Origin of the sequence: Streptomyces sp. NPDC001668 (assembly GCF_042893155.1) — a bacterium.
Classification (GTDB): domain Bacteria; phylum Actinomycetota; class Actinomycetes; order Streptomycetales; family Streptomycetaceae; genus Streptomyces.
This window is the reverse complement of record NZ_JBIAUQ010000021.1, coordinates 1-55,643: the sequence shown is the minus strand read 5'-3', so window position 1 is coordinate 55,643 and position 55,643 is coordinate 1. Positions and strand designations below refer to the sequence as shown.

At 71.3% G+C, this 55,643-nt stretch carries 51 protein-coding genes (1 of these 51 running past the window's edge); 21 read left to right on the top strand and 30 right to left on the bottom strand.

Annotated elements, in window-relative coordinates:
* Positions 1-171 carry the 5' end (the start) of an ATP-binding protein gene (locus tag ACFYZ8_RS40795; RefSeq protein WP_388541369.1) on the bottom strand. It extends 246 nt beyond the left edge of the window, so 171 of the gene's 417 nt are visible here — the first part of the coding sequence; it begins with the start codon at positions 169-171; its stop codon lies off the left edge, out of view.
* Positions 172-288: 117 nt separating this feature from the next.
* On the opposite strand from ACFYZ8_RS40795, the gene ACFYZ8_RS40790 reads away from it, so the two are divergent.
* Complete coding sequence (locus ACFYZ8_RS40790) at positions 289-1,143, top strand: helix-turn-helix domain-containing protein (protein ID WP_388541366.1); 855 nt, start codon at positions 289-291, stop codon at positions 1,141-1,143.
* Positions 1,140-1,361, top strand: coding sequence for a DUF397 domain-containing protein (locus tag ACFYZ8_RS40785; RefSeq protein ID WP_388541363.1), 222 nt, complete (start codon positions 1,140-1,142; stop codon positions 1,359-1,361). Before ACFYZ8_RS40790 ends, ACFYZ8_RS40785 begins: the two co-directional genes overlap by 4 nt.
* Here ACFYZ8_RS40785 and ACFYZ8_RS40780 read toward each other — a convergent pair.
* Positions 1,309-2,682: an FG-GAP and VCBS repeat-containing protein gene (locus tag ACFYZ8_RS40780; protein ID WP_388541361.1), complete on the bottom strand. Its 1,374-nt coding sequence runs from the start codon at positions 2,680-2,682 to the stop codon at positions 1,309-1,311. The two genes, ACFYZ8_RS40785 and ACFYZ8_RS40780, sit on opposite strands and share 53 nt — an antisense overlap.
* Positions 2,683-2,838: 156 nt before the next feature.
* Between ACFYZ8_RS40780 and ACFYZ8_RS40775 the strand changes: the two genes are divergently transcribed.
* Positions 2,839-4,440, top strand: a complete 1,602-nt coding sequence (locus tag ACFYZ8_RS40775; protein WP_388541358.1) for a peptide-N4-asparagine amidase — start codon at positions 2,839-2,841, stop codon at positions 4,438-4,440.
* A 110-nt stretch (positions 4,441-4,550) separates the two neighbouring features.
* On the opposite strand, the gene ACFYZ8_RS40770 is transcribed toward ACFYZ8_RS40775, so the two are convergent.
* Together ACFYZ8_RS40770 and ACFYZ8_RS40765 are read right to left on the bottom strand one after the other, a co-directional pair.
* Positions 4,551-6,467, bottom strand: a complete 1,917-nt coding sequence (locus ACFYZ8_RS40770; RefSeq protein ID WP_359032346.1) for an AMP-dependent synthetase/ligase — start codon at positions 6,465-6,467, stop codon at positions 4,551-4,553.
* 221 nt (positions 6,468-6,688) lie between these two features.
* Complete coding sequence (locus tag ACFYZ8_RS40765; protein ID WP_388541355.1) at positions 6,689-7,975, bottom strand: acetyl-CoA C-acetyltransferase; 1,287 nt, start codon at positions 7,973-7,975, stop codon at positions 6,689-6,691.
* Between the two features lie 88 nt (positions 7,976-8,063).
* Between ACFYZ8_RS40765 and ACFYZ8_RS40760 the strand changes: the two genes are divergently transcribed.
* Positions 8,064-9,353 (top strand): 3-oxoacyl-ACP reductase, encoded by a 1,290-nt coding sequence (locus tag ACFYZ8_RS40760; protein WP_388541352.1) that lies wholly within the window; start codon positions 8,064-8,066, stop codon positions 9,351-9,353.
* Positions 9,354-9,898: 545 nt separating this feature from the next.
* Positions 9,899-10,705, top strand: a complete 807-nt coding sequence (locus tag ACFYZ8_RS40755) for a MaoC/PaaZ C-terminal domain-containing protein (RefSeq protein WP_359032396.1) — start codon at positions 9,899-9,901, stop codon at positions 10,703-10,705.
* On the opposite strand, the gene ACFYZ8_RS40750 is transcribed toward ACFYZ8_RS40755, so the two are convergent.
* The 7 genes from ACFYZ8_RS40750 to ACFYZ8_RS40720 form a co-directional block, all read right to left on the bottom strand.
* On the bottom strand, positions 10,690-11,367 hold the full coding sequence (locus ACFYZ8_RS40750; RefSeq protein WP_388541349.1) for a TetR/AcrR family transcriptional regulator: 678 nt from the start codon (positions 11,365-11,367) through the stop codon (positions 10,690-10,692). The two genes, ACFYZ8_RS40755 and ACFYZ8_RS40750, sit on opposite strands and share 16 nt — an antisense overlap.
* Positions 11,368-11,414: 47 nt before the next feature.
* Complete coding sequence (locus ACFYZ8_RS40745) at positions 11,415-11,735, bottom strand: DUF4229 domain-containing protein (RefSeq protein WP_359032350.1); 321 nt, start codon at positions 11,733-11,735, stop codon at positions 11,415-11,417.
* Between the two features lie 85 nt (positions 11,736-11,820).
* Complete coding sequence (locus ACFYZ8_RS40740) at positions 11,821-12,345, bottom strand: GNAT family N-acetyltransferase (RefSeq protein ID WP_359032351.1); 525 nt, start codon at positions 12,343-12,345, stop codon at positions 11,821-11,823.
* A gap of 58 nt (positions 12,346-12,403) precedes the next feature.
* On the bottom strand, positions 12,404-13,054 hold the full coding sequence (locus ACFYZ8_RS40735; RefSeq protein ID WP_388541346.1) for a UdgX family uracil-DNA binding protein: 651 nt from the start codon (positions 13,052-13,054) through the stop codon (positions 12,404-12,406).
* A 368-nt stretch (positions 13,055-13,422) separates the two neighbouring features.
* The gene (gene mqnE, locus ACFYZ8_RS40730; RefSeq protein ID WP_388541343.1) at positions 13,423-14,586 is read right to left on the bottom strand and encodes an aminofutalosine synthase MqnE; all 1,164 of its coding nucleotides are present in this window, start codon (positions 14,584-14,586) and stop codon (positions 13,423-13,425) included.
* 50 nt (positions 14,587-14,636) lie between these two features.
* On the bottom strand, positions 14,637-15,092 hold the full coding sequence (locus ACFYZ8_RS40725; RefSeq protein WP_359032354.1) for an Lrp/AsnC family transcriptional regulator: 456 nt from the start codon (positions 15,090-15,092) through the stop codon (positions 14,637-14,639).
* Between the two features lie 68 nt (positions 15,093-15,160).
* Positions 15,161-15,844 carry a UbiX family flavin prenyltransferase gene (locus ACFYZ8_RS40720; protein ID WP_359032355.1) on the bottom strand — a complete coding sequence of 228 codons (684 nt, stop codon included), beginning with the start codon at positions 15,842-15,844 and terminating at the stop codon, positions 15,161-15,163.
* An 80-nt stretch (positions 15,845-15,924) separates the two neighbouring features.
* On the opposite strand from ACFYZ8_RS40720, the gene ACFYZ8_RS40715 reads away from it, so the two are divergent.
* Positions 15,925-16,527, top strand: coding sequence for a rhomboid family intramembrane serine protease (locus tag ACFYZ8_RS40715; RefSeq protein WP_388541340.1), 603 nt, complete (start codon positions 15,925-15,927; stop codon positions 16,525-16,527).
* Between the two features lie 85 nt (positions 16,528-16,612).
* Here the strand turns inward: ACFYZ8_RS40715 and ACFYZ8_RS40710 are convergent, their stop codons facing one another.
* Positions 16,613-16,987, bottom strand: coding sequence for a peptidoglycan-binding domain-containing protein (locus ACFYZ8_RS40710; protein ID WP_359032357.1), 375 nt, complete (start codon positions 16,985-16,987; stop codon positions 16,613-16,615).
* Between the two features lie 294 nt (positions 16,988-17,281).
* On the opposite strand from ACFYZ8_RS40710, the gene ACFYZ8_RS40705 reads away from it, so the two are divergent.
* Complete coding sequence (locus ACFYZ8_RS40705) at positions 17,282-19,555, top strand: BTAD domain-containing putative transcriptional regulator (RefSeq protein ID WP_388541336.1); 2,274 nt, start codon at positions 17,282-17,284, stop codon at positions 19,553-19,555.
* On the opposite strand, the gene mqnP is transcribed toward ACFYZ8_RS40705, so the two are convergent.
* Together mqnP and ACFYZ8_RS40695 are read right to left on the bottom strand one after the other, a co-directional pair.
* Positions 19,545-20,447 carry a menaquinone biosynthesis prenyltransferase MqnP gene (gene mqnP / locus ACFYZ8_RS40700; RefSeq protein WP_359032359.1) on the bottom strand — a complete coding sequence of 301 codons (903 nt, stop codon included), beginning with the start codon at positions 20,445-20,447 and terminating at the stop codon, positions 19,545-19,547. The genes ACFYZ8_RS40705 and mqnP overlap by 11 nt on opposite strands.
* Complete coding sequence (locus tag ACFYZ8_RS40695) at positions 20,444-21,901, bottom strand: menaquinone biosynthesis decarboxylase (RefSeq protein ID WP_388541333.1); 1,458 nt, start codon at positions 21,899-21,901, stop codon at positions 20,444-20,446. Before ACFYZ8_RS40695 ends, mqnP begins: the two co-directional genes overlap by 4 nt.
* Before the next feature lie 253 nt (positions 21,902-22,154).
* Here ACFYZ8_RS40695 and ACFYZ8_RS40690 point away from each other — a divergent pair, with 253 nt between their 5' ends.
* Positions 22,155-22,544 (top strand): PLD nuclease N-terminal domain-containing protein, encoded by a 390-nt coding sequence (locus tag ACFYZ8_RS40690; protein WP_359032361.1) that lies wholly within the window; start codon positions 22,155-22,157, stop codon positions 22,542-22,544.
* A 103-nt stretch (positions 22,545-22,647) separates the two neighbouring features.
* Complete coding sequence (locus tag ACFYZ8_RS40685; RefSeq protein WP_388541330.1) at positions 22,648-24,039, top strand: purine-cytosine permease family protein; 1,392 nt, start codon at positions 22,648-22,650, stop codon at positions 24,037-24,039.
* Between the two features lie 4 nt (positions 24,040-24,043).
* Here ACFYZ8_RS40685 and ACFYZ8_RS40680 read toward each other — a convergent pair whose 3' ends face one another.
* From ACFYZ8_RS40680 to ACFYZ8_RS40670, 3 genes are all read right to left on the bottom strand, one after another.
* Positions 24,044-24,859 carry a hypothetical protein gene (locus tag ACFYZ8_RS40680; RefSeq protein WP_388541328.1) on the bottom strand — a complete coding sequence of 272 codons (816 nt, stop codon included), beginning with the start codon at positions 24,857-24,859 and terminating at the stop codon, positions 24,044-24,046.
* A gap of 287 nt (positions 24,860-25,146) precedes the next feature.
* The gene (locus ACFYZ8_RS40675) at positions 25,147-26,124 is read right to left on the bottom strand and encodes a 2-oxoglutarate and iron-dependent oxygenase domain-containing protein (protein WP_359032365.1); all 978 of its coding nucleotides are present in this window, start codon (positions 26,122-26,124) and stop codon (positions 25,147-25,149) included.
* Complete coding sequence (locus tag ACFYZ8_RS40670; protein WP_359032366.1) at positions 26,105-26,590, bottom strand: nucleoside deaminase; 486 nt, start codon at positions 26,588-26,590, stop codon at positions 26,105-26,107. The genes ACFYZ8_RS40675 and ACFYZ8_RS40670 overlap by 20 nt, the downstream gene beginning before the upstream one ends.
* A gap of 92 nt (positions 26,591-26,682) precedes the next feature.
* Here ACFYZ8_RS40670 and ACFYZ8_RS40665 point away from each other — a divergent pair, with 92 nt between their 5' ends.
* The 3 genes from ACFYZ8_RS40665 (at position 26,683) to ACFYZ8_RS40655 (ending at position 31,782) form a co-directional block, all read left to right on the top strand.
* Positions 26,683-27,945, top strand: coding sequence for a PucR family transcriptional regulator (locus tag ACFYZ8_RS40665; RefSeq protein WP_388541324.1), 1,263 nt, complete (start codon positions 26,683-26,685; stop codon positions 27,943-27,945).
* Positions 27,946-28,090: 145 nt separating this feature from the next.
* Complete coding sequence (locus ACFYZ8_RS40660; protein ID WP_388541514.1) at positions 28,091-30,220, top strand: hypothetical protein; 2,130 nt, start codon at positions 28,091-28,093, stop codon at positions 30,218-30,220.
* A complete protein-coding gene (locus ACFYZ8_RS40655) occupies positions 30,220-31,782 on the top strand; it encodes a hypothetical protein (protein ID WP_388541321.1) in 1,563 nt (520 codons plus the stop codon). The genes ACFYZ8_RS40660 and ACFYZ8_RS40655 overlap by 1 nt, the downstream gene beginning before the upstream one ends.
* Positions 31,783-31,992: 210 nt before the next feature.
* Here ACFYZ8_RS40655 and ACFYZ8_RS40650 read toward each other — a convergent pair whose 3' ends face one another.
* From ACFYZ8_RS40650 to hemL, 8 genes are all read right to left on the bottom strand, one after another.
* Positions 31,993-32,397, bottom strand: coding sequence for a hypothetical protein (locus tag ACFYZ8_RS40650; protein ID WP_388541318.1), 405 nt, complete (start codon positions 32,395-32,397; stop codon positions 31,993-31,995).
* A gap of 39 nt (positions 32,398-32,436) precedes the next feature.
* On the bottom strand, positions 32,437-33,543 hold the full coding sequence (gene ccsB, locus ACFYZ8_RS40645; protein ID WP_359032370.1) for a c-type cytochrome biogenesis protein CcsB: 1,107 nt from the start codon (positions 33,541-33,543) through the stop codon (positions 32,437-32,439).
* A gap of 186 nt (positions 33,544-33,729) precedes the next feature.
* A complete protein-coding gene (locus tag ACFYZ8_RS40640; RefSeq protein WP_388541315.1) occupies positions 33,730-35,466 on the bottom strand; it encodes a cytochrome c biogenesis protein ResB in 1,737 nt (578 codons plus the stop codon).
* A gap of 3 nt (positions 35,467-35,469) precedes the next feature.
* Positions 35,470-36,243 (bottom strand): cytochrome c biogenesis CcdA family protein, encoded by a 774-nt coding sequence (locus tag ACFYZ8_RS40635; RefSeq protein WP_388541313.1) that lies wholly within the window; start codon positions 36,241-36,243, stop codon positions 35,470-35,472.
* Between the two features lies 1 nt (position 36,244).
* The gene (locus ACFYZ8_RS40630; RefSeq protein ID WP_359032373.1) at positions 36,245-36,853 is read right to left on the bottom strand and encodes a TlpA disulfide reductase family protein; all 609 of its coding nucleotides are present in this window, start codon (positions 36,851-36,853) and stop codon (positions 36,245-36,247) included.
* Positions 36,854-36,919: 66 nt separating this feature from the next.
* Positions 36,920-38,227 (bottom strand): hypothetical protein, encoded by a 1,308-nt coding sequence (locus ACFYZ8_RS40625; RefSeq protein WP_388541310.1) that lies wholly within the window; start codon positions 38,225-38,227, stop codon positions 36,920-36,922.
* A gap of 174 nt (positions 38,228-38,401) precedes the next feature.
* Positions 38,402-39,091 carry a histidine phosphatase family protein gene (locus ACFYZ8_RS40620; RefSeq protein WP_388541307.1) on the bottom strand — a complete coding sequence of 230 codons (690 nt, stop codon included), beginning with the start codon at positions 39,089-39,091 and terminating at the stop codon, positions 38,402-38,404.
* Positions 39,088-40,407: a glutamate-1-semialdehyde 2,1-aminomutase gene (gene hemL, locus ACFYZ8_RS40615; RefSeq protein ID WP_388541304.1), complete on the bottom strand. Its 1,320-nt coding sequence runs from the start codon at positions 40,405-40,407 to the stop codon at positions 39,088-39,090. The genes ACFYZ8_RS40620 and hemL overlap by 4 nt, the downstream gene beginning before the upstream one ends.
* Before the next feature lie 303 nt (positions 40,408-40,710).
* On the opposite strand from hemL, the gene ACFYZ8_RS40610 reads away from it, so the two are divergent.
* The gene (locus ACFYZ8_RS40610; protein WP_359032377.1) at positions 40,711-41,358 is read left to right on the top strand and encodes a hypothetical protein; all 648 of its coding nucleotides are present in this window, start codon (positions 40,711-40,713) and stop codon (positions 41,356-41,358) included.
* Between the two features lie 85 nt (positions 41,359-41,443).
* Here the strand turns inward: ACFYZ8_RS40610 and ACFYZ8_RS40605 are convergent, their stop codons facing one another.
* The 3 genes from ACFYZ8_RS40605 to ACFYZ8_RS40595 form a co-directional block, all read right to left on the bottom strand.
* Positions 41,444-41,794, bottom strand: coding sequence for a VOC family protein (locus tag ACFYZ8_RS40605; protein ID WP_388541301.1), 351 nt, complete (start codon positions 41,792-41,794; stop codon positions 41,444-41,446).
* A gap of 240 nt (positions 41,795-42,034) precedes the next feature.
* Positions 42,035-42,328: a putative quinol monooxygenase gene (locus ACFYZ8_RS40600; protein WP_388541298.1), complete on the bottom strand. Its 294-nt coding sequence runs from the start codon at positions 42,326-42,328 to the stop codon at positions 42,035-42,037.
* Between the two features lie 15 nt (positions 42,329-42,343).
* Positions 42,344-44,905 (bottom strand): GH32 C-terminal domain-containing protein, encoded by a 2,562-nt coding sequence (locus tag ACFYZ8_RS40595; RefSeq protein WP_388541295.1) that lies wholly within the window; start codon positions 44,903-44,905, stop codon positions 42,344-42,346.
* Between the two features lie 403 nt (positions 44,906-45,308).
* Between ACFYZ8_RS40595 and ACFYZ8_RS40590 the strand changes: the two genes are divergently transcribed.
* From ACFYZ8_RS40590 to ACFYZ8_RS40570, 5 genes are all read left to right on the top strand, one after another.
* Entirely contained in the window at positions 45,309-46,328 is a 1,020-nt protein-coding gene (locus tag ACFYZ8_RS40590; RefSeq protein ID WP_359032381.1) for a sugar ABC transporter substrate-binding protein, read from the top strand.
* Between the two features lie 131 nt (positions 46,329-46,459).
* Entirely contained in the window at positions 46,460-47,473 is a 1,014-nt protein-coding gene (locus ACFYZ8_RS40585) for an ABC transporter permease (RefSeq protein WP_007383866.1), read from the top strand.
* Entirely contained in the window at positions 47,470-48,306 is an 837-nt protein-coding gene (locus ACFYZ8_RS40580; protein WP_355747826.1) for an ATP-binding cassette domain-containing protein, read from the top strand. The genes ACFYZ8_RS40585 and ACFYZ8_RS40580 overlap by 4 nt, the downstream gene beginning before the upstream one ends.
* A complete protein-coding gene (locus tag ACFYZ8_RS40575; RefSeq protein ID WP_359032398.1) occupies positions 48,266-49,414 on the top strand; it encodes a LacI family DNA-binding transcriptional regulator in 1,149 nt (382 codons plus the stop codon). Before ACFYZ8_RS40580 ends, ACFYZ8_RS40575 begins: the two co-directional genes overlap by 41 nt.
* A 34-nt stretch (positions 49,415-49,448) precedes the next feature.
* Positions 49,449-50,000 (top strand): NADPH-dependent FMN reductase, encoded by a 552-nt coding sequence (locus ACFYZ8_RS40570; RefSeq protein ID WP_359032382.1) that lies wholly within the window; start codon positions 49,449-49,451, stop codon positions 49,998-50,000.
* A 49-nt stretch (positions 50,001-50,049) separates the two neighbouring features.
* Here the strand turns inward: ACFYZ8_RS40570 and ACFYZ8_RS40565 are convergent, their stop codons facing one another.
* Together ACFYZ8_RS40565 and ACFYZ8_RS40560 are read right to left on the bottom strand one after the other, a co-directional pair.
* The gene (locus ACFYZ8_RS40565) at positions 50,050-51,096 is read right to left on the bottom strand and encodes a CU044_5270 family protein (RefSeq protein ID WP_388541290.1); all 1,047 of its coding nucleotides are present in this window, start codon (positions 51,094-51,096) and stop codon (positions 50,050-50,052) included.
* Complete coding sequence (locus ACFYZ8_RS40560) at positions 51,093-51,731, bottom strand: RNA polymerase sigma factor (RefSeq protein WP_359032384.1); 639 nt, start codon at positions 51,729-51,731, stop codon at positions 51,093-51,095. The genes ACFYZ8_RS40565 and ACFYZ8_RS40560 overlap by 4 nt, the downstream gene beginning before the upstream one ends.
* Positions 51,732-51,880: 149 nt before the next feature.
* Between ACFYZ8_RS40560 and ACFYZ8_RS40555 the strand changes: the two genes are divergently transcribed.
* The 3 genes from ACFYZ8_RS40555 to ACFYZ8_RS40545 are packed head-to-tail and all read left to right on the top strand — an operon-like array spanning position 51,881 to position 55,495.
* Positions 51,881-53,224, top strand: a complete 1,344-nt coding sequence (locus tag ACFYZ8_RS40555; protein ID WP_359032385.1) for an MFS transporter — start codon at positions 51,881-51,883, stop codon at positions 53,222-53,224.
* The gene (locus ACFYZ8_RS40550) at positions 53,221-54,594 is read left to right on the top strand and encodes an alpha/beta hydrolase family protein (RefSeq protein ID WP_388541287.1); all 1,374 of its coding nucleotides are present in this window, start codon (positions 53,221-53,223) and stop codon (positions 54,592-54,594) included. Before ACFYZ8_RS40555 ends, ACFYZ8_RS40550 begins: the two co-directional genes overlap by 4 nt.
* 52 nt (positions 54,595-54,646) lie before the next feature.
* Positions 54,647-55,495: a PaaX family transcriptional regulator C-terminal domain-containing protein gene (locus ACFYZ8_RS40545; RefSeq protein ID WP_388541285.1), complete on the top strand. Its 849-nt coding sequence runs from the start codon at positions 54,647-54,649 to the stop codon at positions 55,493-55,495.
* Positions 55,496-55,643: the final 148 nt, after the last annotated feature.

The following is a 55,643-nucleotide window of genomic DNA, read 5'->3' as shown; positions in this document are numbered from 1 at the left end:
GGCGAGCTCGGCGACGAGGTGCTGCGCGGTGTCGTTCACCTCGGTGTCGTGGGGGTGGCCCCAGGCCGTGAGCTGGGTGGCGGTGAGCCTGCGGGCCAGGCGGGCGCCTCGCGGGGTGGCGCTCAGCCGCTGGGTCAGTTCGTCGGTGGGGGTGGAGATTTCGGCGTTCACGTGACTCAGCGTGCTGGGTTGAATCTACGCTGACCAGGAGCGACTTGGCGACGCTGAGTAGCTGTACGGGTGCGGTCGGTTCGGTGTACGGGTTGTCGGGCGGGAGGGGTGGGGCGCGTGGGCGAGCGGAGGCCGGAGACGCCGGCGGAGGCGGACGGGACGGCGGGGTTGTTCGTCGCGCTGGGCAAGATGGTGCGGCTGCTGCGGGAGCGGAAGGGGTTCACGCAGAAGGAGTTCGGGGAGCTGGTGGGGTACGGGCCCGACGCGGTCTCGGCGATGGAGCGGGGCGTACGGACACTCCGGCCGGAGGTCTTGCTGAAGGCGGACGAACTGCTCGACGCCGGGGGCCTGTTGAAGGAGGTCGTCCCGGAGGTCGAGGAGGCGATGGCGAAGTCTCGGACCCGGCATCCCGAGTGGTACCGGAGTTACGCCGGGTTGGAGGCGGAGGCGGTCGAGCTGCACTTCTACGCCAGCAACGGCGTGCCGGGGTTGTTGCAGACCCAGGACCACGCATGGGACGTATTCGCGAAACGGCGTCCGTTTCTCGACGGGGAGACGATCGAGAAGCGGGTGACTGACCGGCTCTCCCGACAGCAGGTCTTCGAGCGTTCGCCGGCGCCGATCGTGAGCTATGTCCTCGAAGAAGTCCTGCTGGACCGGCCGATCGGCGGGCCTCGGGTGCACGCCGATCAGCTTCGACGCCTGCTGCACGTCGGGCGCATGCAGAACGTCGAGATCCAGGTGATGCCGACTCGGGTGGAGGAACATCCCAACCTAGGTGGGGCGTTCAACCTGCTGACGCCGAGAAGGTACGGGCAGGTGGCGTACACGGAGGTGCAGGGCTATCCCCGGTTGATCACCGAACTCGAAGAGGTCCGGAAGATCGCGGACCGCTATGGGATCATGCGGGCGATGGCCCTGTCTCCGTCGGAATCCCGGAAGTTGATCGAGCAGAAGCTGGAGGAGCTATGAACATCGAGCAGCTCGCCTGGTTCAAGTCCAGCTACAGCGACGGCGAGGGCGGCGAATGCCTGGAAGTCGCCGTCACCCCCCACACCATCCACCTCCGCGACTCCAAGCACCCCACCGGCCCTCACCTCACCCTCTCCCCCACGGCCTGGTCGGCCTTTCTCTCCCCTACTGCGGGAACGCGGCCACCACGTTCAGCTCCCGCGCGCCGGTCGCTGTGACGGCGGAACCCGTGCCGGGAAGCAGCACACCCGGGTCGTAGTAGTTGCTCGACACCAGCAGGTCCTGGTCGCCGTCGCGGTCGAGGTCGCGCAAGCGGACGAGGGAGCCGAAGTTCTCGTACTGGCCGGGGTTCCCGGGGACGCCCGCCGTCGCCCGGGAGAACCACTGGGAGTTCTGGCCGGTCAGGCCGGACTTGCCGCCGCGCAGGACGTGGACGCCGCCCGCGTCGTCGACCGAGCTGACCGTCTCGTAGGGCACGCCGACCGCCAGGTCCGGGTAGCCGTCGCGGTTGGTGTCCCCGGCGGAGAGGGATGAGCCGAAGTAGTCGCGCGCCGTGGCGGCCGTGGTCACGCCCGCGGTGGACTGCGTGAGCCGGTACTTCGTCGTCGGGCCGGTGCTGCCGCCGCGCCAGACGACCACCGAACCCGCCTTGTCGTTGTAGCGGGTGTCGCTGACCGCGAGGTCGCCGTAGCCGCTCTTGTCGAAGTCGGCGACGACACCGGCGGGGCTGTAGTCGGGGGTGGAGCTGTTGATGACGGTGGCCTTGCCGGGCTTGATGGTGGAGCCGCCCCGCAGGAACCACGCGTCCTGCGTCATCTTGTCGCTGTGGTAGCCCTGGCCGAGGAGATAGAGATCGGTCGCCTTGTCCTTGGTGACCTTGCCTGCGACCAGGCCGGTGGTCTCGAAGGTGGCGTCGCGGGTGTGCTTGGTGACCTTGCCCGTCGTACCGGACTTGGAGAAGCCGCCGCGGTAGACGTAGACGGACTTGAAGGCGTCGGCGACGGCCAGGTCGGCCTTGCCGTCGCCGTCGAAGTCGCCGGTCTCCATCGCCTTCCCGAAGCCCTGGTCGGAGCGGGCGGTGACCTTGAGACGGAGGGCGCCGGTACCGGAGAGGCCGCTCTTCGTGCCCCACAGGATGGTGACCGCGCCGGAGCTCACCTTGCCGCTCACCTTCTCGGTGAAGTCGGCGACGGCGAGGTCGGCGTATCCGTCGCGGTTGAGGTCGGCGGTGGCGACGTCCTCGCCGAACGCGTCCGCGTAGCCGCCCGCGTCACCGGCGGTTCCCGGGATGCCCGCGCTGGACTGGGTGAACGTCTTGGTGGTCGTACCGACACCGGTGGCCGTCCCGTACGTCACGGTGACCTCGCCGCCGAGGCCGGCGACGGCGTAGTCGCGGTAGCCGTCCCCGTTGAAGTCGTCGGCGTACTTCGCCGGGGTGGCGGCGCTCGCGGTGCTCACACAGAGGGTGAGCAGTCCGCCGGTCAGGGACACGGCCGTGGCCGTGGCCAGTGCCAGGCGGAAGGTGCTTCGGGTGAACATGAGTCTCCTGCGGTGATCCGAGTCCAGCGGGGAGAAGACTCACGGTGGGGCGGCATGGTTGTAGGACGGAGTCCGGTCAGTGCGGGGGACAGGATTGGTCAAGACCTCTCCAAGAGCCCTTGGCCGCGGTCGAGTTCCGTGTGTTCACTGCGCCCTATGAGACCCCAGAGATCCCCCATACGTCCGGGCAGGGCACTGGCCACGCCGGCCGGCGCGCTCCTCGCCCTCGTCCTGTCGCTGGGCACCGCCTCCGCCACCACGGTTCCCGCCGAGTTCGGCACCGACTACCACGACCCCGTCACCGCCGCCCCGCCGATCAGCACCCCGCACACCCGGGCCTGCGAAGTCACCGTCGCCGAGGCGCAGTTCAAGGACTTCACGCCGTACACGGGGACGTACACGCCGCCGACCGGCTGCGGGGCCCCGGGGCGGTGGTCGAAGGTCGTGCTGCGGATGGACGGCACCGTGAAGGGGCGGCAGTTCGACCGGCTGGGGTACCTCGACATCGGCGGGGTACAGGTGTTCCGGACGTCGACGCCCGAGCCCTCGCAGGACGGGATCAACTGGTCCGTCCAGAAGGATGTCACCGAGTACGAGAAGACGCTGAGCAGCGCTCAGTCCGTCGACATGCTCATCGGCAACGTCGTCAACGACACGTACACGGGCATCCTCGACGTCAAGGTGACGCTCACCTTCTACGCGCCCGAGCACAAGAACACGGCCACCACCGCTCCCGACCAGGTCATCCCCCTCAGCGCCGGCGACAGCGTCACCACCGGCGCCTTGCTCACCGTCCCGCGCAACTCCGAGCGCGTCCTCGCCGAGGTGTACGCGACCGGGTCCGGCGGCGGCTGCGAGGAGTTCTGGTACTCGGCCACGACCCCGAAGGCGTCGTACTCCTGCCAGGGCGGGGACGACGGGCCGTACCGTGAGGTGCAGGTGAGCGTCGACGGGAGGGTCGCCGGGATCGCGTCCCCTTACCCGAACGTGTGGACCGGCGGCTGGTCGCCCTACCTGTGGTCGGTGATTCCCTCCCCCACCGCCTTCGACGTACGTCCGCTCACCTTCGACCTGACCCCCTTCGCCGGGCTCCTCGACGACGGCAGGGCGCACACCGTCGACGTGAAGGTGGCCGGCGTGCCGGCCGGGCAGACCGGGTGGAGCGCGCCGACCAACGTCCTGGTGTGGCAGGACGCGCACAGGTCGGTGGTGAAGGGGGCCGTCACGTCGTACGAGAGGACCGACCCGGCCGTGAGCAACGACTTCACCGACGGTTCGCTGCGGCACCTGGTCACCGCGGGCAAGGACCGGCTCAAGGTCACCGGCTACCTCGACACCTCCCACGGCCGGATCACCACGACCGTGGAGCGCACCCTCACCACGGCCGTCGACCACCGGTGGACGCCCGACGAGAACACGGACGACCTCGGCGGCACATGGAGCGATCACCAGGTCGTCACCCGCGACGGGCACCTGTCCCGCACGGATCGCGACTACGCCCTGGACGGCCGCGCCACCATCGACGCCGCGAACCGTCTGCGGGTCGTCATGTCCGTCGCCGACCGGGCCCGTCTCGGCGCCACCCGGGTCGACGACAGCTACCACGGCGACGCCACCTTCACGCTCGGCGTGGCCCGCGAGGACCGGCACGCGGTGGCCACGACGAGCGAGCGGTACCGGCTGAGCGGGCCCGGCGTGCACTACGACCACACGCTGGCGACCGAGCAGGGGGTGCTGACGAAGGACGTCCTGCGCTGACCACGCCTCCTTGTGGCTCGACTGGCGGCCGGTGCCGTCGGGCGGGGTGATCGCGGTGTGGGGCACGGAGGGGCCCGTACCGTTGCGGACCGTCTGCGCCCGCACGGCGCTCAGCGCTCGTAGAGCCCCTCGATCGCCCCCGCGAAGTCCTTCATGACCGCCTCCCGGCGCAGCTTCATCGACGGGGTCAGATGACCGGCCGCCTCGGTGAGGTCGGTCGGGAGGACGGTGAAGCGCCGGATGGACTCGGGGCGGGAGACCATCTTGTTGGCCTCGTCCACGGCGCGTTGCAGGACGCTTCTCAACTCGGCGTCGTTGACGAGCAGTTCGGCGGGGACGGGGTGTTTGCCGTTCATCTGGCGCCAGTGGTTGACGCCGTCCATGTCCAGGGTGATCAGGGCCGAGATGTAGGGCCGGCGGTCGCCCAGGACCATGCACTGGGAGATCAGCGGGTGGGAGCGCAGCCAGTTCTCCAGCGGGGCCGGGGCGACGTTCTTGCCGCCCGCGGTGATCAGGATCTCCTTCTTGCGGCCGGTGATCGTCAGATAGCCCTCGTCGTCCAGCTGTCCGATGTCGCCGGTCGGGAACCAGCCGTCGGCGGAGGCGGGGGCGACCCCCTCACCGAAGGGGTCCCAGTAGCCGCGGAACACCTGGCCGCCGTTGAGCAGGATCTCGCCGTCGGCCGCGATACGGATCCGGGTGCCCGGGATGGGCCAGCCGACCGTGCCCAGGCGGGGCTTCAGGGGCGGGGTGCAGGTGGCGGCGCCCGTCGACTCGGTGAGGCCGTAGCCCTCGTAGATCTCCATGCCCGCGCCCGCGTAGAAGGCGGCGAGGCGGCGGCCGAGCGGGGAGCCCCCGGAGATGATGTGCCGGATCCTGCCGCCCATGGCGTTGCGGATACGGCGGTAGACGAGCGGGTCGTAGAAGGTGCGGGCCGCCTTCAGGGCCGCTCCCGGGCCGGATCCGGTGCCCGCGTGGCGGGTCTCCATCGCCTCGCCGTAGCGGACGGCGACGTTGGTCGCGCGGTCGAAGACGGTGACCCGGCCGCCGCTCTCCGCCTTGGCGCGGGCGTTGTTGAAGACCTTCTCCAGCATGTACGGGATCACGAGGAGGAAGGTCGGCTTGAAGCTGGCCAGGTCGGCGAGCAGGTCCTCGGCCTGGAGGCTCGGCGCGTGCCCCAGGCGGACGCGGGCGCGCACGCAGGCGACGGCGACCATGCGGCCGAAGACGTGCGAGATGGGCAGGAAGAGCAGCGTGGCCAGGTCGGTGTCGTCCCCCTTCGCCTTGAAGACCGGGTAGAGCAGCTCGATCGCGTTGTCGACCTCGGTGAGGAAGTTGCCGTGGCTGAGCACACAGCCCTTGGGGCGGCCGGTGGTTCCGGAGGTGTAGACGACGGTGGCGACCGTGCCCGGGCCCAGCATGCCGCGCCGGACGCCGATCTCCTGGTCGGGGACGGCCCGGCCGAGCTCTCCCAGGCGCTCCACATGACCCTTCTCCATGATCCACATGTGGCGCAGGTCGGGGAGGCGGCTGAGCTCGGGGCCGAGGGCGGCGGCCTGTCCCGCCGTCTCCGTCACCAGGGCGACCGCGCCGGAGTCCTGGAGGATGAACCGGGTCTGGAAGACGGAGGACGTGGGGTAGATGGGGACCGTCACCAGGCCCGCGGCCCAGGCGGCGAAGTCGAGGAGCGTCCACTCGTACGTCGTGCGTGCCATGATCGCGACCCGGTCGCCCGGCATCAGGCCCTCGGAGATCAGGCCCTTCGCCACGGCCAGCACCTGGCGCGCGAACTCCGCCGCCGTGAGGTCGACCCAGCGGCCGTCCTCCGTGCGGCGGCTCATCACCCGCTGCTCCGGGGCCGCCTCCGCGTTGTCGAACGGCAAGTCGGCCAGGGAGCCGTGGGTCACCGGCGCGACCAGCGGCGGCACCGACACCTCGCGGACCTCGCCGTCCAGTCGCACGATCTCGGGTTCCACGAGGACAGGGGCGCCGTCGTAGTCGTGACCGGACACGTACGAGAGGGACATGGTCAGCTCCTGGGACGTGCTGCTCGGTAGCGTTCCGCTGCATGAGGTACGCAGGGGACGTACCGGGGCGTTCACCCGCGAGTGCGCCTGCAAGGGTTACCGGGGGTTAGGACGGTGATCCTAAGGGGCTCAAGTGGCGGGTCTGTGCGGGTTCGTTGATGGTCCGGAGCCGGGACTGTGCAACCTCGACCGCAAAGTGAGGCTTTGTCAACTACGGGGCGCTACGGCCGCTCCAGGATCGCCGTCACTCCCTGGCCGCCCGCCGCGCACACCGAGATCAGCCCACGGCCGGGCCCCTCCCGCTCGGCCAGCAGCCGCGCGAGCGTGGCCACGATCCGCGCGCCGGTCGCGGCGAAGGGATGCCCGGTGGCGAGGGAGGATCCGGTGACGTTGAGCCGGTCCCGGTCCACCGGGGCGAGGCCCCGCTTCTCCCAGGCCGCGAGGGTCGCCAGGACCTGGGAGGCGAAGGCCTCGTGGATCTCGACCAGGTCGAAGTCGTCCATGCCGAGCCCGGCCCGCTCCAGCATCCGGGGGACGGCGTACGCGGGGGCCATGAGCAGCCCGTCCTCCCCCTGTGCGACATCCCCTCGCACGAAGTCCACGGCCGCCGTCTCGTACGCCGTGAGGTACGCCAGCACTTCGAGGCCGCGCGCCTTCGCCCACTCCTCCGACGCGAGCAGCACGAGAGCCGCGCCGTCCGTCAGCGGGGTCGAGTTCCCGGCGGTCATGGTCGGGTCGGGGTCCTTGAGGCCGAACACCGGCTTGAGCGTGGCGAGTTTCCCGGGCGTCGAGTCGGGGCGCAGGTTCTGGTCGCGGGCCAGGCCGCGGAAGGGGACCACCAACTCCCGGAAGAATTCCCGCTCGTAGGCCGCCGCCAGCCGCTGGTGACTGGTCGCCGCCAGTTCGTCCTGGGCCTCGCGGCTCACGCCCCACGCGCGGGCGGTGACGGCCGCGTGCTCGCCCATCGACAGACCGGTGCGGGGTTCGGCGTTGCGCGGGATGTCGGGGACGAGGTGGGCCGGCCGGATGCGGGCGAGCGCCCTCAGGCGGCCGCCGGCCGACTTCGCGCGCCGGGCCTCAAGGAGGATGCGGCGCAGGTCGTCGTTGACGCCGAGGGGCGCGTCGCTCGCGGTGTCGGCGCCGCCCGCGATCGCGGACTCGGTCTGCCCCAGCGCGATCTTGTTGGCGGCCGCGATGACGGCCTGGAGCCCGGTCCCGCAGGCCTGCTGGATGTCGTACGCCGGGGTACGCGGGTCCAGCTTCGAGCCGAGGACCGTCTCGCGGGCGAGGTTGAAGTCGCGGGCGTGCTTGAGGACGGCTCCGGCGACGAACTCCCCCACGGCGCCCGGCCCCTGGAGCCCATGGCGCTCGACGAGGGCGTCGAGGGCGGCGGTGAGCATGTCCTGGTTCGAGGCGGTGGCGTACGGGCCGTCCGAGCGGGCGAAGGGCACACGGCTGCCGGCGACGATCGCCACGCGCCGGGCGACCGGCGGCTTCAGGGGACTCATCTCCACCAGCTCCTCACCTCGGAAATCGACTTACCTACGGTAACCTTACTCCAGAGTAAGGAATCTGCGACCGACCCGGGAGATGGACATGGCCGACCGCTATCTGAGCTTCACCGGCACCGCGCCGGGCCGGTTCCTCACCCGCCGCCTCGGGCTGCCGCAGCCGACGGCGCTTCGGCGGTGGTCGGCCGAGTCCCCGGCGTTCGAGGGCGGGGTGCTGCTGCTCACGGCGGGCAAGTCGGAGCTGTCCGGACCGGAGTTCCCGGAGTTCCCCGCCCCGTCGGACGCGCCCGCCGCGGTCCTCCTCGACGCCACGGGCGTGCGGGACGTGGCGGGGCTGGCCGAGGTGCACGCGGCCCTGCACCCGGTCGTGCGGTCGGTCGCCGCGAGCGGCCGGGTCGTCGTCCTGGGGGCGCCGCTCTCTTCGGCGGATCATCACCAGGCCGCCGCCCAGCAGGCGTTGGAGGGGTTCGCCCGCTCGCTCGGCAAGGAGATCGGGCGGGGCAGAACGGTCAACCTCGTACGGCTGACCGACACGGCCGCGGCCGAGTCGACCCTGCGCTTCCTGCTCTCCCCCAGGTCGGCGTACGTCAGCGGTCAGGTGATCGAGGTCGGGCAGGCGCAGGAGCTGGACGTCGACTGGTCTCACCCCCTCGCCGGGCGGACGGCCCTGGTGACCGGCGGGGCGCGCGGCATCGGCGCGGCGGTCGCCGAGACGCTGGCGCGGGACGGGGCGCGGGTGGTCGTCCTCGATGTGCCGGGGGCGTCGGCGGACGCCGAGCGGCTGGCCGCGCGGCTCGGGGGCAGTGCGCTCGCGCTGGACATCACGGCGGCCGACGCGGGCACGCGGATCGCCGAGGCGCTGCCGGACGGGCTGGACGTGCTGGTCCACAACGCGGGCATCACCCGGGACCGGCGACTGGTCAACATGCCCGCGGAGCGCTGGAGTTCGGTGCTCGACGTCAACCTGGCGAGCGTGCTGCGCACCACGGACGCGCTGCTGGAGACGGGCACGCTGCGGCGGGGCGGGCGGATCGTCGCCACCGCCTCCATCGCGGGGCTCGCGGGGAACGCCGGGCAGACGAACTACGGCGCGAGCAAGGCCGGTGTCGTCGGCCTGGTGCGCTCCCTGGCACCCCGGGCCCTGGCCGAGCACGGGGTCACGGTCAACGCCGTCGCCCCGGGGTTCATCGAGACGAAGATGACGGCGGCGATCCCGCTGTTCATCCGGGAAGCGGGGCGACGCATGAACTCCCTCGGGCAGGGCGGACTTCCGGCCGACGTGGCCGAGACGACGGCATGGCTGGCGCATCCGGCGTCCGGCGCGGTGAACGGGCAGGTCGTGCGGGTGTGCGGCCAGAGCCTGCTGGGGGCGTAGTGGGGACGTACGCGGACGATGCGCGGGGCGAGGGGTCGTACGGCGAGGGGGGACGGGGCTCGGGGTCGGGGTCGGGCGCGCGCTCGGGGGCGGGGGCGGGGTCGGAGTCAGGCGCGCGCTCGGGTTCGGGGTCGGGCGCGGGCTCGGGTTCTGGGTCGGGGTGGGGCGCGCGCTCGGGTTCTGGGTCGAGGTCGGGCTCGGGTTCTGGGTCGGGGTGGGGCGCGCGCTCGGGTTCGGGGTCGGGCGCGGGCGCGGGGTCGGGCTCGGGTTCTGGGTCGGGGTCGGGCGCGCGCTCGGGGTCGGGGTCGGGCGCGCGCTCGGGGTCGGGGTCGGGCGCGGGCTCAGGGTCGGGCGCGCGCTCGGGCTCGGGGTCGGGCGCGGGCGCGCGCTCGGGTTCGGGGTCGGGCTCGGGGTCGGGGTCGGGCTCGGGCTCGGGGTCGGGCTCGGGCTCGGGGTCGGGGTCGGGCTCGGGCTCGGGCTTCGCGGGGGCGAACTCCGGTGGCCCCTCGGCCGTCCTCACCCGGTCCCCCTCCCTCCTCCCCCTCCTGGCGGCGGGCGCCCTGCGCTCCCCCTTCAAACGGCCCGGCGCGACCGCCGGCTTCCCCCGGACCCGGCTCGTGCTGCGCGGTCTGCGGGTGGACTCGGCGCGGCTGGCCGCCTACGAGCGGGTCTGCGGGTTCCCGACCGGCGAGGACGCGCTGCCGGTGACGTATCCCCATGTGCTGGGCTTCCCCCTGGCCATGAGGCTGATGAGCGGGCGGGACTTCCCGCTGCCGCTGCTCGGGCTCGTGCACACGTCGATCGAGATCACCCGGTACCGGGAACTGGCGGCCACCGGCGCGTACGAACTCACCGTGTACGTCGACGGATTGGCCCCGCACCGACGCGGTACGGAGGTCGCCGTGGTCACCGAGCTGCGGGTGGGCGAGGACGTCGTATGGGAGTCGGTGAGCACGTATCTGGCCCGGCACCGCACTCAGGCGACCGGCGGGGAGCGGGACGGGGATCAGCAGGCGGAGCAGCACGGGCCGTTGCCCGGGGTCGCGGAGTGGCGGCTGGCCGGGGACATCGGACGCCGTTACGCCGCCGCGTCCGGCGACCACAACCCGATCCACCTGTACCCGCTCACGGCCCGCCTCTTCGGCTTCCCGAGGGCGATCGCCCACGGCATGTGGACGGCGGCCCGCTGTCTGGCGGCGCACGGCACGCCTCAAGCGGTGCTGGTGCGGGCCGAGTTCAGGGCGCCGGTGCTGCTGCCGGGGACGGTGACGTACGCGGCGGACGGGGAGCGGTTCGAGCTGTGCGACGGGGAGCGCGTGCATGTGCGCGGGGGTGTCTACCCGCTGACCTGAAGCGGGGCCCCCTGCGCGGGCGTGTCCTTGAGGGTCCAGGGCCGGCCCTCCATCAGGTTGCCGAGGCCGGCCCACGCGAAGTTCATCAGGGTCGCCGCCGGCTGCCGCGCGGTCACGCCCTCGGTGGCGTTGGCCCAGGCGGCGAGGGACTCGGCGGCGCCGACGAGGGCCTCGGCGAGACCGGCGACCTCGCGCTCGGGCAGGTCGGGGTCGCGGTGTGCCTCGCGGGCCGCGACCACGATCAGGTGGGTCACGAACGCCACGATCTCCTCGCGCATCGCGGTCACTTCGGCCGCGAACGCCTCACCGTGGATCCGGGCCTGGAGATGCAGCACGGACCAGGCGGGCGGGTTCTGCGAGGTGTGCGTGAAGAACGCCAGCAGCCCGTCCCAGAGCTGACGGTCGGCGGGCAGGTCGGTCCGCACGCCCGTGCGCACGGCCTCGGTGAGCGCGGCCGCCTCCCGGCGGATGCACGCGGTGAAGAGGTCTTCCTTGGAGTTCAGGTAGAGGTAGACCAACGGCTTGGACACACCGGCGAGTTCGGCGATCTCGTCCATCGAGGCGGCCATGTACCCGCGCTGCCCGAAGATCTCCACAGCGGCGTCCAGCATCTGCTGCTCCCGCACGGCACGCGGCATGCGCTTGCTCTTCACGACACCCATGCGCAAAGCGTACGGTCACGCGGGCCCCGGCAGCAGGGGCGTTGACGTCAGGAGGTCTGCGAGGCCTGCGGGGCCTGCCCCTGGGAGGGGGTCGCCTCGTCGACGGCCTCGTCCTCCTGGCTGCGGTTCGCCTCCAGGTTGGCCTTCATCCGGTCCACCCGCTGGGCGACCTGGACGGAGGCGCGGTCGCGCTCCTTGCGCAGGACCACGAAGCTGATGGGGGCCGAGAGCAGCAGGGAGAGCAGGACGATCCACATGCCGTTGGAGTCGCCGAGGCCGCGCGGGGCGAGGCCGGAGTAGACGAGGCCCCAGACGACCACGAGGCAGCCCACGAAGATCCCGAGGCGCATCAGTGTGTAGCGGAGCATGTCAATCCACTCTTCCGGTTCAAAAACGGGGCACCGTCCAGTGAAGCACGCCGGGCACCCGATCTTCGACGGGGGTTGGGAACGGTCAGGTGAGCGGCAGCAGCATGATCACGTCGTCCCGGTCGTCGCCGGGTGCGACGCGGATGGCGTCGGGGACGCGGCCGACCTCCTTGTAGCCGCAGGAGCCGTAGAAGCGCTCCAGGCCGAGGCCGCCGCGGCAGGTCAGCCGGATCGCCTCGATGCCCTCGAAGGCACGGGCCGCGTCGGCTGCCGCCGCGAGGAGGTCGCGGCCGTAGCCCCGGCCCTGGTGGCGCGGGTGGACCATCACCGTGTACAGCCACACCCAGTGGGTCATCAGGCGGTGGGTGTTGGAGCCGAAGAAGGCGGTGGCGGCGACCCGTCCGTCCTCGTCGTGGCCGACGAGCAGCCGCGTCCGTCCCTCCGCCATGCCCACGAAGTGCTTCACCAGCTCGGGGCGGATCGTGTCCCGCTCAACCGGCGCGACGAATCCGACGGCTCCACCGGCATTGGATACGTCGGCCCACAGGTCGAGGATTCCGTCGCGGAGGGCGGGGGTGACGGCCGGGTCGAGGGTGAAGGTAAGGGGCATGGGGCGAGGCTAGCCATTACGACTCCGTCGCCTCAAGGGGTATCCGGCGTCACGTGCGTCACCCCAGCGCCCGGGCCGCCACCTCCAGGTCCGCCACCAGGCCCCGGTACGCGCCCTCCCTGTCCTCGGCCCGCAGCACGGCCGACGGGTGCACGGTCGGTACGAGCCGCTCCCGCCTGCCGTGGATCTCCTCCTCCAGCACGGTCCCGCGCACCTGTGTCACCCGGAACGACGACCCGAGCAGCGCCTTGCCCGCGGTGGCGCCGAGCACGACGATCAGCTCCGGTTCGACGAGCGCCAGCTCCCTGGCGAGCCAGGGGCCGCAGGCCGTCATCTCCCTCAGGCTCGGCGCCTTGTGGATCCGGCGCTTCTTCGGCTCGGCCTGCGTGAACTTGAAGTGCTTCACGGCGTTGGTGACGTAGGCGTCCGCCGGATCGAGGCCGGCCTCCGCGAGAGCCCGGTCGAGCAGCTTGCCCGCGGGCCCGACGAACGGCTTGCCCTGCCGGTCCTCCTGGTCACCGGGCTGCTCACCCACGAGCATCACGCGCGCGTGGGGGTCTCCGGTGCCGAAGACTGTCTGCGTGGCGTCCCGGTGGAGGGGGCAGCCACGGCAGCCGGCGGCGGCCTTTCGGAGGGCGTTCAGGCCGCCGCGGTCCGGGAGGAAGGGTTCGGCTGTGTAGGCGTCCTCTGGTGCCTTGGGGCTCACCATGGGGGCCGGGTACCCGTGAGGGTGGGTGGTGAACGGAGGGGGCGCGGTGTCGGTGCGTGGGGGTGCGGTGTCGGTCCTGGGTGCGGGGCGGTGGGGGCTGGGCGCGCAGTTCCCCGCGCCCCTGGGTGGGTGCACCGGGCGCCGGTTTTCAAGGGCCCGCCCACCCCGCGTCAGCCGCGCGCCGGTGGGGGCTGGGCGCGCAGTTCCCCGCGCCCCTCGGTGGGTGCACCGGGCGCCGGTTTTCACGGGCCCGCCCACCCCGCGTCAGACGCGCGCCGGTGGGGGCTGGGCGCGCAGTTCCCCACGCCCCTCGGTGGGTGCACCGGGCGGAGGTTTTCACGGCCCCGCCCACCGGGCCAGTCGGCCTGTCAGAGGCGCATCGGCTGCGGGGCCTCGCGGCGGGCCTTGTCCGGGCCGTCGTACTCGCGGATGATCTCGTAGCGCGTGTTGCGCTCCACCGGGCGGAAGCCCGCGTCGCGGATGAGGTCCAGCAGGTCCTCGCGGGTGAGCTTGTTCGGGGTGCCGTAGTTGTCGGCGTCGTGGGTGATCTTGTACTCGACCACCGAGCCGTCCATGTCGTCCGCGCCGTGCTGGAGGGCCAGTTGCGCGGTCTGGACGCCGTGCATGACCCAGAAGACCTTGACGTGCGGGACGTTGTCGAAGAGGAGTCGGGAGACCGCGAAGGTCTTCAACGCCTCCGCGCCCGTCGCCATCTGGGTGCGGGCCTGAAGGCGGTTGCGCACCTTGCCGTCCTTCAGGTCCACGAAGTCGTGCTGGTAGCGCAGCGGGATGAAGACCTGGAAGCCGCCGGTCTCGTCCTGGAGTTCGCGCAGCCGCAGGACGTGGTCCACGCGGTGACGGGGCTCCTCGATGTGGCCGTACAGCATGGTGCTCGGGGTCTTCAGACCCTTCTCGTGCGCCAGGCGGTGGATCCGGGACCAGTCCTCCCAGTGGGTCCGGTGGTCCACGATGTGCTGACGGACCTCCCAGTCGAAGATCTCCGCGCCGCCGCCGGTCAGCGACTCCAGGCCCGCGTCGATCAGTTCGTCGAGGATCTCGGAGGCCGAGAGACCGCTGATCGTCTCGAAGTGGTGGATCTCCGTCGCGGTGAACGCCTTCAGCGAGACGTCCGGGAGGGCCGCCTTGAGCTCCCGCAGCGAGCGCGGGTAGTAGCGCCACGGCAGGTTCGGGTGCAGGCCGTTGACGATGTGGAGTTCCGTGAGGTTCTCGCCCTCCATCGCCTTGGCGAGCTTCACCGCCTCCTCGATGCGCATCGTGTACGCGTCCTTCTCGCCCGGCTTGCGCTGGAAGGAGCAGTAGGCGCAGGACGCCGTGCACACGTTGGTCATGTTGAGGTGACGGTTGACGTTGAAGTGGACGACGTCGCCGTTCTTCCGCGTCCGCACCTCGTGCGCGAGGCCGCCGAGCCAGGCCAGGTCGTCCGACTCGTAGAGCGCGATGCCGTCCTCGCGGGTCAGCCGTTCACCGGCCCTGACCTTCTCCTCCAGCTCGCGCTTGAGCCCGACGTCCATGCCCACACACCTTTCTCCGACCACCCCGAACGACTGTGACAACCGTACGTCTACGCCTCTTCGGGCAGCTCTCCGACCCGGTTCTCCCACTTCGTGGAGAGCACGATCGTGGTACGGGTCCGGGAGACCCCCTTGGTCCCCGACAGCCGCCGGATGATCTTCTCCAGGCCGTCGACGTCCGACGCCCGGACCTTCAGCATGTACGAGTCGTCGCCCGCGATGAACCAGCAGTCCTCGATCTCGGTGAGGTCCCGCAGCCGGCGCGCCACGTCCTCGTGGTCGACCGCGTCGGACAGCGAGATGCCGATCAGCGCGGTGACGCCGAGGCCGAGCGAGGCGGAGTCGACGGTGGCGCGGTAACCGGTGATGACCCCGGCCGCCTCCAGCCGGTTGATGCGGTCGGTGACGCTGGGTCCCGACAGACCGACGAGGCGTCCCAGCTCCGCGTAGGAGGCCCGGCCGTTCTCCCTCAGGGCCTGGATGAGCTGCCTGTCCACCGCGTCCATGCGATCGAAGCCTTCCGCTGAGAAGTTCTGAGAAGTTCCCGAAGTGATGAGAGGTACTGCCACTTGCCCTACCGGCCCGGCGCGCCGCCGCCCAGTTCGCCCTGCCAGCGCCGGTACAGGTCGTGTTCGACACCCGCCGCGTCCAGCACCCGCCCGGCGACGAAGTCGACCAGGTCCTGGATGTGGGTGGCGCCCGCGTAGAAGCCCGGCGAGGCCGGGACCACGCTCGCACCGGCGTCGTCGAGCGTGACGAGGTGCCGCAGGGTCTGCCCGTTCAGCGGGGTCTCCCGTACGGCCACGACCAGCTTGCGGCCCTCCTTGAGGGTGACGCTCGCCGCCCGCTGCAACAGGTCCTTGGACAGGCCGAGGGCGACTCCGGCGACGCAGGCGGTGGAGGCGGGGACGATCAGCATCCCCTTGCTCGGATACGACCCCGAGGACGGCCCCGCGGCCAGGTCCCCGGCGTTCCAGTACCGCACGGCGTCGGTGTCGGCGTCGAAGGTGCCGGGCTTGCCGTCGGCCCCCCGGGTCAGCCATTCCCGCAGGTCCTCGCGCCAGTGCGCGTCCCGGAACGCGATCCCCGTCTCGTCGAGGAGGGTGAGCCGCGAGGCACGGGAGACCACCAGGTCGACGCTCTCACCGGCGGCGAGCAGCGCGCGCAGCACGGACGCGGCATACGGGGTGCCGGAGGCGCCGGACACCCCTACGATCCAAGGCGTACGCCGCGTCTCTCCTGGCTTGACTGGGTTCACACCCCCGAGCCTATCCGGCGTCACGGGGTGGGAACCGGCCAAGGGGGTCGGGGCGTTCCCTTGAGGGGATGGGGGTTCTCATGACGGGCAAGGAACTGGAGTGGTCGCGCGGTGATCGCGCGAAGGCGGCGGCCAAGCTGATGGCGGGCTGGGTCGCGCTGCTGTGGCTGCTCGAAGTGGTGGACGTGGCGAGCGGCCACGCCCTCGACGGCCTCGGCATCACGCCCCGTACCCCGTCCGAGCTGGTCGACGTCGTCCCGGCCGCGTTCATCCACTTCGGCTTCGCCCACGTGGCCGCGAACAGCGTCCCGCTGCTGGTCATGGGCTTTCTCGCGGCCCTGGGCGGTATCCGCCGCTTCGCCGCGGTGTGCGCTTTGATCATCGTCGCCGACGGCCTGGGCGTCTGGCTCATAGCCCCGGCGCACACCAACACGGCGGGCGCGTCGGGCCTGATCTTCGGCCTGTTCGGCTACCTGGTGGTCGCGGGCTTCGTGGAGCGCCGCCCGCTGGGCGTCCTGGCCGGCCTCCTGACAGCGGCGATCTGGGGCACGTCGATCGTGGTGGGCCTGGCGCCCACGCAGTCGGGGGTCAGCTGGCAGGGCCACCTGCTGGGCCTGGTGGCGGGGGTGGCGGCGGCGTTCGTCCTCCGGCGCCGGGCGGCCCCGGTGGGGCGGGTGTCGTAGGGCCGCGGACAGGGGTGCCGCCACACGCCGAGGCGGCGCCGGGGATACGGCGCCGCCTCGGCGGCGGGACGTGCAGCGCGGTGCGTCAGCAGGCGTAGGCGCTGGACCCGGCCCAGTAGTTGAGCCGTGACCAGGTGATGGGACCGATGATCCCGTCGTCGTCGATGCCCACACAGCGCTGGAACCTGACGACCGCGGCCCGGGTGTTCGAGCCGAAATAGCCGTCCAGCGAGAGGTTGTCACCGGTCATGGCGAAGTTCAGCTCGCACTGAGCCTGCTTCACCGCGACCTTGTAGGCGCTGGGCGCGTAGGAGAGCTGGGGCTCGCTGGAGGTGTACTCGCAGAGGCCGGGGATGATCGCGGCCTGGGCGGGTGCCGCGGTGACGAGCGGCAGCGCGCCGGCGACACCCACAGTCGCGAGACCGGCCACCATCAGCGAGACGATGCGCTTACGGATCACTTGTTTCCCCCTGTAGAGAGACCTGCGGTGGGACCGGAGCACTCCCGCTCGCGCCGCGGGCGGGTGCCCGGCCGGAACCACTGTCGGGCCGGGCGCCGCAACAGGAGCGCAGAGCCGGTGCAGTCCTGGTGCAGTGGCGGTGCAGTGACGGCTGGTTCTGGGGTTGCTCGTTCGGCTCACGGGCCCCGATCCTGGACAGCGGCGGGCTGCTGCCCCTGGACGCCCGGTGGACCGCCGGGCAGACCGCCGACGGACAGCATCAGGGGACACACGGGGGACATTTCGGGGGGAAATGTGGAATTCCGTCTGCTCGGTCCTGTGGAGGTCTGGGTCGCGGGCCGGTCCTTGGCGCCGTTCGCGCGGAAGCCGGCCGCGCTGCTGACGGCCGGACTGCTCGACGCCGGACGCGTGGTGTCGGCCGACCGGCTGATCGACGCCGTGTGGGGCGAGAGCCCCCCGGACACGGCCGCCAAGCTGGTGCAGAGCTATGTGTCCCGGCTCAGGCGGGTACTGCACCGGCCGGACCGCCCCGAGGTGATCGTGACCCGGCCCGGCGGATACCTCTTCCTGGCCGGGCAGGACGGACTCGATGTGCGCCGCTTCCAGGAACTGCTGGAACGCGGCCGTGCGGAGGCGGGCAGGGGCGAGCACGCGACCGCCGCGAACACCCTGGAGACGGCGCTCGGCCTCTGGCACGGTCCCGCGCTGGGCGGCCCGGCGACCTCGACGCTCCAGCTGGAGGCGGCCCGGCTGGAGGAGATGCGGCTCACCGCCGTCGAGGAGATGCTCGACGCCCGGCTGGCGGCGGGCGGCGGGGCCGAGCTGGTCGGCGAGCTGACCCGGCTCGTGGCCGGACAGCCGCTGCGGGAGCGGCCGCGCGGCCTGCTCATGGCGGCCCTGCACCGCTGTGGGCGCCGGGCGGAGGCCCTGCGGGTGTACCGGGACGGCCACCGGGTGCTCCGCAGGGAACTGGGCATCGAGCCGAGCCACGCGTTACGGGACCTGCACGCGCGGCTGCTGACCGGTGACGCCGGGGCCGCCGGACACACCGGGGCCGCCGGGGCTTCCGAGGACCGGAAGGGGACAGGGACGAGCAGAGACCGTCCCGCTGCGGCGCCGACCGGCCGCAGCGCCCGTTCCACCGCGGCTCCGACCAGCCGCGGTGCCCGTCCCGCTGCGGCTCCGGCTCCCGTCCGCGCCACCCCGCCGTTACGATCCGCGCCACCCCCGCCGGTACGCGGCGGACGACGGGGCGGAAGACCCGGCCCGCCGACGCCCGCGCAGCTCCCCGCCCCTCCTCGCCTGTTGACCGGCCGCGACGCCGAGGCGGACCAGCTCGTGTCCGCCCTGCTGGACACCGGCCCCGACACCGGCCCGCGCCTGTGCGTCGTCCACGGCATGCCGGGTGTCGGCAAGTCCGCGCTCACCCTGGACGTGGCCAACCGGCTGGCGGCGGCCTTCCCGGACGGGCAGTTGTACGCCGAGCTGTGCGGCGCGGATCCCGCCCAGGCGGCGACGCCGGGCAGGGTCCTCGGCGGTTTCCTCCGCGCCCTGGGCGTACGGCCCGCCCGCCTCCCCTCGTCCACGGCGGAACGCGCCGCCGCGTATCGCAGTCTCCTGGCCGGCCGGCGTGTCCTCGTCGTCCTGGACGACGCCGTCGCGGAGCACCAGGTCCGGCCGCTCCTCCCGGGCGCCGGTGGCGGCGCGGTGCTGGTCAGCAGCCGCCGCACCCTGCCCGGCCTCGACGCGACGGCCCGCGTCGGTCTGGAGGTGCTCGACCAGGAGCAGACGCTCCGGCTGCTCGGCCGGCTGGTGGGCCGCGACCGGCTGGCCGCCGAGGTCACCGCCGCCGGCGAGATCGCCCGGTGGTCCGGCGGCCTGCCGCTCGCCCTCCAGGCCGTGGGGTCCCGGCTCCGCGGCGACGACCGGTGGCGGCTGCGGACCGTCGCCGACCGGCTCCGCGACGAGAGCCGGCGGCTGGACGGGCTGGCCTGCGGGGATCTGGACGTCCGCGCCAGGTTCGAGCCCGGTCACCGGGCCCTGCGGGAGCGGGAACGCCGTGCCCTCCATCTCCTGGGCATCCTGGACCTGCCCGATTTCGCACCCTGGGTGGCCGCGCCCCTGCTGGGCGTGGACCTGCCGTCCGCCCAGCACCTGGTCGAACGGCTCGCGGAGGCGCGGCTGCTGGAGCCGCTCGGCGTGGACGGGGCGGGGCAGACCAGATACCGGTTCCACGACCTGGTACGGCTGTACGCGCGGGAGCGCGCCGAGCAGGAGGTGCCCCCCGAGCAGCGCCGAGCGGCGGTGTCACGGCTGCTGCGCGCCTGGCTGGCGCTGGTCTGCCGCGCCGGTGCCATCGAGGCCGGCGGCACCGTGCACCTCAAGCCCCGGGCGGCGCGCGACGCGGCCGACCCCGCGCTCGCGGCGATGCTGCTCGACCGGCCGGGGCCCCGGCTCACGTCCGGACACACCGCGCTGGTGGCCGCGGCGGGCCGGGCCGCCGCCGGGCCCGGCCTCGACGAGCGGGCGGACGACCGGGCGATGGCGCTCGCCCGTCCTACAGCGTGAGTCCCCGCACCAGCAGATCCAGCAGCGCACAGACGAACAACGCGATCCCGATGAACCCGTTCACACTGAAGAACGCCCGGTTCAGCCGGGACAGATCATGCGGCCGCACGATCGAGTGCTCGTACACGAACGCCCCCGCGACGATCATCAGCCCCACCCAGAAGAACCCGCCCGCCTCCGTGGCGACCGCGTACCAGACCAGCAGCCCCATGGTCAGCGCGTGGCACACCCGCGCCCCCCGGATCGCCGCCGGGACGCCGAACCGGGCCGGCACCGACAGGACGCCGATCTCCCGGTCCGTCTCCACGTCCTGGCAGGCGTAGATCAGGTCGAACCCGCCGATCCAGATGCCGACGGCGAGGCCGAGAATGACCGCGTCCCAGGACCACTCCCCGGTGATCGCGAGCCAGCCGCCGACCGGCCCCATGGCCTGGGCGAGACCGAGGATGGCCTGCGGGAAGTTCGTGAACCGCTTGCCGTACGGGTAGACCACCATCGGGATCACCGCGATGGGAGCCAGCGCCAGGCACAGCGGGTTCAGCAGCGCCGCCGAGCCGAGGAAGACGACGACCGCGACCAGCGCCCCGGTCCAGGCGTGCTTCACGGACATCGCGCCGGTGACCAGCTCCCGCTGCGCCGTCCGGGGATTGCGCGCGTCGATCTCCCGGTCGATGATCCGGTTGACGGCCATCGCGAAGGTCCGCAGGCCGACCATGCAGATCGTCACCAGGAGCAGCCGCCCCCAGTGGATGTTCCGGTCCCACTCGAACATCGCGGTCAGCGCGGCGATGTACGCGAAGGGCAGCGCGAAGACCGAGTGCTCGATCATCACCAGCCGCAGAAAGGCTTTCGTGCGTCCCGGTTGCGGGAAGGCCGCGGAAGCGCTGCTCACAGTCCGTACTCCTTCCACCGGCGGTCGACCTTCGCCGCCGTCTCCGGGTCGGACAGCACCATCTCGGGCCAGCCGCCGTCCCGTGTGTAGCCCTCCTCGGGCCACTTCTTCGTGGCGTCGATGCCCGCCTTGCCGCCCCAGAACTGCTGGTAGGAGGCGTGGTCGAGGTGGTCGACCGGTCCCTCGACGACGGAGAGGTCACGGGCGTAGTCCGTGTTGCCGAGGGCCCGCCACGCGACCTCGTGCAGATCGTGGACGTCGCAGTCGGCGTCGACGACCACGATCAGCTTGGTCAGGGACATCATGTGTGCCCCCCACACGGCGTGCATCACCTTCTGCGCGTGCTTCGGGTACTTCTTGTCGATCGAGACGATCGCGCAGTTGTGGAAGCCGCCCGCCTCGGGCAGGTGGTAGTCCACGATGTCCGGGACGATGATCTTCAGCAGGGGGAGGAAGAAGCGCTCCGTGGCACGGCCCAGCGGTCCGTCCTCCGTCGGGGGGCGGCCCACGACGATCGACTGGAGCAGCGGCCGCTTCCGCATGGTCACGCAGTCGATCTTCAGCGCCGGGAACGGCTCCTGCGGGGTGTAGAACCCGGTGTGGTCCCCGAAGGGTCCCTCCGGCAGCATCTCGCCCGGCTCCAGCCAGCCCTCGATGACGACCTCGGCCTGCGCGGGGACCTGGAGCGGGACCGTCTTGCAGTCCACCATCTCGATGCGCTTGCCCGCGATGAACCCGGCGAAGAGGTACTCGTCGATGTCGCCGGGGAGCGGGGCCGTGGAGGCGTAGGTGACGGCGGGCGGGCAGCCGAAGGCGATCGCGACCGGGAGACGCTCGCCCCTCCTCGCCGCGACCTGGTAGTGGTTGCGGCTGTCCTTGTGGATCTGCCAGTGCATGCCGATCGTGCGCTTGTCGTGGCGCTGGAGGCGGTACAGCCCGAGGTTGCGGATCCCGGTCTCCGGGTCCTTGGTGTGGGTCAGGCCCAGGTTGAAGAAGGACCCGCCGTCCTGCGGCCAGGTGAACAGGGCGGGCAGCCGGTCGAGGTCCACGTCGTCGCCGGTGAGGACGACCTCCTGCACCGGGGCGTGGTCCGACTTCACCTTCTTCGGCGGTACGTGCGTCATCGCGCCGAGCTTCCCGAAGGCCTCGCGCACGCCCACGAAGCCCTGCGGCAGTTCGGGACGCAGCAGCCCGCCGATCTTCTCGGAGATGTCGCCGTACGACTTCAGGCCGAGGGCCTTCAGCAGCCGCCGGTCGGTCCCGAAGACGTTCATGGCGAGCGGCATCGCGGAGCCGCGCACGTTCTCGAAGAGCAGCGCGGGCCCACCCGCCTTCTGCACCCGGTCGACGATCTCCCCGACCTCCAGATACGGGTCGACCTCGGCCTTGATCCGCTTGAGGTCTCCCTCGCGTTCCAGTGCCCTGAGCAGGGAGCGAAGATCGTCGTAAGCCATGCCCCCCAGTATCGCCGAGTCGGCCGAAGCCCCGACGCCCGCCCCACCCACCCACCCTCCCGCGCTCAGCTCCGGGCCCGCTCCAGCTCCGACTCCCGTCGCCGCAGCCGGTCTCCGGCCAGGCCTGTGGCCAGGAGCGCGCCGCCGGCCGTGGAGTCCGCCTTGCCGTGGGTACTTTGCCAAGCCGCTACCCTGACCCCGTCAGGGGCCCGTCACAGGCTCCACACAACGTTCCCTGGGGGGCCAAAAGCACATGTTCCGGCTGCTGATGTACCTGATCCCGCTGGCGCTGACGATCTACGCGTTCATCGACTGCCTCAACACCCCCGAGGACGAGGCCAAGCACCTTCCCAAGATCGCCTGGGTCTTCATCATCCTGCTGTTCTGGATCGTCGGCCCGATCGCCTGGCTGGCCGCGGGCAAGCTGCGCACCCCGCCGGCGAACGGCCGCACCCCCTCCGAGTGGCACCGCAACCACCGCATGGAGTACGTCGCTCCCGACGACAACCCCGAGTTCCTGAACTCCCTCAAGGCCGAGCAGAAGAAGGACGAGGCCCTGCTGAAGGACTGGGAGGCGGACCTGCGCCGCCGCGAGGAGGAGCTCAGGCGCCGGGAGCAGGGGGAGGGCCCGAAGGACAGCTGACCGGCGAGGCCGTACAGCCGTACAGCTTGTACGCCGCCGAGGTCCCCGAAGCGGACATTGCGCCCCTGGGCGGGGCCCGGCGGGAGCCGGACACTTACCTCGCATGACGACAGCTCCCGCCGACTCCGCCGGCACCCTCGCTCCCGCATACGGTGACAAGGTCATCGCCGTCGAGGCGGCGGGCTCGGAACCCATCCCCGAGTCCGAACGCCACGGCAGCCCGCTCCAGCTGCTGTGGACCTGGGCCTCCCCCAACATCGAGTTCGCGACCGTGTTCATCGGGGTGATCGCGGTCCTCTTCTTCGGCCTGAGCTTCTGGCAGGCCACGGCCGCCATCGTGCTCGGCACCGCCCTCGGCGCGATCACCCAGGGCGTGCTGTCCCTGGACGGGCCCCGGTTCGGGGTGCCGCAGATGGTGATCGGCCGCCTGTCCTTCGGGCACCGCGGCAACATCCTGCCCGCGGCGGCCAACGGCCTGGTGGCGGGCGTCGGCTGGTTCGCGGTCAACAGCGTGAGCGCGGCCTTCGCGCTCAACACCCTGACCGGGCTGCGGCCGTTGCCGTCGCTCCTGCTCGTGGTGGCCGCCGAGATCCTGATCGGCTTCATCGGCCACAACTTCGTCCACGTCTTCGAGAAGTACGCCTTCCCCGCCCTCGCGGTGATCTTCCTGCTGGCCGGGGTGTGGACCTTCAAGGACGCCCACCTCGGCGGGGGCGGCACGGGCGGCGGCGTCGGCGGTTTCCTGCTCGCGTTCAGCGCGGCCTGGGGATACGCGGCGGGCTGGAACCCGTACGCCACGGACTACTCGCGCTATCTCCCCCGTACCGCGAACAGGTTCAGGACGATCCTCTACCCGGCGCTCGGGCTGTTCCTGTCGGTCGCGGTGGTCGCGGTGATCGGCGCGGCCTCGGCGACGATCGTGTCCCCGAAGGACGCCACCCCGACGGCCGCCTTCACGGGGCACCTCCCGGGCTGGCTCGGCGACCTGGTCCTGCTCGCGATCATCCTGGGCGCGGTCTCGGCGAACGCCCTCAACGTGTACTCCGGCGCCATCTCGATCGCCTCCTTCGGCCTGAACCTCCCCGCCTGGCTGAGCCGGAGCGTGCTGGTCGTGGTGTCCGGGGTCGCGGGCACGGCGGCGGCGTGGGCCTCGCTCTCCGACGCGGGGGCCGCCTACGAGGCGTTCCTGCTGGTGATCGCGTACTGGGTGGCGCCCTGGCTGGGTGTGGTCCTGGTGGAGCGGTGGCTCCGGACTCGAGTGCCCCAGGAGCAGCTCGCCGCCCGCCTGACCGACCGCACCTTCACCAACTGGCCCGGACTGGCGGCCCTGTTGATCGGCGTGGCGGTCTCGGTCCCGCTCTTCTCCAACCAGGAGGACTACGTGGGCTATGTACCGGAGCACTGGCCGTCGTTCGGGGACATCACTCCCGTGGTCGGCTTCGCGGTGAGCGCGGTGCTGTACGCGGCGCTGCGCAGGCGGGCGCCGGTGCGGTGACGGCTCAGCCCTCCTTCGCCGGGTCGCTCCCGTACAGGGCGGAGGCCGTCACCGCCTGTCGGGCACCGCAGGTCTTCTGTTCGGCGGCCGGGGCGGTCCACAGGGGGACCAGGCCGGCGTCGGAGGACATGCGCAGGTAGTGGCAGACGCCGTTGATGCGCAGGGCGGCGACGTACACGTCGTCGGCGGCGGCCCTGCCGGAGAGCGCGGTCACCGTGTCCCTGGCGGAGACCAGCCCCCTGCCCTCCAGGAACTCCGTGGCGCCCTTGGGGGTGTGGTCGTAGCCGCCGGCCGACACCTCGCGGTAGTCGCTCGCGGTGTCGGGCTGTCGCGCGAGCAGCCCGCCCAACTGGGCGGCGACGCTGCCGGGCCGGCCGTCGGATCGGGTGGCCGGGCAGGTGATGGTGGTCCGCTGCACGCTGGAGGCGCCGCGGGCGAAGGCAACGCGGTAGCAGCGGACCGGGTAGGCGTCGGCGTCGACGGTGGCGGTCCCGGCCGGCGGTACGAGGCCCAGCATCACCTCGGCCGTGTGGGTCAGGCCCGCGGACCGGACGCTCAGCAGCGCCCCGCCGTGCGCCTCGACCTGGGCGACCAGCGTGCCCTCGGTGAACTGCCCGCCGTAGGTGCCGCCGCCCGAGTGGAAGCCGGCGTCGAGGTCCTGGCGCAGGTCCTGGGCGATCGCGGCGGCCTGCGCGTCGACGGCCGAGGTGTCCGGCGGGGTGAGGCGTTGGCAGAGCAGGGTGCCGCCGGCCCCGGCGGCCGCGGCGACGAGCACGACGACCGCGGACAGCAGCCCCCGCACACCGGTGCGCATGGTCATGGCGGCGGACTCTACCCTCCCCGACTGGCCGCCTTTCCAGGGACCTTGCTGGTCCGGCGGAGCCGAGGCGCCGGCGCCTCCCCCGTGGCACCGGCGCCCCGCCGGGGGTGACGGCCAGGACGTGGCTTCCGAAGGCCGTACCGAGTGCGGCGAGCGTGATCGCGGTGCGCCGCGGGGACGCGCCGGGCATAACCGCCTCCCCCGTGACGGCCGTTCATGTGCGCTTCCGTCTCCTCACGTACGTGAGGGGTCGGCTCCCGTACGGAGTTTTCGGCGCGGTCGGCCGCTCAGCCGACCGTGATCGAGTCCAGCTTCGCCCGCAGGTACACATGGGAGTCGACGGGTTCGTGCGCCACGCGGCCGACCGGTGCCGGGACGGACTCGACGGTCGTGCCCGGGGTGCACTCGCCGAAGTAGACGAGGGACATCAGCTCCTCGGCGGGCGCGTCCGCCGGTGGCGGCAGCACCCGGTGGCGTCCGGACCGCCAGCGGTCACCGGTCCAACGGGCCATCAGGTCCCCGATGTTGATGGTGAAGGCGTCGGGGTCGAAGGGCGCGTCCTCCCAGCCGCCCTCGTCGGTGAAGACCTGGAGCCCGCCCTTGCCAGCCTGCCGGTCGAGGATGGTGACCGTGCCGAAGTCGGTGTGCGGGCCGATGCGGAACTGGCCCGGTTGCGGCTCCCCGGTCACCTCGGTCCCCGGATACCAGTTGATGTTGAAGCCGTACGTGGGATGGTCCATGTGCCGGGAGAAGAAGTCGGGTTCGAGCCCGAGGGCCTCGCCGAGCAGGGACAGCAGCTGCTTCTCCAGCTCGCCCATCCGCTCCAGGTACTCCTCGCACAGCGTCCTGAGCTCGGGCACCTCGGCGGGCCAGACGTTCGGCGCGTACCACTCCGCGTTGACGACCGGGTCCGCGAAGGGCTCGTGGGTGGCGAAGGTCAGCGACTCCTTGAGGTCCGGGGGTGTCTCGGTGCCCTCCGAGTAGCCGTTGGCCTCGGCGCCGGGACCGAGCCAGCCGCGGCCGCCGACCTTCGCCTCGTACGGCTGCTTCGTCTCCGTCGGCAGCCGGAAGAAGGACCGCGCCGCCTCCCGGATGCCCGAGCGCAGGCCGGGATCGACGCCGTGCCCCGTGACCAGGAAGAACCCGGCGGTCTGGAGGGCCTCGTCGAGGGTGCGGGCGATGGCGGCCCGTGCCTCGGGGCCGCCGTCCGTCCAGGGGCGCAGATCGATGGTGGGGATGCGGGGCTTACTCACCGATGTCCTCATTCCACAGTGCCGGGTTCTTCTCGATGAAGTCGGTCATCATCCGGACGCACTCGGGGTCGTCGAGCAGCACGATCTCCACCCCGTGCTCGGCCAGCCAGTCGTGCCCGCCGTGAAAGGTGGCGGCCTCCCCGATCACCACGCGCGAGATACCGAACTGGCGGACAAGCCCTGAGCAGTACCAGCACGGGGAGAGGGTGGTCACCATGGTCGTGCCACGGTACGACCGCTGCCGTCCCGCGGCCCGGAAGGCGTCCGTCTCGCCGTGCACCGAGGGGTCGCCGTCCTGGACGCGCCGGTTGTGGCCGCGCCCGAGAAGGGTGCCGTCGGCGCCGTAGAGCGCGGCCCCGATCGGGATGCCGCCCTCGGCGAGCCCGGCGCGGGCCTCCTCGACGGCGGTGGCGAGCCACGTGCGTGCCGTCACCCGATCCAGGGGGTCCAAGGCTTCCAAGGGGTCCAGAGGGTCCATGTCCTCACTCTCCTGTGGCCGAAACACGAGGGCAACGTGCGGAAAGTACTCTCCGGGCAGCCCACATCCGGACGAACTGTCGGGAGGCGCGCATGCCCGCACTCACCCTTCGCGAGATCCTCGCCCTCGATCCCGTCCGCGCCGCCGAGCCCGAACTGCTGGCCGGACACACCGCCCTGGACCGCCCGGTGCGCTGGGTCCACTCCAGCGAGGTCTACGAGGGCGCCAACTTCCTGGACGGCGGCGAGCTGCTGCTCACCAACGGGTTCGGGCTGACCGACCCCGACGAGGAGACCCGCCGCCGCTACGTCCGCGAGCTGGCGGCCCGGGGCGCCGCCGGGCTCGCCGTGGAGGTCGGCCGCTCCCTGCCGGCCATGCCGGCCGAGGTGGTCGACGAGGCCCGCCGCCGGGAGCTGCCCCTGCTGGCGATGCACCGGGTGGTGCCCTTCGTACGGATCACGGAGGCCGCCAACCGGGCGATCGTGGCCCGCGGCCTGTCGGGCCGTGCGGTCGTACGGCCGTGGGGCGACGACCATACGGCGGCCCTGCTCGCCGACCTGGCCGACCGGGCGGCGCTGAACCAGCCGGAGGTGGAGGCGCGGGCCGCGCTCGCCGGCTTCCACCCCGGGCCCGGCGCCCGACTGCTCGGGGTGTCCCTGCACGGCACACGGGAGGTCGGCACGGTCGACCGGGCGGTACGGCTGCTCGGCGGCGCGGGAGTGCTGCGGGCCGCGTTCCCGGGGGACGTCCTGGCGCTGCTGTCCCTGCCGGGAGCGCGCCCCGGTGACCCCGTGAAGGCGGTGCAGGACGCCTTCCGCGCGGCCGCCGCCCCCGGCCTCACGGTGGCGGTGGGCCACGCCGTGTCCGCCACCGACGGCGGCTGGCTGCGCTGGAGCGACACCCTGCGGGCGGCCCGCACGACCCTGGAGCTGGCGCTGACCGTGCCGCCCGCGGAGCCGGGAGTGCCGGACGGCCCCCTGGTGACCTCGTCGAGGGCGCTGGCACTGGAGCGGGAGCTGACGCGCGGCGGGGTGGACGCCAACCGCGACCGCCTGGCAGCCGTGGTCCAGCACGCCCTCGGTCCCCTCCTCGCCTGGGAGGCGGCCCACCCGAGCGACCTCGTGCGCACCCTGGAGGTCCACCTCCGCAACGGCTGCTCCCCGACCCGCACAGCCGCCCTGCTCCACATCGGCCGCCAGTCCCTCTACCAGCGCCTGGAGCGCATCGAGACGTTGCTGGGCCTGGAGATAGACGACCCCGACCTGCTGGGAGAACTCCTCACGGCGACCTGCGCCCACCGGCTGGTACGGGGGACGGGAGCCGTCGTGCGGGGCGGGCTGCGGACGGTGGCCTAGCGAAGGGTGACGAGGCCCCGCCACATGTCCACAGGACAGTGGACCCGGTATCGACATTTTCGTAACCCAACGGACATCACGCGATCTAGTCCGAACCAACTCCCCCTCCTTACCCTGGGATTGATACACAGCGCGCATGGGGGGAATGCGGGTGCACAGACAGCTGCACGGGCGCGGGGCGCTGTTCGACACGGATCCGGCGGGGCTCGCACCACGGCTCGTGGGGCTGCGGCCGCACCAGCACCGGGCGACCGCGTTCGAGCATCCGCAGGAACTGCCCTTCGTCGTGCTCACCGGCAGCCGCGGCCGGGGCAAGAGCGCGGTGCTCGGCGAGTTGCGGGAGGCCTACAAAGGGCACACCCCGGTCGCCCTGATCGACTGCGAGACCGCCGAGTTCGCGGCGCCGCCCGCGGGCCGGGACGCCGAGGCCTGGTCCCCGGTGTCGCAGGCACTGCTGGTGATCGCCGAGCAGCTCGCGGAGCCGGTGACCGGCGCGGGCCGGATCATCTTCCCGCGGCTGATGTCGGGCCTGGTCGCGGTCGCCGCCGGCGGCTGGCGGGACGCCGACTCCGAGCGCATCCGGCGCGAGGTCGAGCGGATCCTGCTGCTCAACGAGAGCGGGTCGTGGATCGCCGGATTCGCGGGGCGCTGGGCCGGGCGGGTCGCCGCCAACGTGGCGGCCGCGGCCACCGGGACCGGCCCGCTGCTCTCCTCCGCCATCGAGGCGACCCTGGAGTCCATCTCCGACAGCTTCGTGCACCGGCGGCAGCAGCGGGCGGCCACCTGGTGGCGGGACTACCCCAACGCCAGCCGCAACGCCCGGCGCGGACTCATGCTGCTGTCCGGGCACTTCAGGGCCGGCGGCACCTCCCGCGACCACGCCGAGCGCCATCTGGTCCGCGCCCTGCTCGCCGACCTCACCGACGCCTACACCGGCATGCTGCCGCGTATGCAGCGCCTCGGCCGCCCGCTCGTCCTCGTCGACAACGCGCAGTCCGCGCCAGGGCCCGGCCTCACCGACCCGGTCCTGCGCGACCGCTCCGAGGGCATCGCCGACCAGGTCGTCTTCATCACCGCGCTGCGCGGCGAGAGCCGGCCCGCCCTGCGCAACGCCGTACGGCACACCCTCCCCGAGGTCGCCCGGCGCACCGACTGGACGCCCGACCCCGCGTCGCCGTCCTCCCGGGCGCTGCTGGTCTCCCTGCCTCCGCTGAGCGCCGACGACACCCTGCACATCGTCGACGAGCACCCGGTGCCGCCCCAACTCCCGCACGCGATCCACCGGTTGACCGGCGGCAACCCGCTGGGCACCGTGCTGCTCACCGAGTCCGCCGCGCAGAACGGCACAGCGTCCCTCGGGGAGTTGCTCACCTCGGACGTACGGCTGCACGAGGACCGCGACGGCCGGCCCGCCTACGTCGAACTCCTCGACCGGCTGGTGCCCGCCGAGCGCCTCGAGGAACTCACCGTGCTGGCCGCCGCCCACGACCACGACTCCGCCACCGCGCTGGCCGAGGCCCTGCTGCCCGACGACTTCGGCCCGGCGGACGTACGGGCCCTGCAGACCCGGCTGGTCCAGGAGGGACTGCCGGAGGTGCCGGGCCGGTTCGTCGGCGACCCCTTCGTACGGACCCTGCTGCTGCTCCGGCTGCACCACCGCTCCGCCGACCACGGCCGCTGGCGGGAGGCGCACGAGACGCTGATCGCGCACTACGCGCCGCCCCCGGACGCCTCAGACGATGCGGGCGCCCGCTATCGCCTCCACCACGAACTCGCCCTCGGCGCCACCGAGTCGGCCGTCGCCCACCTGCGCGACACCTTCACCATCCTGGACACCCGCACCTGGCTGCGCACCCTGCGGTTCGTCGCCTCGGCGCCCTACTTCCACGCGCACGACGCCGAGGGCCACGACTTCGACGCCCGCGACGACCGGCGCGCGGCGATCGCGCTCGGCCACACCGACGCCGTACAGCGGATGCCGGACTCCCTGGTCGACGCGGACCCCGCACTGCATCTGCGGATACGACGGCTGCTGCACGCGGTGTGGCAGCTGACCGACCCGCTCGCGCTGCCCGATCCGAAGGTGTGCGACCGGCTGCGCTTCGAACTGGAGCAGCTGTCCAACCTGCGCCCGGCCGGCAACGCGCTGCTGTGGCGGGCCTCCCGGGACTGGCCCGAGGACGCGCTCGCGGGGCGGCCCCTGCGCGTCCCGGACGACGAGGACGACGGCGACGGCGACAGCGACGGCGACGGCGACGGCGAGGGGGAGGCGTGATGGCCGGCAGAGGCTTCGGTACATGGCTGCGGGAGGGCGTGTGGGAGATCCCGTTGCGCCGGTACCTCGCGATCGTGCTCGGCGTGGCGGTGACGGCGGCCCTGGTCCTCGGCGTGCGCGCCCTCGCCCACGACGACCGTTCCTGCGCGGCCGGGGTGGTCAGACCCGAGGGCGGCGACGAGTGCGTGGGCGTCTCGGCGACCGCCTACGACTGGGGCCGGGCCCCGCTCAGGCAGGTGGCCCGGGCGATCGACCGCGAGAACAGGTCCATCAAGGGCCCCTACGTCACCGTCGCCCTCCTGGAACCCTTCACCTCGACCGACGCCGACAACCTCGGTGACGTCCTGCACGAGATGCAGGGCGCGTATCTCGCGCAGTACCAGGCCAACCACCAGTCCAACGGGACCGTCCCGGCGATCCGGCTGGTGCTCGCCAACCCCGGTGCCACCGGCGCCCACTGGGAGCACACCGTGGACCAGCTGGTGGGCATGACCGGCGGGAAGGACAGGCTGCGGGCGGTCGCCGGGGTCGGGCTGAGCACCGCCAACAACAAGCGGGCCGTCGCCAAGCTCACCGCGCGCGGCATCGCCGTCATCGGCACCTCCATCACCGCCGACAACCTCGCCAACGGGCAGAACGGCAAGGATCCCTTCCCCGGGCTCGCCCGGGTCGCCCCGACCAACACCGACGAGGCCCGCGCGCTCACCTCCTTCGCCCAGGTCGCGGCCGACAAGGCGGTCCTGGTCTACGACCAGAAGGCGGACGACCCGGACAACGGCGACCCCTACTCCCTCACCCTCCAGCGCTCCTTCGAGAAGCTGCTCAAGGGTTCGCCGTACGCCCCCTGGTCGTTCAACCCGCCCGACGACCGCACCCTGGAGGGCTCCACCGCCAACGACTTCGAGCAGATCACCCACCTGGTCTGCGACACGGACGCCGGCACCGACACCATCCTGTTCGCCGGACGCCACACCCAGCTGCGGCAGTTCATCAACGCGCTGGGCGAACGCGGCTGCCAGAAGCGCAAGTTCACCCTGCTCACCGGCGACGAGGCGTCCTACCTCACCGGCGACAAGGACCTGAACCGGGACGCCCTGAACCGCAACCTCACCGTCCGCTACACCGCCCTCGCCCACCCGGACGCGTGGACCGAGTCCCCGCCCGCGACCGGGGGTTCGACGGCGGACGCGAAGGTCCTCCAGGACCTGGTCCTGGCCGGCCAGGGCGACAAGGTGGGCCCGATCGGCACCGTCGACCTGGAGGACGGCCAGCTGATCATCGCCTACGACGCGATGCGGCTGACGTACCAGGGCATCCGGTTCGCCAAGGGCAGCAAGGACATCCCGACCCTCGAAGAGGTCCGCAACGAGTGGCGGCTCATCAAGGGCACCCAGCAGCGGGTCAACGGCGCGAGCGGCTGGATCTGCCTCGACAACCACGGCAACCCGTACGACAAGGCCGTACCGATCGTGGAACTGACCCCGCAGGGCACCGCCCGCTTCGTGAAGATCGCCTGGCCGGAGGGAAAGCCGCCGGCGAAGGAATGCCTGCCGCCGTCGTAGCGAGCCGTGCCGACCGGTCACCGGGCACTTCCACATCTGGGGCGACGGGACCGACACCAACGGCGCGACCCGGTTCTGGGGCTGTCACCAGAGGTTCACCGTGCCGGTCCACCGGGACCCGCCCCACGGCGCGGTGCCGTGCGCGGAGGGCTGGGCGCACACGAGCGGCGGACTCGCGTCACGCGGACGGGCATGCGCGGAGGCGCACTGCTAGGACTCCCACCGCGCGACCAGCCGCTCGAACCGGGCCCGCCACGCGGGCTCGGTCTCGCCTTCCCCCTCGTACTCGTGCGTGAAGCGCAGTACGGCCCCGTCGCCCCCGTCCCGCTCCAGATGGAACCGGACCCGGCCGCCCCGCTGCAGCGTGTACTCGGCGACCCGGTCCACGTCCCACGCGGTGACCTGCCCCTCCCCCAGCCCCGGCCCCGGCAGCACCACCTCGCCGCCGAGCCGCGGTTCGAGCGCCGTCGGCCCGGTCCACCAGGCCGCGAGCCCCTCCACGGTCGCGACCGCCGGCCAGACCGTCTCCATGGACACCGGCAGCCGCACCAGGAAGTGCAGGATGCGGGTGCCGCCGTGGGTCTGGCTGGTGCCCTGTTCGACGGAACCGGTCATGACTCCAGGGTGGCCCGGAGCCGGGCGTTTCGCACGTGATCAGACGCCGGCGTAGGAGTGCTTGCCGGAGACGAAGATGTTGACGCCGTAGTAGTTGAACAGCCAGCAGCCGAAGGCGACCATCGCGAGGTAGGCGGCCTTGCGGCCCTTCCAGCCGGCGGTGGCGCGGGCGTGCAGGTAGCAGGCGTAGGCGACCCAGGTGATGAAGGACCAGGTCTCCTTGGGGTCCCAGCCCCAGTAGCGGCCCCACGCGTCGCCCGCCCAGATCGCGCCCGCGATGATCGTGAACGTCCACAGCGGGAAGACGGCCGCGTTGACGCGGTAGGCGAACTTGTCGAGGCTCGCGGAGGCCGGCAGCCGGTCCAGGACGGAGTTCGCGAAGCGGCCGGGGGTGCCGCCGGACGCGATCTTGTTCTCGTAGCTGTCCTTGAAGAGGTACAGGATCGTGGCGACCGCGCCCACGTAGAACACGGCGCCGCAGAAGATCGCGGTGGAGACGTGGATGTACAGCCAGTACGAGTGAAGGGCGGGAACCAACTGGTCGCTGGCGGTGTACAGGACAGTGACGGCGAGGCCCAGATCGAGGAGGACCGTGGTGACCAGGAACAGCCCGAGCCAGCGCACGTTCTTCTTCAGGGCCAGCAGCCCCAGGTACACGGCGACGGCCACCGTGGAGAAGGTGATGTTGAACTCGTACATGTTGCCCCAGGGCGCCCGCTCCACCGAGGCCGCGCGGGCGACCACCCCGCCGAGCTCCACGAGGAAGGCGAGCACCGTGAGGGAGATGGCGATACGCCCGTAGAGGTCGCCCTGCTCGTCCCCGCCGTGCGCCCCGGGCCCGTCGGGCACGTCACGCGACCCCGCCGCCGACCGCACCACGACCTGCGGCCGCTCCAGTACGGCGGTGCTGCCGCCCTGGTTCACGGTGACGGCGGGCGCCTTGCCCTTGGCCTTGGTCTTCGTGTCGGCGGTGAGCGCGGCGGCGGTCCGGCCGACCTTGCTGCGGCTGCCGAGGAGCCATTCGGCGATGTACGCGAAGAAGGCCAGGGTGTAGACGGCCATCGACGAGTAGATCAGCGTGTTGCTGATGTTGGCGAGGTGCTCGTTGGTGGCGGTGGCCAACTCGGTTGCGGCGGCGTAAGTCACCTCAACACTCCTTCGGGTGAATGTCCCGGCGACTTGCTGTCGGGCGGTGAGGGATGCGGGAAGCTCGGCGTCGTGTTACGGGGCTGGTTTCAACCCGGCTGGCGTTGATCGTGGAAGACCCGGAGGTCCGCTGGTCCATAGGGCGGCGAGAGCCAGGAATCTCCCCTGTTCCGCGTGGGAGAGGACTCAATTCTCAGCCCCTTCGGCAGACGCGGCGCCGGAGTCGGACACACCGTCCGGCTCCGCCTCCGTGGCCTCGGACAGGCTGGGAACCTGGTCGAAAAGAACACCCGCCAGTTCGCCCAGCTCCTCCGGCACCTTCGCCGACTCGCTGCGGCCCAGGCCGGCCATCTCCACGACCGTCACCCCGTCTGCGCCCTTCACCGCCCGCACCCACACCCGGCGGCGCTGGATGAACAGGGACGCGGCGAGGCCGAAGATCGCGGTGAGGGCGCCGGCGAGGGCCCAGCCGCTGGCGGGCTGCTGGACGACCTGGAAGTTCGCCCACTGCCTGGTGCTCTCGTAGGTGATGGACCCGGCGCCGTTCGGGAGCCGCATGGTCTGGCCGGGCTTCAGGTTGTCCCTGAGCTCCTGGCCCTTGGCGTCCTTGAAGTCCTTCACATGCGACTTGTCGAGCTGGTACACGCTCTGCGGGATGCCAGAGTTCACGCCGAGGTCGCCGTGGTACGGCGTGAGGTTGAGGACCGGGTTGTTCAGCGCGGGGAAGGTGGAGGCCGTCTCGCTGCCCTTTGTGTAGGTGGGCAGGAAGAACGCCGAGATGCCCAGCTGCTCGCTGACGCCCTTGGCGTTCCGGTAGCCGTCGAGCACCTTGATGACACCGGTGGAGGTGACGTTGGAGTCCAGCGGCAGCATCGCGACCGCGTCGTGGAAGACGACGTTGCCCTTGCCGTCCCGCACGGTGATGAGGGGGGCGTAGCCGTGGGCCGTGAGGTAGACCTTGGCGTCGCCGATCTCCAGCGGCTCGTTGACCTTGACGAGGGTCTTGTGGTCCTTGCCGTAGGCGCCCTTGCTGTAGGTGATGGCGGCCTGGTAGAGGCGCGGGGTGCCCGTGTTGGGGCCGCTGGTCTCGTAGGTTCCGGTGAACTTGTTCAGGGTGAAGCTGAACGGCACCAGGTCGTCGGTGCTGAAGAGGTTGCCGGACTTGAAGTCGTCGTAGGAGATGAGGGTGTTGGAGAAGCCGTCGCCCTCGACGACCAGCTTGTTGCCCTCGGACTTGAAGAGCTGGCCCCAGGCGAAGGCGGTCAGCATCACGATCAGCGCGATGTGGAAGGCGAGGTTGCCGACCTCGCGCAGATAGCCCTTCTCACCGGCGACGTTGTCCCCGGCGAGGTGGGCGCGGAAGCGCTTCTTCCTCAGCAGGGCAAGGGCGGCCTCGCGGACCTGCTCCGGTTCGGCCTCGGTGCGCCAGGTGGTGTAGGCGGGCAGCCGGGTCAGCCGCTTGGGGGCGCCCGGCGGGCGGCTGCGCAGCTGTCCGACGAACTGCCAGGTGCGGGGCACGATGCAGCCGATGAGGGAGACGAACAGCAGGATGTAGATCGCGGAGAACCACACCGAGCTGTAGACGTGGAAGAGGCCGAGCTTGTCGTAGACGTCCCCGAGGGTGGGGTTGTTCTTGACGAAGTCGGCGACCTTCGTGGCGTCGGTACCGGTCTGCGGGATCAGCGAGCCGGGGATCGCGCCGAGCGCCACCAGCAGGAGCAGCTGCAGCGCGACCCGCATGGAGGTCAGCTGGCGCCAGAACCAGCGGGCCCAGCCGATCACCCCGAGGGTGGGCATGCTCAGGCTCTCCGCGGGCGCGGTGGACAGCTGGGAGCCGGCGGCGCCGAGGTCCTGGTCGCCGGCGGGAGCGTCGGGCGCGGGCGCGTCCGGGGCGTCGGAGGCGGCGGGTGTGGTCTTGCTCATGGATCAGATCCCCACAGTGAAGCCGGCGGACCAGGACTGGACGTCCTGCACAAGGCGGTCCCACGCGCCGGTCAGCAGCAGCAGCCCGGTCACGATCATCATGGTGCCGCCGATGCGCATGACCCAGACGTAGTGGCGCTTGACCCAGCCGAAGGCGCCGAGCGCCTTGCGGAAGGCGACCGCGGCGAGCACGAAGGGCACGCCGAGGCCGAGGCAGTAGGCGACGGTCAGTATGGCACCGCGGCCCGCGCTGCCCTGCTGGGAGGACAGGGCGATCACAGAGGCGAGGGTCGGGCCGATGCAGGGGGTCCAGCCGATGCCGAACAACGCGCCGAGCAGCGGGGCGCCGAGCAGGCCCATGGCGGGCTTGTTGTGGAAGCGGAACTCCCGCTGGGTCATCCAGGGCATCAGGCCCATGAAGAAGACGCCCATGAGGATCATGAGCACGCCCAGCACCTTGGAGAGCACGCCCTGTTTCTCCTGGAGCGTCTGCCCGAAGTAGCCGAACAGCGCCCCGCTGGAGACGAACACCGCGGTGAAGCCGAGCACGAACAGGGAGGCGCCCGCGACCATCCGGCCGCGCCGGGCCTCGGCCAGATCGGTGCCGGTGACTCCGGTGACGTACGACAGATAGCCGGGGACGAGCGGCAGGACGCAGGGCGAGAAGAAGGAGACGAGGCCGCCGAGGACCGCGATGGGCAGGGCGACGAGCAACGCGCCGTTGAGGACGGTGCCGTTGTAGCCGGTGTCGGCGGCGAGCGTGACGACGGCGCTCACGTCACTTCTCCGCGAGGACCGGGTCGATCATCTTGCGCAGCTTGCTCTCGCTGAGCGCGGCCAGCGAGCGGGCGGCGATCTTGCCGTCCCGGTCGATGACGAGCGTGGAGGGCACGGCCTGCGGGTTCAGGGTGCCCTTGCTGAAGCGGAGCATCAGCTTGCCCGTCGGGTCGTACAGGCTGGGGAAGGTGATGCCCATGTCCTTCTCGAAGGCGCGGGCGTTCTGGACGCTGGTGTCGCGGGTGTTGACGCCCACGAACTGCACGTCCTTGTCCTTGAGGTCCTTGTGGACCGCTTCCAGGTTGGGTGCCTCGGCCCGGCAGGGGGCGCACCAGGAGCCCCATATGTTCAGGACCACGACCTTGCCCTTGTAGTCGGCGACGTCGAGCCGGCCCCCGTCGACGGTCTTGCCGGACAGGTCGGGGGCGGTGCCCCGGTCTCCCTGCTTGGCGGTCGAGATGCCGTCCGCGCCCATGATGAAGTTGGTGTCGCCGCCTCCGCCCGAGGTGCCGCCCGAGCTGCAGGCGGACAGGGTCAGCGCCGCGGCTGCGGCACCCGCGCTGAGCAGGGCGGTACGGACTCGGGAGCGGCTACGGCTGGCGGCACTCATGTGAAAAGTTTCGCATGCCCGTTCCGGGGATCTTTGGCACCCCCCTTGCGGGCGGAAACCCGCATTTCAGGCAGCGTTTGAGGAGGCCGTCGAGGAGGGGGTGCCGGAGGAGTTGCCGGAGGGCGTCGAGGAGCCCTTGAGGAAGGTCTTCCAGCCACCGGCCGGCGCCTGGCCGACGTCGAGCGTCCGCAGCCGCGCGAGCACCTCCGGCTTCTGTACGTCCATCCAGTCGACGAACTGCCGGAAGGAGACCATGCGCACGTCCGCGCCCTTCTCCTTCTCCCGCGCGATGTGGGTGAGGGCCTGTTCGACGGCGTCCATGTAGATGCCGCCGTTCCAGTGCTCGAAGTGGTTGCCGACGAAGAAGGGGGCGCGGTTGGTCTCGTAGGCCCGCTGGAAGCCGGCGATGTAGGCCCCGGCGGACTGCTCGCGCCAGGCCGGGTAGTTGTGGGCGGGCGCGTTGGTGGAGTTGACCGACTGGTTGGCGAGCATGTTGTAGTCCATGGACAGGACCTCGAAGCCGCGGCCGGGGAAAGGTACCGCCTGCAGGGGCAGGTCCCAGATGCCGTTCTTCTTCTCGGGCCAGATCTGGCGGCCGCCGGGCGAGGAGGCGTCGTAGCGCCAGCCGAGTTCGCGGGCGGTGGGCAGCAGGTTGTTCTGGCCGAGCAGGCAGGGGGTGCGGCCGCCGACGAGCTCCTTGTCGTAGTCGAAGGGCAGGGCGGGCAGGTCGGTCCAGCCGGTGTTGGTGCGCCACTCCTTGACGAAAGCTTTCGCCTGCTGGATCTCCGAGCGCCACTGGGCCGGTGTCCAGTTGCCGACGGTGCCGTAGCCGGAGCAGAAGTGGCCGTTGAAGTGGGTGCCGATCTCGTGCCCCTCCAGCCAGGCGCGACGGATGTTCGTCAGGGTCGCCCTGACGTGCTCGTCGGTGAGGTAGCCGATGTCGGAGGCACCGCGCGGGTTGTTCGGAGGGTCGTAGAGCCGCTTCTTCGACTCGGGCAGCAGATACAGCCCGGAGAGGAAGAAGGTCATGTGCGCGTCGTGCTGCTTGGCGAGGTCGAGGAAGCGCGGGAAGAGGCCGTTGCCGACCTCTCCGGCGCCGTCCCAGGAGAAGACGACGAACTGCGGCGGGGTCTGCCCGGGCTCCAGCGGCACCGGCCTGCCGGGCTGGTGGGGCTGCTTGCCGGTGAAGGAGGTGGAGCCGTCACCGATGGGGCGGGCGGTGGGCGCCGGCTTCTTGCCGGGCGTGGAGCCGGCGCCGTGGGTCACCCCGTCCGAGCCGTCGGCCCCGGTGAGGGTTCCGCACCCCGACAGTCCTACGGCGGCCGCGGCGCCCGCGCCCAGGCCTATCGCTCCCCTTCGGGTGAGAGAGTGCATGCTTCCCCGATTCGTCACGTTCTCCGGTGGTCACCCAGTCAGAGGACGTGACGAAGGAGCGGGTTCCGGCACTTTTTCCGGATTCGGTAACAGAGACGCGCCCCACAGGGGCGCGGGGAACTGCGCGACCAGCCACGACGGACCGACAGTTCCCCACGGCCCCCAGCGGAGCGGCTACGCCCCGAACGCCTTGGACTTGCCCTTCACCGGCTTGGCCCCGGCACGAAGATGCACCGGCACCAGATCGATCGCGGGCTCGCTGTACCCCACGGACACGATCCGGTCGCCCTGATACGTGAAGGACGTCAAAGACGCCAGCGTGCACTGCCGCTTGCGCGGGTCGTGCCACAGCCGCCGCTTCTCGACGTAGGACCGCACGATCCAGATCGGCAGCTGATGGCTGACCAGCACCGCCTCGTGCCCCCGCGCCCGGTCCCGCGCGGCGTCCAGCGCGCCCTTCATCCGGACGACCTGGTCGACGTACGGCTCGCCCCACGACGGCTTGAAGGGGTTGACGAGGTGCTTCCAGTTGTCCGGGTTCTTCAGCGCCCCGTCACCGACGCCGAAGGTCTTGCCCTGGAAGACGTTCTCGGCCTCGATGAGCCGCTCGTCGGTCGCGATGTCGAGGCCGTGCGCCTTGGCGATCGGCGTGGCGGTCTCCTGCGCCCGCTCCAGCGGGGAGGCGCAGACGTAGGTGACGTCCCGGGGGGCGAGGTGCTCGGCGACCCGGTCGGCCATCTGCCGCCCGAGCTCGGAGAGGTGGTAGCCCGCGAGCCGGCCGTACAGCACCCCGTCGGGGTTGGCGACCTCGCCGTGCCGCATGAGGTGGACGACGGTGATGTCGCTGTTGGTCGAGGTGCTCATGCCGCTGTGGCCTCCGCCGCCGCTCGGGCCGCCGCCGGAAGGGCGTCGGCGATGCGCTGAACCGCCTGCTCGTCGTGGGCCGTGGAGACGAACCACGACTCGAAGGAGGACGGCGGCAGGTAGACGCCGTTCTCCAGGAGGGAGTGGAAGAACGCGGTGAACCGGAAGGACTCCTGCGCCTTGGCGTCCTCGTAGCTGCGCACCGGCCGGTCGGTGAAGAACACCGAGAACATGTTGGAGGCGTTCTGCACGGTGTGCGCGACGCCTTCCTTGCCGAGCGCCTCGGAGACCAGCGACTGGATCTGCTCGGAGACGGCGTCGACCTTGACGTAGGCGGCGTCGTCGAGCAGCCGCAGCTGGGCGAGGCCGGCGGCGGTGGCGACGGGGTTCCCGGAGAGGGTGCCGGCCTGGTAGACGGGCCCGGCGGGGGCGAGGTGCGCCATGACATCGGCGCGGCCACCGAAGGCGGCGGCGGGGAACCCGCCACCCATGACCTTCCCGAAGGTCATCAGGTCGGGCCTGACCCCGTCGATGCCGTACCAGCCACTGCGGCTGGTCCGGAACCCGGTCATGACCTCGTCGGAGATGTAGAGGGCGCCGTTCTGCGCGCAGGCGTCCTTGAGCCCCTGGTTGAACCCGGGCAGGGGCGGCACGACGCCCATGTTGCCGGGCGAGGCCTCGGTGATCACGCAGGCGATCTCGCCGGGGTGCCGGTGGAAGGCCTCGTGGACGGCTTCGAGATCGTTGTACGGCAGCACGATCGTGTCGCCGGCCTGGGCACCGGTGACGCCGGGGGTGTCGGGCAGCGCGAAGGTGGCCACTCCGCTGCCGGCCGCGGCGAGCAGCGAGTCGACGTGACCGTGGTAACACCCGGCGAACTTGATGACCTTGGTGCGCCGGGTGAAGCCGCGGGCGAGCCGGATCGCGGACATCGTGGCCTCGGTCCCGCTGGAGACGAGCCGCACCTGGTCGACGGGCTCGACCCGGGCGACGATCTCCTCGGCGAGCGCGACCTCGCCCTCACCCGGGGTACCGAAGGAGGTGCCCTTCGACACCGTCTCCTGGACGGCGGCGATGACCTCGGGGTGCGAGTGCCCGAGGATCATGGGACCCCAGGAGCAGACGAGGTCGACGTACTCCCGGCCGTCGGCGTCCGTCAGATAGGGCCCGGTGCCGGACACCATGAAGCGGGGGGTACCCCCTACGGCTCGGAAGGCGCGGACCGGGGAGTTCACGCCGCCGGGCGTGACGGCGGACGCGCGGTCGAACAGGGCCTGCGAGACAGGCGCATCGTACGAATAGGGCAGTTCACTCATATCCTGCGACTTCTCCGACCTTCTCCGGTGTGTTCGGCTTTCTCGGACTCCGTTGCCGGTGACTACCTCAGGGTAGGCCAGCCCTCGAAACCTCCCGGCGCCCCGCGATCTGCGAAACTGGATGCAGATACACACAGCTCACGGAGACGATGGCACGCGGCCGGTTGTTCAGGGGCTGCGAAGATCCTGCGGACAGGTGTTTCAACGCACGTTTCGGCGGGCGGCCGTGGGGGAGGTCACTGACACGATGATCGGGTTGCGCGGCGGGGGCCACGCGTCCTAGAAAAGCAGTCGGGTGGAGATATGCATCGCGGTGGCGGACTGGGCGAGGGGACTGATGACCTGGGTCCTCGACGTGCCCGGCGGGGAAGGCACCGGCGCGAGGCGGAGGAGGCGGCGGAGACACGTCAGGGGCGCGCTGCCTCGGGCACCCCGGATGAGTCGGAACGCGACGAGCGACGTATCGAACGTCGGATCGATCCGTTGAGGGCGGGAAGCAGGAATGGTGGTCGGGTGGGGGTGACGTACAAGTACTTCGGCGCGCCCGACGGCGCGACCGCGGCCCGCGTGCCGATCTCGATGCGACCCGAGGAACTCGGCGGCGACGAGCTCGGCATGAACGGCATGTTCACCAAGATCAAGCCGGAGACCATGGCGGCGATGGTCCTCACCGGCATCGAGGGCGTCCCCCTCTACAAGGTCCCCCCGCTCGAACTGGTCGTCCTGCACCCCGACTACGCGGTGGTCAAGCTCCCCATGACGGTCGTGGACCCCTTGCGCGGCATAGGCGAGGAAGCGGTCGGCGCGGCGGCGTTCATCTGGTCGACGGTCCCGGACCGGGGCGGCCCGAGGGACGCGTTCAATGTCTACCAGCTCCTGCACGAGTGGCAGGACTTCAGCCACCGGTTGCATGAGGCGGGGCATCAGCCGTATTGCCTTGTGTGGCCGTGAGCTGGGGTTTCGGGCGTTTCAGTGGTTAGGGGCGGGGTTCTCGGACCCCGCCTTTGTCATGCGCGGGGGCCCTGGTGCTGTGGGATCACAGGCCGTTGGCGAGAGGATGCAGCGGTTCGTACAGCGGGAGTTCGGCGCCGCTGGGGAGTCGGATCGCCGTCAGTTTGCCCCAGCGCTGTTCGCTGACCGGGCGGGTGATCTCGACGCCCTTGGCGCGGAACTCGCCCAGCTGGGAATCGAGGTCGTCGCACATCAGGTAGAACTCGTGCTGGGGCGGGCCGTCGGTCGGGTGTACGGCGACTTCGGCCGGGGGCAGCTTGAAGATGAGCCAGCCGCCGCCCGCGTCGACGCCGGGAAAGCCGAGGACGTCACGGATGAAGGCGCGGTCCGCCTCCGCGTCCTGGCTGTAGAGGATGACATGCGCACCGCTGATCATGGCTGGCTCCTGCCCATCGACGTGCCGGCGGACGTGTCCCCGGCATCCTGGCACGCCAAGGCCAAGAAGGTCTTCGACCGGGTCCGATGACACGGCGACTGCGCCGAATGACACCGGACAGCGCGAGCGGCGGGGACACGACCGACGGGGTCACCGCCGGAACGGCATCCCCGCCACGGACGTATCGGCATCCCGGTCACCGCCGGATCGCCACCCCCGCCACCCGCACCGCCGCCCCGGTCAGGTCACCGGGTCGAGAAACGTCAGGACGGAGGCGTCCTCCTCGATGAGCGGGGTGAGCGCGGCGTTGAAGGGGCCGCCGTACGGGGCGTTCAGGTGTGCCTGGAAGGCGTCCTCGTCCCGGTACACCTCGAAGATCCAGAAGGCGCGCGGGTGCGAGGCCTTGGTGTAGACGTCGAAGACGAGGTTGCCCTCCTCCGCGCGCACCTTCTCGGCATACTCCACGATCATGCGGGCGACCTCGTCCTGCGCTCCCTCACGGGCGGTGAACTCGGCGAGCAGGGTCTTTTTCACGGTTTCGTGTCCTTGTCAGTCGCGGTAGGAGCCGAGGTGCCGGACGCTTGCCCGGTCCAGGCTCACCGAGCCGTTCTCGGCGAAGACCCGCACCCCCTGGCTGTCGGGGTCGGGGAAGATCTGGTCGGTGATCACGGCCTCGCCGCTGCCGCCGAAGACCTCGACGGAGGACCAGTCGACGAGGATCCGCAGTGTGACCTTGCCGTCGACGGCCTTGAGCGGGGCCCGCTGGACGCCGGGGAAGGCCGGGCTGAAGTCCGAGGCGCCGGAGCGGGTGCGGTCGACGTACAACTCCCCGGTCGTGGTGTCGTAGCCGATGACGGTCTCCTCGCCCCCGGCGCCGGTGCGCACCTTGAGCCCGAAGCGTTCGGCGTCCCGGAGGGAGAACGTGGCCTCGATGTCGAGCGCGCTGCCCTGCGCGTTCGGGCCGATCAGGGGCTGTGAGGTACTGGTGACGGTGACGCCGGCCGCCGTCGCCGCGCTCCCCTCGCGCAGGGACGCCAGGGTCGCCACCGGCTCGCTGGTCAGCCTGACGCGGCCGTCCACGGTGCGCAGGGCCATCCGCCGCGGGACGCTCTGCGCGCCGCGCCAGGGCGAGGTCGGGACGGCGCCGCCGTACTCCCAGTCGTTCATCCAGCCGATCATGTACCGCTCGCCGCCCGGGACGCCCTCCCAGGAGACGGCGGCGTAGTAGTCCTTGCCGTAGTCGGCCCAGTCGGCGCGCTGCACTGCGGACTTGGCGGGAGCGGCCGCGGTGGTGAACCCGTCGGCCATGATGTGGCCCCAGCCGCCGGTGTTGTTGTCGACGATCTGGATCCGCGCCTGCTTGCCCGCGTAGGGGCGCAGGTCGAAGGAGGCCCAGTCCAGGGTCTCGCTGTCGGAGCCGGTGGCGCTGCGGACGACCTGGCCGTCGACGAGCAGGTTGACGGAGGTCTCCCGGGAGACGGGCAGGGCCCGGGTGTCGGACAGCACGATGTGGTCGACGTTGAGGTGGCCCCAGCCGCCGGTGTTGTCGTCGACGATCCGGATCCGCGCCTTCTTCCCCGCGAGGTCGCGCACGTCCCAGGAGTCCCAGTTCAGCGCTTCGGTGTCGCTGCCGGTGGCGCTGCGCACGACCTGGCCGTCGACGAGGAGTTCCACCGCGGTGGGGTGGTCCGAGCCGGCCGGGTGGTTGCCGCCGCCGACGAGGAAGTCGACGTAGTCCTTGTCGAGGGTGAACTCGGGCGAGGTGAGGGTGCCGGTGCCGGCGTCGCCGCCGCGGAAGGTGTTGACCAGGCCGTCACCCAGCCAGCCGGTGACCTCCTGCTGACCGGGGAGGGTGCCGGTGGCCGGTGCGGTGCCGAAGGCGTCGCCGGTCGGCGTCCAGTCGCCGTAGGTGCCGCCCTCGAAGTCGGCGAGGACCGTCCCCTCGGGCGGGGCTCCGCGTTCCAGAACGGTGCCGGCCTGGTGCGGGTGGTTGCCGCCGCCGACCTTGAAGTTCAGGTAGGGGCTCTCGACCGTGAAAGGCTGAGAGGTGAGCGTTCCGGTCGTGGCGTCGCCGCCGTGGAAGCTGTCGGCGAAGCCCTTGCCGTCGTATCCGGTGACCGCCGACTGTCCGTCCAGCGCGCCGGTCGCCGGTGCCGCGCCGAACGCCGTCCCGGTGGCCGTCCAGGTGCCGAAGCCGGTGCCCTCGAAGTCCTGGACCACCGTGCCGGCGGGCGGGGTGTAGGCACCCTTGTCGTCGGCGGTGAACGTCCGGCCGTCGAAGTCGCCCACGAAGTACTGGGCGCCCGAACCCCCGGCGATGCCACCGGGGTTGATGTTGACGACGAGGACCCACTTGGTCTTCTTCTTGTCGCCGTCGACCGCGAGCGGGAACAGGTCGGGGCACTCCCACACACCGCCCGTGGCGCCCGCGGGCCCGAACTCGCTGAGCAGGCTCCAGTCCTTGAGGTTCTTGGACGAGTAGAACCGCACCTTGTGCTCGGCGGACAGCGACACCGTCATCAGCCAGCTCCGGGTGGGCGCGTACCACTGCACCTTCGGGTCGCGGAAGTCCTTCGAGCCGATGTCGATGACCGGATTGCCCTGGTACTTGGTCCAGGTACGGCCGCGGTCGGTGCTGTAGGCGAGCGACTGGGCCTGCGTGCCGGTGCTCTTGTCGAGGCTGGTGTAGATCGCCACCATGGGCGGGTTCGTCTTCGTGCCGAACCCGGTGGTGTTGTCCCGGTCGACGACCGCGCTGCCGGAGAACACCATCTCCTTGTCGTCGTGCGACAGGGCGAGCGGCAGCTCCTTCCAGTGCACGAGGTCCGTGCTCACCGCGTGCCCCCAGGACATGTCTCCCCAGGAGTTGCCGTTCGGGTTGTACTGGTAGAAGAGGTGGTATTCGCCCTGGTAGTACACGAGTCCGTTGGGGTCGTTCATCCAGTTCTGCTGCGGCGTGTAGTGGAACTGGGGGCGGTAGGTCTCGGTGTACGGCGGGGTGCCGACCGCGACGGCCCGCGGGGCGAGCGGGGTCGCGGACAGGGCGCACACGGTCGCCGCCGCGGCGATCATCCGGGTACGGGCATGCCGGGACACACGTCCAGATCTCATGGGGTCTCCTGTGCGGGGGCACGACTGTGCGGGGGGGGCACGAGGGCGCTGGGACACGACTGAGCTGGGGTACGAGGGCGCTGGGACACGACGCCGACACGCCGACGGGACGCCGACGAGCCGATGTCATCGTTGACTTGTGTCATCGCTGACATCGGACGGCCCCGATGATGGCCGCAGTCCGTGCACCCCGTCAACGGGCGGGCACGAAACGGGCGGCAACTGCCACCGTTGCGGACTTGTGACGCGCAGGGGGCATTGACGTTGCCGGGAGACGGGGTCATCATCCTCGGCAGTGTCAACGATGACATAAGTCAACGATGACACCAGGGGGACGGCATGCTCCGCTGCCGCCGCTCGTACGCAATCCCGCCGCTCGCCCGCGATCCCGCTGGAGTCGTTCATGTCTCGCACCCCTCGACTGCCCTCCTCCCTGCTCAGAGCCGCCGCGTGCACCTCGGTCGCGGCCCTCGCCCTGACGGCCTGCGGTTCCGGATCCGGATCGGGCACCGTCGGCTCGGGTTCGGGCGGCAGCGTCAAGGTCGGTCTGATCACCAAGACCGACACCAACCCGTTCTTCGTGAAGATGAAGGAGGGCGCGGAGAAGGCCGCCAAGGAGAACGGCGCCCAGCTCATGACCGCGGCGGGCAAGTTCGACGGCGACAACGCCGGCCAGGTCACCGCCATCGAGAACATGGTCGCGGCCGGGGTGAAGGGCATCCTGATCACCCCGAGCGACTCCAAGGCGATCGTGCCCGCGATCGCGAAGGCCAAGGCGAAGGGCGTGCTGGTCATCGCCCTGGACACGCCGACCGAGCCGGAGAGCGCGGTCGACGCCCTCTTCGCCACCGACAACCTCAAGGCCGGCGAGCTGATCGGCGAGTACGCCAAGGCCGCCATGAAGGGCAAGACGGCGAAGATCGCCGCCCTCGACCTCGCGCCGGGTGTCTCCGTCGGCGTCCAGCGGCACAACGGGTTCCTCAAGGGCTTCGGCGCTTCCGAGAAGGACGTGGCGTGCGCCCAGGACACGGGTGGCGACCAGGCCAAGGGCCAGACGGCGATGGAGAACTGCCTCCAGAAGAACCCCGACATCAACCTCGTCTACACCATCAACGAGCCGGCCGCCCTGGGCGCGTACACCGCGCTGAAGGCCAAGGGCCGCGAGAAGGACGTCCTGATCGTCTCCGTCGACGGCGGCTGCACCGGCACCCAGGCCGTCAAGGACGGGAAGATCGCCGCGACTTCGCAGCAGTACCCGCTGAAGATGGCCGCCGAGGGCGTCAAGGCCGTGGTGACGTACGCCAAGGACGGCAAGAAGGCGTCCGGTTACACCGACACCGGCGTCACCCTGATCACCGACAAGGCCCAGGCCGGCGTCGCCTCCAAGGACACCGCCTTCGGCCTGGAGAACTGCTGGGGCTGAGGCCGGCCCCAGGGACCGTACGACATCGCCTCTCCCCGAGCGGGGCGGTCGGCCCCGCTCCTCCCCGACCCGGGGACGGCCGCCTCCCCTGTCCTCCCACCAGGACTTCTGTCTTCCGACAAGGACTTCGCATGACCGCCACGTCCACGCCTCCGAGCACCTCCTCGCCGTACGCCGAACTCAAAGCGCCGACCACGGCCCGCAGGCTGCTCACGGCGCCGACCACCGGCCCGCTGGTCGCCCTTCTGCTCGCCTGTGTCTTCTTCGCCGTCTCGTCCGACCAGTTCCTCACCGGCGGGAACTTCTCGCTGATCGTGCAGCAGGTCATGGTCGTCGGCACCCTCGCCATCGGCCAGACCCTGATCATCCTCACCGCGGGCATCGACCTGTCGTGCGGCGCGGTGATGGCGTTCGGCAGCATCGTGATCGCCAAGATGGCCGCCGAGGGCTCGCTGCCGCCGCTCGTCGCCATCGCGCTGGGACTGGTGGTCTGCGGCGGATTCGGGCTGCTGAACGGGCTGTTGGTGCAGAAGATCCCGCTGCCGCCGTTCATCGTCACCCTCGGCATGCTCAACGTGGCGTTCGCGCTGACCCACATCTACTCCGAGGAGCAGACGGTCACCAACCTGCCCGGCCCGCTCACGGCTCTCGGGCAGACCTTCCCGATGGGCCACACCGACATCACCTACGGCTCCCTCGTCACCATCGGCCTGTTCCTGCTCCTCGCCTACGCGTTGAGCAGCACCGGCTGGGGCCGGCACGTCTACGCCCTGGGCAACAGCCAGGAAGCCGCGCGGCTCAACGGCATCCGCACCTCCCGGCTGACCATCGGCGTCTACACCGTCGCCGGTCTCCTCTACGGTGTCGCCGCCCTGCTCCTCATCTCCCGCACCGGAGTCGGCGACCCGCAGGCAGGCCAGACCGACAACCTGGACAGCATCACCGCCGTGGTCCTCGGCGGCACCAGCCTCTTCGGCGGCCGGGGCTCGGTGCTCGGCACCTTCATCGGCGTCCTCATCGTCGGGGTCTTCCGCAACGGGCTCCAGCTGATGGGCGTCGCCTCCATCTACCAGACCCTGATCACCGGTGTGCTGGTGATCCTCGCGGTGACCGTCGACCAGATCTCCCGGAAGAAGGCCCGATGAGCGCCCTCGCCTCCCCCACCCCCGTCCTCCAGGCCCGCGGTCTCGTCAAGCGCTACGGCCAGGTCACCGCCATCGACGGCGCCGACTTCGACCTGCTGCCCGGCGAGGTGCTCGCCGTCATCGGCGACAACGGCGCCGGAAAGACCAGCCTCATCAAGGCGCTCACCGGCGCGGTGACACCCGACGCGGGCGAGATCCGCCTCAACGGCGAGCCCATCCAGTTCTCCGGCCCGCAAAGTGCCCGTGCCCACGGCATCGAGACGGTCTATCAGGACCTCGCCGTGGCCGCGTCGATGGACATCGCCTCGAACGTGTTCCTCGGGCGGGAGCTGCGGCGCCCCGGTGTCCTCGGGAGCGTGTTCCGGATGCTCGACAAGAAGCGCATGCGCCAGGAGGCCGCCGAGCACATGGCCGACCTGAAGATCGGGCTGCGCTCGCTGACCCAGGCCGTCGAGACCCTCTCCGGGGGCCAGCGGCAGGCCGTGGCCGTCGCCCGCTCCGTCGCCTGGGCCCGCAGCGTCGTCGTCATGGACGAACCCACCGCCGCGCTCGGCGTCAAGGAGTCCGGACAGGTCCTCGACCTCATCCGCCGGGTCCGGGACAAGGGCATGCCGGTCGTCCTGATCAGCCACAACATGCCGCACGTCTTCGAGATCGCGGACCGGATCCACGTCCACCGGCTGGGCCGGCGAGCCGCCCTCATCAAGCCCTCCGACTACTCCATGGCGGAGGTCGTCGCCATCATGACCGGCGCCCTCACCGTGGATGAGGCCGGAGGTACTGTCGTAGCGGATTCCGAGGCCGCGAAGGCCGCGGGCGTCCAGGCCACCTGACCACAGCACTCGACACTCGACGGCATCCGGCCGAGGCCGCGGCCGGACCCGACGAGCACAGGAGACGGTTTCCTCCATGGCAGCGAACCGCCGCCCGACCCTGGCCGACGTCGCCCGCGAAGTGGGCGTCAGCGCCAAGACGGTCTCCCGCGTACTCAACGAGGACGGACCCGCGTCGGCCGAGACCAGGGAACAGGTGCTCGCCGCCGTGGCCAAGCTCGGCTTCCAGCCGAACCTCATGGCGCGCAACATCCGCGTGGGCGGGCCCGACACCACCATCGGTCTGGTCATCCCCGATCTCGGCAACCCGTTCTTCGGAGCGGTGGCCCGCAGTATCGAGGACACGGTCCGCGACCGCGGACTGACCCTGCTCATGGGCTCCTCCGCGGACGACCCGGACCGGGAACGCGCCCTGACGGACAAGTTCCTGGCCCGCCGGGTCAGCATCCTGCTGGTCGTGCCGTCCGTCGGCGCCGACCACTCCCACCTGAAGACCCACCGCGCCACGGGCCTGCCGGTGGTGTTCATCGACCGTCCTGGAGTGGGCCTGGCCGCCGACAGCGTCGTCAGCTCCAACCGCACCGGCGCCCACGACGGAGTCGCCCACCTGATCGCCCACGGCCACCGGCGCATCGGCTTCGTCGGCGACCTGCCGGTCAAGCTCTACACCCGCCGGGAGCGGTTCACCGGATACCGCGAGGCCCTTGACGAGGCCGGTCTCCCCTACGACCGTTCCCTGGTCACCAACGCCCATGACCAGCAGGGCGCTTCGGCCGCGACCGCCCAACTCCTCGCCCTGGCCGATCCCCCCACCGCCCTGTTCGCCGGCAACAACATCGTCGCCCTGGGGATAGTCGCCGAACTCGCCCGCAGCAGGCGCAAGGACGTCGCCGTCGTCTCCTTCGACGACGTCCCGCTCGCCGAGGCGCTCGAACCGGCACTGACCGTCGTCGCCCAGGCCCCCGAGGAGATCGGCAGGACAACGGCGACCACGGCGCTGTCCCGCCTCGACGGCGACCGCACCCGGGCCCGGACCATCACGGTGCCGACGCGGCTGATCGTACGGGGCTCGGGCGAGCGGCCCGCCCCGTCGTTGCAGCGAGCCTGACCCGACCCCCACCCCCGGGACGTAGGTTGGGCGGATGACGACGAAGCCGCCGGAGATCCTTTTGCTGTCGGGGAGCCTGCGCAAGAACTCCACCAACGAGGCCATGCTGCGCACCGCGCGGGCCGTGGCACCGTCCGCGCGGGTGGCCACCGTGCGCTACGACGGTCTGGGCGGGCTTCCGCACTTCAACCCCGACGACGACACCGACCCGCTGCCCGCCCCGGTGACCGGCCTGCGGGCGGCGATCGAGCGGGCGGACGCGATCCTGGTCTGCGCCCCGGAGTACGCGGGCACTCTGCCGGGCTCGTTCAAGAACCTGCTGGACTGGACGGTCGGCGGCACCGAGATCAGCGACAAGCCGGTGGCCTGGATCAACGCCGCCGCCCCGGGCCGCGGCCAGGGCGCGGAGGCGACGCTGCGGACGGTCCTCGGCTACACCGGCGCCCACATCGTCGACGCGGCCTGCGCCCAGCTCCCCGTGGACCGGGCCACCGTCGACAGCGAGGGCCTCGTCACCGACCCGGAGGTGCGCCACCGACTCGGCGAGATCCTCCGCCTGTTGGCGCGGGCCTCCACACGGGGGTGAGAGCACCGAGCCTGCTGCCGGGCGCGCTGCACCGCGCCCGGCACCCCCCTCAGCCGTCCTGTCCCGGCACCTCCTTCAGCTCGTCGACGACCGCCCGCCGGGTGATCGCGATGGTGAAGGTCACCGTCCCCTTCTTGAAGGTCCCGTCCGGCTCGACCTGGACAGTGCGCTCGCCCAGGAACGCGTAGGTCTTCTTGTCGAAGATCCACTCCGTGCGCTGCCCGTTCTGTTCGTCGAGCCGCGCGACGGCGACCCCGTGGCGCCCCACCGCGTCGACCGCGTCGTCCACCGCGACGACGCCGGGGATCTCGGCGGCGGCCTCGTAGAGGGCGGCGGTGAGGTCGGCGGGCGGGTAGCTCTCGATCAGCAGGTCGCCGATGGCGACGAAGGCGGCCTGGTCGCGGGGGACTTCGGGATCCCTGTTGGCGTCCGACTCCTGGTAGATCTTCCGCAGCAGGGCCCGGGGTTCGGTGGGCAGCTGGGCGAGCCGGTGGTAGGCCGAGCGGAGCGGGTTCGGTCCGGCCAGGGTGACGCCGTCCTCGCTCGTGTTGCCCGGCTCGATGAGCCAGCCGTTCCGGCCGTCGGGGGACTGCCAGACCTGACGGGAGTGCAACTTCTCGCTGACCACCGTGGTCTTGTCGTCGACGGTCTTGGGGTAGGTGTTGGCGACCTTGGACGCGATGTAGAGGAACTGGTCGTCGCGCACGGCGGGTTCGGAGGTGTCCGCGGCGGCCAGCGAGATGTGGTCGAGCAGCCGTTCGGCGCCCCGGGCGTCGGCGGCGCCGACCCGGGTGGTCAGCGCGGGCCCGGTGGCCAGGGCGGTGTTCCCGTCCCCGCCGCCGGTCAGGGCGAGACCGCCCACCACCGCGCCGGCCAGGGCACAGGCGAGCGCGGGCAGCAGGACCGTCCGGCGCAGGAACGGGTTGCGGCGCGCGGGGACTACAGGGGTCGTACGCAGGTCTTCGCGGATCTGGGCCATCAACTGCTCCTTGTGGAACTGGTGGCGGCCCGCCGGCAGATCCCGCTCCACGGAGGGCAGCAGACTCTGGGTCTCCGTCCACTCGGCCGGGTGCGGCTGGGAGGGGCTGGCGTTCATCGGTTTCCTTCCTGTGCGGACCGGATCACGTACTCGCGATCACCTGTTATCTGCCGGTTTGCTCCGCCGAGTTCCCGTCTTTTTCGGGCCAGTTCGACCTCCGCCAGCTTCCGCAGCCGGCCGCGGGCCCGGGACAGCCGGGAGCGGACGGTCCCGACGGGAACACCCAGGGCCCTGGCCGCGTCGGCGTACTCCAGCCCCTCCCACAGACACAGCACCAGCACCTCGCGTTCGGGGCGCCGCAGCGAGGCGAGCGCGGTCAGTGTGGCGGCGATCCGGCGCCGGTCGTCCACCCGCCCGGCGATCTCCTCCGCGTGGTCGGCGACCTCCGCGACGCCCGCCGAGGCCGCCGCGCTCGCCGCGGCCCGGTAACGCCGGTTGCCGCGCCCGTGGGAGCGGGAGACGTTCGTGGCGATGCCGAGCAGCCAGGGCCGCAGCGAACCGCCCTCGGCCTCGATGGAGTCCCGGCGCCGCCAGGCCTCCATGAAGGTCGCCGACATGACGTCCTCGGCCACGGACCAGTCGGCGGTCAGCCGGAAGGCGTGGTTGTACACCGAGCGGGCGCACGCGTCGTAGAGCTCCGCGAAGGCGTCCGGATCCCCGGCCCGTATCCGGGTTCGCATATCTGTGGTCACGCACTCAACTGCCCGACGAGATCACCGAGTTCCAGTGACACAGGTCACACTCTCCTGTCACGACCCTATCAATGTTGTGCACTTTCTTGACGGCAGTCACCAGAGAGCCTAATTTCGCGGTGTCCTTCCCCCGCTCAAGGGAGAGCGCGATGCCCCCGTCCCCCAGCGCATCAGAACGCACCCGCCAACTCCGCCGAGTCGCCCTCTCGGGCCTGCTCGGCACCGCCGTCGAGTTCTACGACTTCCTCGTCTACGGCACCGTCGCCGCGCTCGTCTTCGGTGAACTGTTCTTCCCCGGCGCCGACCCGGCCGTCGGCACGATCGCCGCGTTCGGCACCTTCGCCGCCGGATACGTGGCCCGCCCGATCGGCGGCGTCGTCTTCGGGCACTTCGGCGACCGCCTCGGCCGCAAGAACATGCTGCTGCTCACCATGGGCCTGATGGGCGGCGCCAGCTTCCTCATCGGCCTGCTGCCCACGTACGACACCATCGGCGTCTGGGCACCGGTCCTGCTGATCACCCTGCGCGTCGTCCAGGGCATCGCCATCGGCGGTGAATGGGGCGGCGCCACGCTCATGGTCGTCGAGCACGCGGGCGAGAAGCGCCGCGGACTGTGGTCCAGCTTCACGCAGATGGGAGCCCCGCTCGGCTCCCTGATCTCCGCCGCCGTCGTCGCGATGGTCTCCACCCTCCCCAAGGACCAGTTCGCGGCCTGGGGCTGGCGGGTGCCGTTCCTGGTGAGCGTGCTGCTGCTCGGCGTCGGCCTGTTCGTCCGCCTCAAGGTGGTCGAGAGCCCGCTGTTCGCCGAGGTGAAGAAGGACCGCGCGGAGTCCCGGCTGCCGATCCTCGACGTACTCAAGCGCCCCCGCCCCGTCCTGCTGGCCTGCGGCGTGGGCATCGGCGCCTTCACCGCCCAGTCCCTGCTGACCAGTTACCTGATCGCGTACGCCACCGGCATCGGCCATCCCCGCCCGCAGGTGCTCACCGCGCTCACCGTCTCCGCCGCGACCGCCCTGGTGGTGCTGCCCTGCGCGTCCGCGCTCTCCGACCGGATCGGCCGCCGCCCGGTCGTCCTCACCGGCGCGATCCTGTCCGCCGCCACCGCCTTCCCCGTCCTCGCGCTGGTCGACTCCAAGTCGTCCGGAGCCCTGATCCTGGCCGTCGTCATCGGCCACGGCATCTCCCAGTCGCTGATGTACGGCCCGCTCGGCGCCCTGTTCAGCGAGATGTTCGGCACCAAGGTCCGCTACACCGGCGCCTCCCTCGGCTACCAGGGCGCGACCCTCGTCGGCGCGGGCTTCTCCCCCCTGATCGCCGGAAGCCTGGTCGCGAGCAGCGGCAACGGCACCCCCGTCGCCCTCCTCCTCTGCGGAGGCTCCCTGATCACCGCACTGACGGTGTGGTTCGTGCGCGAGACGAGCCGTACGTCACTCGGCGACGACCCCACCCCCGGACTCCCCACCACCCCCCACACGGAGGAGATCACCGCATGAGGCACAGCACCCGCATCGCCTGCACGGCTGCCTTCCTGCTCACCCTCACCGCCGCCCCCGCCGCCACGGCGGCGACCACCACCGACCCGACCCACGTGGACGGCCAACTCCCCTCCGGCGCCACGTACATGATGGACGTTCCCACCACCTGGAACGGCACCGTCCTCCTCTTCAGCCACGGCTACAACGGCGGCCCCGCCAACCCCGCCCAGGACGCCCCGGACGCCGCCACCAAGTCCGTTCTCCTCCAGCAGGGTTACGCCCTCATCGGCTCCTCGTACGCCAGCACCGGCTGGGCGGTCACCGACGCGGTCCCCGACCAGATGGCCACCCTGAAGACCTTCACCGACCGCTTCGGCCAGGCCTCCCGCACCATCGCCTGGGGACGGTCGTACGGCGGCCTGGTCACCACCGCGATCGCCGAGCGCCACCCGGACGAGATCGACGGCTCACTCTCCATGTGCGGCCTGGTCCACGGCGGCGTGGCCAACTGGAACAACACCCTGGACCCGGTCTTCGCCCTCAAGACACTCCTGGGCTCCGACGTCCCCCTGGTGAACCTCCCGACCCAGCAGGCCGCCACCGACGCTGCGAACACCCTCACCACCACGGTCGACTCCGCCCAGACCACGCCCGAGGGCCGCGCCCGCATAGCCCTCGCGGCAGCCCTCCACAACATCCCGGTCTGGAACGCCCCCACCCAGACCCGCCCCGCCACGACCGACTGGGACGCCCAGCAGGCCAACCAGTACGACGCCGTCAAGGGCCTGCTGAAGATCGCCGCCTTCAACCGGCGCCAGGAGGCCGAGGTCCGGGCGGGCGGCAACATGTCCTGGAACACCGGCGTCGACTACACCCGCCTGCTCGCCGAGTCCTCCGTCCGCAAGGAGGTCACCGAGCTCTACAAGAAGGCCGGCCTCTCCCTGACCAAGGACCTGGCGGCCCTCAACAGGGCCCCGCGCATCAAGGCTGACCAGAAGGCCGTGACGTGGATGAGCAGCACAAGCTCCTTCACCGGCCGCCTGACCAAGCCCCAGCTCGACATCCACACCATCGGCGACCCCCTGGTCCCCGTCCAGACGGAGAGCGCGCTGAAGCGGGCGGTCACGGCGGCCGGTTCCAGCAACCTGCTCCGCCAGGCGTACGTCGACAACGCCGGCCACTGCACCTTCAGCACCGCCGAACAACTGGCCGCCCTCCACACCCTGGAGGACCGCCTGACCACCGGCAGCTGGCAGGGCACCGACCCGGCGTCCCTCAACGCCCGCGCCACCGCGGCCGACCCCACCACTCCCACCCGCTATGTCACGTACCGCCCCACCCCCTACCTGCGCCCGTACGACCTTGCCCACCCCGCCGACCGCCGTTGACCTCGTACGACCGCCTGCCGCACGGTCGGCGGGCGGTCGTACTCTTGCCCCCGTGGAGGACGACGACATCCTGGACACAGCGGACGGGCCGCAGCCGCGCCCGCAGTCGCTCATGCTCACCTTCTTCGGCAACCACGTCCTGGAGGAGGGGGACCTGGGCGTCTACTCGGGCAGCATCATCGACGTCCTGGGCCGCGTGGGCGTGGGTGAACAGGCCGTGCGCTCCACCCTCACCCGCATGGTCAACCGGGGCCTGCTCCAGCGGCAGCGCGAGGGCCGCAAGATGTTCTTCGGCCTGACCCCGCAGGCCACCCGCGTCCTGATCGACGGCCGCACCCGCATCTGGAAGCAGGGCGCGGTCAACGACGACTGGGACGGCTCCTGGACCCTGCTCGGCTTCTCCCTGCCCGACTCCTGGAAACGCCAGCGCCATGACCTGCGCTCCCGCCTGACCTGGTCCGGGTTCGGCGCCCTGTACAGCGGCCTGTGGATCGCCCCCGGCCGACTGGACGTCTCCACGGTGGTCACCGACCTCGGCCTCACCGCCCACGTCAAGATCTTCCACGCCACGGCCGCCGAGGTGACCGACATCGAGCAGATGATCCGCGACACCTGGGACCTGGAGTCCATCGCCGCCCGCTACGTCGCCTTCGACAAACGCTGGACCGCCCACCTGGGCAACGGCACCGACGACGACCCCATCGGCACCCGTCTCCGCCTGGTCAGCGACTGGCTCGACACCATCCGCACGGACCCGAGACTCCCGTCCCGCCACCTCCCCCCGGCCTGGCCGGCCCGCCCCGCCCAGGAAACCTTCCACCGAGTCGCAGCCCAGACCCACCCGGCCCTGGAGGCGGCCCGCAACACCCTGGAGACGATCGAGTTGCGCCAGCAGTCGTAGAGGACGCCTACGGGGGTGCCGGGTGCTGTCGTCGGGCGGGTGCGGGCCGGTGGGGGCTGGTCGCGCAGTTCCCCGCGGGGCCGCTGCGCTGGGCTTGGGCGGGGCGCCTATGGGGGTGCCGGGTGCGGTTGTCGGGTGGGTGCGGGCC

Bases quoted from the DNA above. Each gene is read 5' to 3' on its own strand.
- ACFYZ8_RS40785 (WP_388541363.1), top strand. From the start codon at position 1,140: ATGAACATCGAGCAGCTCGCCTGGTTCAAGTCCAGCTACAGCGACGGC.
- ACFYZ8_RS40780 (WP_388541361.1), bottom strand. From the start codon at position 2,682: ATGTTCACCCGAAGCACCTTCCGCCTGGCACTGGCCACGGCCACGGCC.
- ACFYZ8_RS40775 (WP_388541358.1), top strand. From the start codon at position 2,839: ATGAGACCCCAGAGATCCCCCATACGTCCGGGCAGGGCACTGGCCACG.
- ACFYZ8_RS40770 (WP_359032346.1), bottom strand. From the start codon at position 6,467: ATGTCCCTCTCGTACGTGTCCGGTCACGACTACGACGGCGCCCCTGTC.
- ACFYZ8_RS40765 (WP_388541355.1), bottom strand. From the start codon at position 7,975: ATGAGTCCCCTGAAGCCGCCGGTCGCCCGGCGCGTGGCGATCGTCGCC.
- ACFYZ8_RS40760 (WP_388541352.1), top strand. From the start codon at position 8,064: ATGGCCGACCGCTATCTGAGCTTCACCGGCACCGCGCCGGGCCGGTTC.
- ACFYZ8_RS40750 (WP_388541349.1), bottom strand. From the start codon at position 11,367: ATGGGTGTCGTGAAGAGCAAGCGCATGCCGCGTGCCGTGCGGGAGCAG.
- ACFYZ8_RS40745 (WP_359032350.1), bottom strand. From the start codon at position 11,735: ATGCTCCGCTACACACTGATGCGCCTCGGGATCTTCGTGGGCTGCCTC.
- ACFYZ8_RS40740 (WP_359032351.1), bottom strand. From the start codon at position 12,345: ATGCCCCTTACCTTCACCCTCGACCCGGCCGTCACCCCCGCCCTCCGC.
- ACFYZ8_RS40735 (WP_388541346.1), bottom strand. From the start codon at position 13,054: ATGGTGAGCCCCAAGGCACCAGAGGACGCCTACACAGCCGAACCCTTC.
- mqnE (WP_388541343.1), bottom strand. From the start codon at position 14,586: ATGGACGTCGGGCTCAAGCGCGAGCTGGAGGAGAAGGTCAGGGCCGGT.
- ACFYZ8_RS40725 (WP_359032354.1), bottom strand. From the start codon at position 15,092: ATGGACGCGGTGGACAGGCAGCTCATCCAGGCCCTGAGGGAGAACGGC.
- ACFYZ8_RS40715 (WP_388541340.1), top strand. From the start codon at position 15,925: ATGACGGGCAAGGAACTGGAGTGGTCGCGCGGTGATCGCGCGAAGGCG.
- ACFYZ8_RS40695 (WP_388541333.1), bottom strand. From the start codon at position 21,901: ATGGCTTACGACGATCTTCGCTCCCTGCTCAGGGCACTGGAACGCGAG.
- ACFYZ8_RS40690 (WP_359032361.1), top strand. From the start codon at position 22,155: ATGTTCCGGCTGCTGATGTACCTGATCCCGCTGGCGCTGACGATCTAC.
- ACFYZ8_RS40685 (WP_388541330.1), top strand. From the start codon at position 22,648: ATGACGACAGCTCCCGCCGACTCCGCCGGCACCCTCGCTCCCGCATAC.
- ACFYZ8_RS40680 (WP_388541328.1), bottom strand. From the start codon at position 24,859: ATGACCATGCGCACCGGTGTGCGGGGGCTGCTGTCCGCGGTCGTCGTG.
- ACFYZ8_RS40675 (WP_359032365.1), bottom strand. From the start codon at position 26,124: ATGAGGACATCGGTGAGTAAGCCCCGCATCCCCACCATCGATCTGCGC.
- ACFYZ8_RS40670 (WP_359032366.1), bottom strand. From the start codon at position 26,590: ATGGACCCTCTGGACCCCTTGGAAGCCTTGGACCCCCTGGATCGGGTG.
- ACFYZ8_RS40665 (WP_388541324.1), top strand. From the start codon at position 26,683: ATGCCCGCACTCACCCTTCGCGAGATCCTCGCCCTCGATCCCGTCCGC.
- ACFYZ8_RS40660 (WP_388541514.1), top strand. From the start codon at position 28,091: ATGCGGGTGCACAGACAGCTGCACGGGCGCGGGGCGCTGTTCGACACG.
- ACFYZ8_RS40655 (WP_388541321.1), top strand. From the start codon at position 30,220: ATGGCCGGCAGAGGCTTCGGTACATGGCTGCGGGAGGGCGTGTGGGAG.
- ACFYZ8_RS40650 (WP_388541318.1), bottom strand. From the start codon at position 32,397: ATGACCGGTTCCGTCGAACAGGGCACCAGCCAGACCCACGGCGGCACC.
- ACFYZ8_RS40640 (WP_388541315.1), bottom strand. From the start codon at position 35,466: ATGAGCAAGACCACACCCGCCGCCTCCGACGCCCCGGACGCGCCCGCG.
- ACFYZ8_RS40630 (WP_359032373.1), bottom strand. From the start codon at position 36,853: ATGAGTGCCGCCAGCCGTAGCCGCTCCCGAGTCCGTACCGCCCTGCTC.
- ACFYZ8_RS40625 (WP_388541310.1), bottom strand. From the start codon at position 38,227: ATGCACTCTCTCACCCGAAGGGGAGCGATAGGCCTGGGCGCGGGCGCC.
- ACFYZ8_RS40620 (WP_388541307.1), bottom strand. From the start codon at position 39,091: ATGAGCACCTCGACCAACAGCGACATCACCGTCGTCCACCTCATGCGG.
- hemL (WP_388541304.1), bottom strand. From the start codon at position 40,407: ATGAGTGAACTGCCCTATTCGTACGATGCGCCTGTCTCGCAGGCCCTG.
- ACFYZ8_RS40610 (WP_359032377.1), top strand. From the start codon at position 40,711: ATGCATCGCGGTGGCGGACTGGGCGAGGGGACTGATGACCTGGGTCCT.
- ACFYZ8_RS40605 (WP_388541301.1), bottom strand. From the start codon at position 41,794: ATGATCAGCGGTGCGCATGTCATCCTCTACAGCCAGGACGCGGAGGCG.
- ACFYZ8_RS40595 (WP_388541295.1), bottom strand. From the start codon at position 44,905: ATGAGATCTGGACGTGTGTCCCGGCATGCCCGTACCCGGATGATCGCC.
- ACFYZ8_RS40590 (WP_359032381.1), top strand. From the start codon at position 45,309: ATGTCTCGCACCCCTCGACTGCCCTCCTCCCTGCTCAGAGCCGCCGCG.
- ACFYZ8_RS40585 (WP_007383866.1), top strand. From the start codon at position 46,460: ATGACCGCCACGTCCACGCCTCCGAGCACCTCCTCGCCGTACGCCGAA.
- ACFYZ8_RS40580 (WP_355747826.1), top strand. From the start codon at position 47,470: ATGAGCGCCCTCGCCTCCCCCACCCCCGTCCTCCAGGCCCGCGGTCTC.
- ACFYZ8_RS40570 (WP_359032382.1), top strand. From the start codon at position 49,449: ATGACGACGAAGCCGCCGGAGATCCTTTTGCTGTCGGGGAGCCTGCGC.
- ACFYZ8_RS40565 (WP_388541290.1), bottom strand. From the start codon at position 51,096: ATGAACGCCAGCCCCTCCCAGCCGCACCCGGCCGAGTGGACGGAGACC.
- ACFYZ8_RS40555 (WP_359032385.1), top strand. From the start codon at position 51,881: ATGCCCCCGTCCCCCAGCGCATCAGAACGCACCCGCCAACTCCGCCGA.
- ACFYZ8_RS40550 (WP_388541287.1), top strand. From the start codon at position 53,221: ATGAGGCACAGCACCCGCATCGCCTGCACGGCTGCCTTCCTGCTCACC.